Below are 56,710 nucleotides of genomic sequence, written 5' to 3'. Positions count from 1 at the left end.
CGAGACCGCGCCGTTCGAGAACTCGGCGGTGTTCCGCGGATTCGTGGCGCTCGAGCTGGCCCGCGTCGACGCCTCCGTCGGAACGTTCGTCGGCGTGCAGAACGGCCTCGCCATCGGCTCGGTCGCCACGGCGGGCTCGGACGCGCAGCGCCGCGAGTGGATCCCGCGGCTCGCGTCGGGCGAGGTCATCGGCGCGTTCGGCCTGACCGAGCCGCTGTCCGGATCCGACTCCGCGCGCGGCCTCAGGACGACGGCGCGACGCGAGGGCGACACGTGGATCCTCAACGGGCAGAAGCGGTGGATCGGCAACGCCACGTTCTCGGACGTCACGATCATCTGGGCGAAGGACGAGGCCGACGGCCAGGTCAAGGGCTTCATCGTGCCGACCTCCACGCCCGGCTACTCGGCCACGAAGATCCAGGGCAAGGTCAGCCTCCGGATGGTGCAGAACGCCGATATCACGCTGACCGACGTCGCCGTGCCCGAGGAGCTGCGACTGCAGGAGGCGCACTCGTTCCGCGCCACGTCCGCGGTGCTCCGCCAGACCCGGGCCGAGGTCGCGTGGTCGGCGGTCGGCACCGCGATCGGCGCCTACGAGGGCGCGGTTCGCTACGCCCGCGAGCGCGAGCAGTTCGGGCGGCCGATCGGGTCGCACCAGCTCATCCAGGACCTCCTCGTGCGATGCCTCGGCAACATCACGGCGTCGCTCGGCATGGTCGTCCGCGTCTCCGAGATGCTCGACCGGGGCGAGCAGCGCGACGAGCACTCGGCCCTCGCGAAGGCGTATGCCACGGCGCGCATGCGCGAGACCGTCGGCTGGGCCCGCGAGGCGTGCGGCGGCAACGGGATCGTGCTCGACTACGACGTCGCCCGGTTCTTCGCCGATGCCGAGGCCCTCTACTCGTACGAGGGCACGCGCGAGATGAACACCCTCATCGTGGGCCGCGCGATCACGGGGCACGCAGCGTTCGCCTGAACCGCCCTGCCAGCGCCGCCTACGAGCGGCCGAGGCCGCGGTAGGCGAAGCCGGCCGCGCGCCACGCGGACGGGTCGAGCACGTTCCGCGCGTCGACGATCCGCGGAACGGCCATCAGTTCGGCGACCGCCGCCGGCTCGAGGTCGCGATACTCGCGCCACTCCGTGACGAGCAGCGCCAGGTCGGCGTCGCGCAGCGCCTCCCGAGCCGAGGCGACGTAGTCGAGCTGCGGATGGCGCAGCCGCGCGTTGTCGATGCCGTACGGGTCGGTCGCGCGAACCCGGGCACCCAGCCCGTGCAGCCGGGCGGCCACGTCGAGGGCGGGCGAGTCGCGCGTGTCGTCGGAGTCGGGCTTGAACGTGAGCCCCAGCACCGCGATGCGGCGCTCGAAGACCGAGCCGCCGAGCAACTCGATCGCGACGTCGACCGCGCGCTCGCGCCGGCGGAGGTTGATCGCGTCGACCTGGCGGAGGAATGCGACCGACTCGGCCCGGCCGAGTTCCTCGGCCCGCGCGGCGAACGCGCGGATGTCCTTGGGCAGGCATCCGCCGCCGAATCCGATCCCGGCGTTGAGGAACCGCCGGCCGATGCGGGCGTCGTGGCCGATCGCATCGGCGAGCGTCGTGACATCCGCCCCCGTCGCCTCGGCGATCTCGGCCATCGCGTTGATGAAGCTGATCTTCGTCGCGAGGAACGCGTTCGCGGCCGTCTTGACGAGCTCGGCGGTCGCGAAGTCGGTCACGATGCGCGGCGTGCCGCGCTCGAGGATGTCGGCGTAGACGCGGTCGAGCAGCTCGGTCGCACGCTCGTCGTCGACGCCGTAGACGAGTCGGTCGGGGGCGAGGGTGTCGGCGACGGCGAAGCCCTCGCGCAGGAACTCGGGGTTCCACGCGAGCAGCGCGGTCGAGCCCGCCTTCCGCAGTCGTGCGACCAACTCGGCTGCCGTGCCGACCGGCACGGTGCTCTTGCCGACGAGGAGCGACCCGGGTGCGGCCACGCCCGCGAGCGCGTCGAACGCCCCGTCGACGAACCTGAGGTCGGCGCCGTCGGCCCCGGGCAGCTGCGGCGTGCCGACCGCCACGAAGTGCACCTCGGCGTCGGCCGCGTCGGCGATGTCGGTCGTAAAGCGCAGCCGGCCCGACCGCACGCCCTCGCCGAGCAACTCCTCGAGGCCGGGCTCGAAGAACGGCGCCTCGCCCGCCGTCAGCTTCGCGACCTTGTCGGCGTCGGTGTCGACGCCGACCACGTCGTGCCCGAGATCCGCCATGGCCGCGGCGTGCACCGCGCCCAGGTATCCGCATCCGATGACCGAGATCCTCATCGCACTCCCTTCGAACCGCCCAGCCCATTCTGGCCGACGGAGGGCGGGTCGCGCCGCGATAGCCTTGTGCGCATGACCACGGGACGGCGGCACGCGCTCGAGGGCGCGTTCGCGACGTTCGCGTTGTTCACCGCGTTCGCCGGGCAGTTCTGGCGCAACCTGCTCGGCTGGTGGGGCTTCGGGGCCATCGTGGTGCTGATCGTGATCGGCGCCGCCTGGCTGTGGTGGTCGGCACGACCGCGGCTCGCGTGGCGTCGGGTCCCCAAGTCGACGCTCGCCTTCGTCCTCATCGCGTCGGCGTCGATCACCTGGTCGTTCTACCCGGCCGCGACCGCGCTCGGCCTCGGCATCATGCTGGCGACCGCGTTCATCGCGCTGTCGCTCACGCTGTCGCTCGGCTGGCACGGCTTCCTGCGCGCACTCGGCGGGGCGTTGAAGTGGCTGCTCGCGCTCTCGCTGCTGTTCGAGCTCTGGGTCGCGCTGTTCGTGCGCGAGCCCCTGCTGCCGCTCGTCCCCGACTTCGACCCAAACGCGGGCAAGCTCCCGATGGCCTTCTATTGGTCCCGGGCGCTCCTGTTCGAGGGCGGCCCCATCGAGGGCATCGTGGCGAGCCGCAACCTGCTCGCCATGGCCGCCCTGCTGGCGATCATCCTGTTCGGCGCCCTGCTCGCGAGCGGCGGCATGCGACGCGCCCAGGGCATCGGATGGCTCGTCGCCGCCGGTCTCGTGTTCGTGCTGACGCGCTCGGCGACCGTGATCCTCGTCGGCGTCGTGGTCGCGGTCGCGCTCGCGTTCGCGCTGTGGGCCCGGCGCGTCGGACCGCATCGGCGACGCGGCGTGTACGCGGCCGCCGCGGCCGCGTTCGTGGCATCCGTCACCCTCCTCCTGGTTTTCTGGAATGCGCTGCTCGACGTCTTCGGGAAGGGCGAGGACCTCACCGGCCGCCTCGACATCTGGGACGCCGTCATCGGGCTGGCCACCGAGCGCCCCTGGTTCGGCTGGGGCTGGGTCGGGTACTGGAACCCGTTCGTCGAGCCCTTCGACGGCCTCGCCGTGCGGAAGGGCGTCGAGTACCTGCAGGCGCACAACGCCTGGCTCGACGTCTGGATGCAGCTCGGCCTCGTCGGGCTCATCGCCTTCGCGTCGATCGTGATCGGCGCGCTCTGGCGATCCTGGTTCCTCGCCGTCGACCCGCCGATGGACGAGCAGGGCGGCCGGCTGCCGTTCTCCGCGGCCGCGCTCATCCCGCTGCTCGCCCTCGTCGCGCTGATCGGGCAGTCCCTCGCCGAGAGCCGCATCCTGATCGAGTCGGGGTGGCTGCTGCTGCTCGCGATCGCCTGGGGCACCAAGCAACGGCAGTGGGCGCCCGAGGCCCTCCCGCCCATGCCGCCGACCCGGTGGCCCCGCCGGTTCGCGCGCCCGCAGGTGCGTCCGTGAGGTCGGCGCTGCGCGAATTCGCCGGTTCGGCGCGCTTCGCCCAGTCGCTGACCCTCATCGCGATCGGACTCGCGTTCTCGACGCATGCCATCCGGTCGATGGTCGGCTGGCCGGGGCTCCTCGCCGCGCTCGCGACGCTGATCGTGCTGTGCGGACTCTCGCTCGTCGCCCGGTGGCGCGCGGTCGAGTGGTACGGCATCCTGCCGCTCACGATCCTCGTGTTCGTCGGCTGGGCCGCCGCGTCGGTGATCTGGAGCAACGCGCCCGTCGCCACGCTGCTGCGGGTCGGCTACCTCATCGCCTTCGGCATGCTCGGGCTGTACGTGGCGCTGATGCGCGACACGATCCAGATCGTCCGGGCGTTCGGCGATGTGTTCCGGGTGCTGCTGGCGGTGTCCCTCGCGCTCGAGGTGCTCTCCGGCATCCTGCTCGACCTCCCGATCGCCTTCCTCGGCATCCAGGGCGACATCGCCTCGCTCGGCCCCATCCAGGGCATCTTCGGCTCGCGCAACCTGCTCGGCTTCGTCGCGCTCATCGCGCTGCTGACCTTCATCATCGAGTGGCGCACGCGCAGCGTGCAGCGCGGGCGTGCGATCGCCTCCATCGTGCTGGCCTCGATCGCGCTCGTGCTGGCGGGCTCGCCCGTCACGTGGATCGCGCTCGGGGCCTCGCTCGTCGCGCTCGCCGCGCTGTACGGCCTGCGCCGCGCCCCCGAGCACGACCGGTGGCGGTGGCAGCTCGCGCTGCTCGTCACGGGCGTCGTCACGCTCGTCACCGCCTGGGTCCTGCGCGTCCGCATCATCGAGCTGCTCGACGCGCGCGGCGAGTTCGCCGTGCGGCTCGACGTGTGGCGCGAGGTCTCACGGTACCTGGCCGCGAATCCGCTCCAGGGCTGGGGCTGGGTGGGCCGCTGGCCCGACGCCGCGCCCTACGTCTGGATCGAGCGTGCGATCGGCCGCGAGCTCGGCTCGGCCCTCAGCGCCTGGATCGACGCGTACTTCCAGGTCGGGGTGATCGGCATGCTGCTCTTCGCCGCGCTCGTCGGCGTCGCCCTCGTGCGCTCGTGGCTGCTCGCCTCGAACCGGCGGAGCGTCGTGTACCTGTGGCCGGCGCTGGTGCTCGTCGCGATCACCGTGACGAGCTTCGCCGAGAGCTTCGCGCTGCAGGAGGGCGGCTGGATGCTCGTCGTCGTGTGCGCGGTGAAGGCGGCGCGCGACATGAGCTGGCGCGATGCGCTGGCCGCCGCGCGCGCCGCGGAGTGACCCCCAGGGGTGAGCTCCCGCCCTGCTGACATGGGGCAGAATGAGGCGGATCAGCGCATGCCGACGGGCGCGCTGCCCGGACCCGGAGGAGGACGCATGCGCAGGGGCGTCATCGCGCGCGCACTCGGCGGATACGGCCTCTCGGTCGTGCTGAGCGGCATCGTGAGCCTGCTCGTCATCCCCGCCGTCATCATCGCGGCCGGCACCGAGTCGTGGGCGACGATCGCGGTGGCCCAGGCCGTCGCGGGGTTCGCGTTCGTGCTCGCGGTGTACGGCTGGGGCGTGGTGGGCCCGACCGAGGTCGCGTCGCGTCCGGTCGAGGAACGCGGCTCCTACTTCGCCGACTCGGTGCTCAGCCGCGTGTGGCTCAGCATTGTCGTGGTGCCCGTGGCCGTCGTGGTGGCCATCGCCATCACCCCGCAGCAGGCGCTGCTGGCCGCGCTCACGACCATCAGCGGCATCCTGGTCGCCCTCGGCGCCGGATGGTTCTACGTCGGCGAGCGCAGTCCCATCAGGTTCCTCCTGCTCGACACCGCACCGCGCCTCATCGGCACGCTGGCCGGCGCCGCGGCGGTGATCGCCACGCGCGACGCGGTGTGGTTCGCCGCCCTGCAGCTCGCGGGCGTCGCGATCTCCGCGCTCATCTGCACGGTCGACATCCTGCGCCGGTACCGCGGCTGGCACCCGACGCTCTCGCCGGTCCGCGCGGTGCGCAACCTGCGGGGGCAGGGCCACACGGTCGCGATGTCGGCGACGTCGTCGGTGTACGTCAACGTGCCGATCGTGCTGGTCGAGCTGTTCGTGCCGGCAGCGACGGCCGTGTACGCGCTGGCCGAGCGGATGGTGCGACTCGCGCTGTACGCGACCAGGCCGGTCGTCCAGGTCGCGCAGGGCTGGGTCCCCCATCCCGAGCCCGACGTCCTCGTGGCGCGTGCGCGCCGCGTGACGGCGATCGCGCTGCTCCTCGGTGCCCTCGGCGGACTCGCCTACGCCCTGCTGTCGCCGTGGGCCGGCGGCATCCTCTCGGGCGGCGAGCTGACCATCGACTGGGACCTGGCGATCCCCATGGGCGTGAACCTCGCCGCCATCCTCGCGTCGCAGCTCACCGGCTTCGCGTGCCTCACGGCGCTCGGGATGTCGCGCGTGCTGTCGACGAGCACGATCGCCGGCGCAGTGGTCGGCACCGCGCTCATGATCCCCCTGCTGCTGCTCATCGGCGCACCGGGCGTCGCGTGGGGCCTCGCGGCGGCCGAGCTCGCAGTGCTCGGCGTCCAGCTCTGGAAGCTCGTGCCCAGACTGCGTCCGGCGGTCGCGGTAGGCTCGTAGCGGCCGGCCGTCGCCGGCCCATCGACTTCCCCGGAGAGCAAACCAGTGACCTCGACCTGGACCGAACTGCAGCGCGTCGTCTTCCCGCAGGACGGCGACCCCGACGTCCTCCCGCTCTACGTCGACGCCGACGTGTGGGCCCGCTTCGGCACGCGCGAGGTGCGCGTGAGCGACCGCGCCCACATCGACGACGTCCTCGGCCGCGACCGATTCCGCGTAGCGTCCGGCGAGCGCATGTCGTTCGCCGGCTACTTCAACGCGTTCCCGGCCTCGTACTGGCAGCACTGGACCGTCGTCGATCGCGTGCGCCTGCGCGCGACGACGAGCGGCTCGGGCACGCTGCTCGTCTACCGCTCGACCGCGCAGGGCGTTCCGCAGCGGGTGGCCTCCGAGTCGTTCTCGGGCGACGCCGCGGTCACGCTCGTCGACCTGCCCGTCACCACGTTCGGCGACGGCGGATGGTACTGGTTCGACATCGTCGCGGGCCGCGGCGACGTGGTGCTCTCCGATGCCGCGTGGGAGACCGACGTGGCACCGGTCCGCGACGGCCGCGCCTCGATCGGCATCACGACCATGAACAAGCCCGACTACTGCGTGCGCACCCTCGACGCCCTCGCGACCGACGCAACGGTCGGCGACGTGCTCGACCGCGTCTACGTGGTCGACCAGGGCACGCAGCTGGTCCGCGAGCGCGAGGAGTACCCCGCGCTCGCGGAGCGGCTCGGCGAGCGGCTCGAAGTCATCGAGCAGGCGAACCTCGGCGGTTCGGGCGGCTTCGCCCGGTCGATGCTCGAGACGCTCGAGGCGGGCGCGAGCGAGTTCGTGATCCTGCTCGACGACGACGTGACCATCGAGCCCGAGAGCATCGTGCGCGCGGTGCGGTTCGCGCGCTATGCCACGCAGCCCGTGCTCGTGGGCGGCCACATGTTCGACCTGCTCGACCGTCCCGTGATGCACGCGTTCGCCGAGACCATGGACATGCACCCATTCATGTGGCACGCGCAGCCGCACGACGAGGTCCCGCACGACTTCCGCTTCTCCAACCTCCGGCAGACGCGCTGGATGCACGCCCGCATGGACGCGGACTACAACGGCTGGTGGTTCTGCCTCATCCCCGTCGCCGCACTGCGCGCGGCCGGGCTCGCGTTGCCGGCGTTCATCAAGTGGGATGACGCGGAGTACTGCCTGCGCGCCCGTGCGCACGGCTTCCCCACGGTCACCCTGCCGGGCGCCGCGCTCTGGCACGTGTCCTGGCTCGACAAGGACGACGCGATCGACTGGCAGGCGTACTTCCACGCGCGCAACCGGTTCGTCGCGGCGCTGCTGCACTCGCCGTTCGACGACGGCGGCAAGCTCGCCGAAGACAGCTGGCGGTGGGATCTCCGCCACCTGCTGTCGATGCAGTACTACCCCGTCACGCTGCGGCACCGCGCGCTGAAGGACATCCTGCGCGGTCCCGACCACATGCAGGCCGAGCTCGGCTCGATCCTCGGCGACCTCCGCGCCGAGGCGAAGCGGTACCCCGAGAAGACGGTGCTGAAGACCGACGAGGAGGTCCCGGCGACGGTCGACGGCAAGAAGGTCTTCCCGCTCGGACCCGACGGCAAGCCCGGCAAGGGACCGCGCGGCATCCCGCTGGTGCTCTTCACCGCCCGGATGACGGCGCGCCAGTGGTTCACGAAACCGAGCCAGCGGAACGTCGCCGCGCCCCAGGTCGAGCTCGCCAAGCGCGATGCGACGTGGTTCCGACTGCCCGTCTACGACAGCGCACTCGTCTCGACCGCCGACGGCACGGGCAAGGTGCGCTACACGCGCGACCCGCGCACGTTCCGCCGCCTGGTCCGGCAGAGCCGGCGCCTGCACCGCGAGCTGAAGCGTCGCTGGCCCGAACTGTCGAAGCAGTACCGCGAGGCCCTGCCCGAGATCACCTCGCCCGAGGCGTGGCGCCGCACGTTCGAGCGCTGAGCGGTACTCAGCGAGAGGCGCATCAGGCGCCGAAGCGGACCAGCGCCGACGCGATCGTGAACCGCAACGGCGCCTCGCTGCGGATCGCGTCGCGCAGCCGTCGCGGCAGCAGGGCGCCCGGGCGGGCGCGCGAGCGACGAGCCGACGCCGCATCGAGGAGCGCCCGGGTCGAGGCGCCGGGCATGCAGGCGAGTTCGATCACCTGTCGGTCGAGCCGCGACAGCAACCGCTCGGCCCTCGGCGCGGCGCGGCGGCACCGTTCGATCGCGGTGACGAGCTCCTGCCGGTCCTCGTCGCGCCACTGCGACTCGAGGGGTCGGTTCGCGACCCAGCCGAGCACGTTCACGCGGTAGAGCTTGACGACCACCGAGTCCCGTTCGCGCGGGCCCAGCGCACGGAACTGTGGCGACGTGAAGAGACTGTCGAGGATCGCGGCGTCGGTCGCGAGCGGCCGGACGGACGTGGACGCGCGGCTCGGCGCATCCGAGTGGATGAGGTAGGCCGGACCACGCCGATCGAACGCGATGCGTGCGCCGGAGTACCAGAGCGCGGTCACGTACTCGATGTCCTCACCCGCGGCGAACCCCGCGGGGAACCGCATCGCGCCGAATCGCGCCCGGGACACGAGACCGAGGGGCGCACTGCGGTAGGCGAGCCGGTCGCGCACGCCGTCGAGCCCGGTGCGCCGCAGCGGCCGCGCGGGCGGCGTCGGCACGCGGGGTCCGCCCGCGATGCGCAGGCTCGGCAGCACGAGCTCGGCTCGGCTGCGCCGGGCGAGCGCGAGCCACGAATCGATCGCGCCGGGCTCGAGCTCGTCGTCGGACCCCATGATCGAGACGAACTCGGCGGTCGCCGCCTCGAGTCCGAGGTTGAACGGGCCGGATGGACTCCGGATGCCGTCCGTGAGGTCGAGGAACCGCAGGCGCGCGTCATCCGCGAACGCCGCGAGGCGCGCCCGCACGGCCATGGCGTCGGTGTTGTGGGAGACCACCGTGACTCGGATCGGGCTGCGAGTGCCGCTCAACGCCGAGCCGACGGCTCGCTCGATCTGCCGCTTCGGATCGTGGACGGCGATCACGAGGTCGACGTCGTATTCCGGCACAGAGGCGACGCTAGCAGGATTCACGGCCAGCACCGTCTAGACTGCCCTTCCGTGGCGACCCCCGCAATCGACGAGCGCGCCGCGGTTCCCGCGGCGCGCTTCAGCGACCCCGCGGTCCGGCGGCCGCGGCTCGACTCCCTGACCGGCCTGCGCTGGTGGGCGGCGTTCGCCGTGTTCCTGCACCACATGTCCAACCTCGCGCCGCTGCCGATCGAGGGCGTGCTGCGCTACGGCGCCTACGGCGTCACGTTCTTCTTCGTGCTCTCAGGCTTCGTTCTCACGTGGTCGGCTCGTCCCGGAACGCCCGCGACCACGTTCTGGTGGCGGCGCTTCGCGCGGATCTACCCCTCGCACCTCGTGGCGCTGCTGCTCGCGATCCCCGTGTTCTACAGCTTCGCCCCGGATCCCGCCGACTGGTGGGTCAAGCCGTTCGACATCGGCATCCTGCTGCTCTCGGTCGTGCTGCTGCAGGGCTGGTCGCGCGATCCGGTCGTGCTGTTCTCGGGCAACCCGGCCGCGTGGACGCTGACGTGCGAGGCGTTCTTCTACGCTCTGCATCCGGCACTGCACCGCGCGTTCGTGTCGCTCCGCGTCCGCGGCGCGCTCATCGCGACGGTCGGCGTGTTCGCGCTGGCGCTCGCCTACCGCATCGCCGTGGTGCTCATGCCCGGATCCTGGCTCGCCGCCCTGCCGCTCCCGGTCGTGCGTCTCTCGGAGTTCGTCATCGGCATCGGCATCGCGCAGGCCATGATCGCCGGATGGGCCGTCCGCATCCCGCCCATCGCGTGCTACCTCGGCGGAGCCGGGCTGATCCTCGCCATCGTGCTCGCGCCGCGCATCGCCGAGCCGGGGAACCCCGCGGCGTGGTTCCTGGCCACGTCGAACGAGTGGATCATCATGCTCTGCGCGCTCACGATCGCCGCGGTCGCCTGGCGAGACGTCCTCGGACGGTTCTCAGTCCTGCGCTCCCGCGTGCTGGTCCGCCTCGGCGAGTGGTCCTACGCGTTCTACCTCGTGCACGCGACGGTGATCTACGCGGTGCTGGCCTTCATCGGACCGTTCGCGCCGTCGTGGGTCAACCTGGGCTGGTACGCGCTGCTGCTCGTGGGCTCCCTCGCCGCCGCGGCAGCGTTGCACCACCTCGTCGAGAAGCCGTTCGAGCGCCGCCTTCGCGCGTGGTGGGACGCCCGCGCGGCGCGCCGCGCGGAAGCGCGGACGGCGGCATCCGCTCCCGCGCTCGTCGAGAGCTGACCGCTCAGGCGTCCACGCCGAGGAACGACGCGGAGGCGCGTGCCGAGGCGCGTCCGTCGTGCACCTCGCGCGCGAACGCCGCACCGTCCGACGCGACGCCGCGGAACCGGCCCGGATCGGCGACGATCGCGCGGATGACACCGGCGACCTCGGACGCGGACGATTCGACGATGGGCAGGTCGCGTCCGTACGTCGTCCGCACGACCTCGCGGACCGACGCGTCGACATTGCCCACGACGACGCGGCCGGAGGCCATGGCCTCGCACGCGGCGACGCCGTAGTCGCCGAGGCGGAACTGGTCGAGCACGATGTCGGCGTCGCGGAAGATGCCCGGCACCTCGGCCGAGGGCACGCCCTCGACCCGGCGGTACTCGATGAGTCCCTCGTCGTGCAACTCGCGCACCGAGGGCTCGATGAGGTCGGACCCCTTGACGACCGCCTTGCTCGGCAGATGGACGACCACCGGCCGGGCGCGCTCGAGCGGCGTGGGGCCGCCCGCCCAACGCTCCACGTCCACCACCACCGGGAGCCAGACGGCCTCCGGGACGTCGGCCAACATGCCCGGCGTGGACGCGAAGATCGGGACGCGCGCCTCGTCGAGGAGCGCACGGTTCCGTTCCGCCTCGGCCTCGAGCACGGGCGAGAGCGACCACTCGCGGTAGGGCGAGTCGGGGTGCGCGGCGATGTGCCGCACGGGGCTGCGCATGTCGCTGCCGTGGGTGAGCATGGCCACTCCGACTCCCGCGGCCTGCAGGTCCCGGATCTCGTCGAGCACGCGCTCGTCGTAGGCCTGGCCGAAGAGGTGCCGGCCCGCCTCGAGGATGACGTGCGTGAATCGGGAGCTCACCGCGGCGCGATGGCGCCGCTGCCAGGATCCCGAGAGCAGGTAGACCGACGCGGGCACCTCGATGTCGATCGGGAAGCCGTAGCCGGACGTCGCCGAGTAGGCCATCGAGACCGCCGAGACGCCGGGCAGGTTGCGCTCCAGCGCCCGAGCCCACTGCCACCCCTGGCCGGCGAAGTTCACCGGTCCGACGAACACGCGGACCGGCGCATCCGTGCGCGGTTCCGGGGTCGGAACCGACCACGGGTCGAACCGCAATCGACCCGGCAATCCGACCGAGAGCAGTCGATCGGGCACGTGCCTCAGCGTGCGGATGCCGAGCGCCTGGAGCCCCGAGGGCAGCATCAGGCGAGCCCGGCGAGCGCCGCCTGGACCCGGAAGTCGGGCACGCGGTCGACGAGCTCGGCGAACGTGCCCTGCGCGACGATCCGGCCGTCGTTGAGGTAGCACAGCAGGTCGTTGTCGCGCACCGTCGAGAGGCGATGGGCCACCGACACCACGGTCACCTTGCCCTGGAGGTCGCGGATGGCCCGCGAGACATCCGCCTCGGTCTTCGTGTCGAGGGCGCTGGTCGCCTCGTCGAGCACGAGGACGAGCGGCTCGCTGTAGAGCGCGCGAGCGATGCCGAGCCGCTGGCGCTGCCCGCCCGACAGGGAGATGCCGGCGTCGCCGATGAGCGAGTCCATGCCGCCGGGCCGCGCCTCGATGGCGGGCCACAGCTGCGCCCGCTCCAGCGCGCGACGGACGCGGTCGTAGTCGATCTCGCCCTCCCAGGACAGGGCGACGTTCTGGGCGACGGAGCCGTTGAACAGTGCGACCTGCTGGGGCACGTAGCCGACCCGGTCGCGCCAGGCCGCGAGCACGCGCTCGAGCGGCATCCCGTCGACCTCGATACTGCCCTGCGACGGCGAGATGAGGCCGAGCAGGATGTCGACGATGGTGGACTTGCCCGCACCGGACGGCCCCACCAGGCCGACGGTCGAACCCATCGGGATATCGAGATCGATGCCGTCGACGGCCGGACGGTCGGACTCGGGGTAGCTGAACGACACATCGTGCAGCACGAGTCGCCGGGGCTCGCCGCGCAGCGGCTCGTGGCCGATCTCCTCGGCCCGGCGCAGGTGCTCCTGGGCGTCCTCGACGTCGCCGACGACCATCTCGACGTGCGGGGCGTTCGCCTGGGCGTTCGTGAGCAGGCCCTGGAACGAGATGATCGACGGCACGATGCGGAACCCGGCGACGCCGAACAGCGCAACCGCCGCGATCGCCTCGGGCAGGCCGCCGATGAGGTAGGCCGCCCCGCCGACGATCACGAACCCGCCGACGAGCGCGCCGTCGAGCACGAACTTCGGCACGGCGCCGAGGAAGTAGAGGTTCGCGCGGGCGCGCGTCGACGAGATCCGGTGACGGTGGACGTTCGCGGCGACCTCGGCCGCCTTGTTCCGCAGCGTGATCTCCTTCAGGGCGTTGACCATGTCGGTCATGATCGAGGCGGCGCGGATCGAGTAGTCGCGGTTGACGCGACCGGCCTGCACGGCGCGGCGCCCGACCCAGCGGTAGAGCAGCAGGGCGATCAGGCCGAGGTAGACGAGGGTGATGAACGCGGTCAGCGGCGCCGCGACCAGCACGACGACGAAGACGGCCACGAACGTCGTGAGGAGCGACGGGAGCGTGATGACCGGGAGGAGGAACCCCGTCGTGGTCGTCGCGACCCCGACGTCGACGAGGCGCACGAGCTGCGACGTGCTGCGCGTGATGCGCTCCACCCACGGTGCGCGGATGTAGGCGTCGAAGAGCCGGTCGCCCACGGTGAGCTCGTACTCGGCGAACTTGCGGGTCGCGAACCACTGCAGGAGGACGTTCAGGCCCGACTTGAGGATGATCAGCAGCGACACAACGAGGAGGACCCAGACGTAGCCGTCGGTGCCGACCTCGCCGATGATCGGGAACGGGATCGGCGCGTACTGGACCATCGACCCGAGCGCGAGCGCCAGGATGCCGAGTGCCACGATGTCGATGAGGGCGAGCGCGCTGGAGAGCACCACGAACCACCACAGGAATGCGCGTTCCTCGGGCGGCAGGATGGGCAGCAGGCGGCGCAAGGTCCGCCAGATGAGCTTCACGGAACCAGATTCTCCTCTCACGTGTCGCGGGGGTCATCCTCCCACATCGCCGATGCGAGGCGACTGAGTCCCGGCGGGCCAGTGCCGCGCTCCGGAGTCTCCCGCGACGTCACTGGTACGATCCCTTCCATGCTTCCGAGGCCTCAGGGCACGCTCATCGTGCTGCCCGCGTTCAACGAGGAGGCCTCGGTCGGACCGGTCCTGCACGAGATCCAGCTCGCGATGCCGGGGGTTCCCTGCCTGGTGGTCGACGACGGGTCGACTGATGCCACGGCCGATCGCGCGCGCGCTGCGGGCGCCACCGTGCTGCAGCTGCCGTTCAACCTGGGCGTCGGCGGGGCGATGCGGGCGGGCTTCCGGTACGCCGAGGACGAGGGCTACCGCACGGTCGTCCAGCTCGACGCCGACGGCCAGCACGATCCTGCCGAGGTTCCCGAGCTCATCGCGGCCCTCGACGAGGCCGACATCGCGATCGGCGCACGGTTCGCCGGCAAGGGCTCGTACTCGACGCGGGGGCCGCGCCGCTGGGCGATGCTCGTGCTGTCGCGCGTGATCAGCGGGATCAGCCGCACGCGACTGACCGACACCACGAGCGGCTTCAAGGCCAACGGACCGAGGGCGATCGCGCTGTTCGCCCAGCACTACCCGGCCGAGTACCTCGGCGACACGGTCGAAGCCCTGGTCATCGCCGCGAGGGCGGGCCTGCGCATTCGGCAGGTCCCCGTCGCGATGCGGCCTCGTCAGGGCGGCGAGCCCTCGCACCGGCCCGTCAAGGCCGCCGTGTACCTCGTCCGCGCGTTCGTGGCGCTCGGGTTCGCGCTGCTGCGACCGCGTGTGATCATCCCCGAGAGCGGAGGCAGCCGATGAGCACGGGCACCTACCTGCTGGGAGTGGTCGCGTCGGTCATCGCATTCGCTGCGGTGGTGGAGCTGCTGCGTCGCCGTCGTCTCCGCGAGCGGCACGCGGTCTGGTGGTTCATCGCGGCGCTCGGCGCGCTCGTCGTCGGCATCTTCCCATCGACGCTGACCTGGGCTGCCGACATGCTGAGCGTCGAGGTCCCGACCAACCTCGTCTTCTTCGTCAGCATCGTCATCCTGTTCCTCGTCAGCCTCCAGCACGCCGGTGAGCTCACCGACCTGGAGGACCGCACGAGGACCCTCGCCGAGGAGGTCGCGCTGCAACGGGTAAAGTTGGAGCGCCTCGACGGCGCGTCGCGACCCGACGACGCCGAGACGGACTCCCCCGACTGATCGCCGCCGCACGCCCCCACGCGGGCACGCGGCCGGAAAGGACACGACCGTGACAACGATCGCTGCGAGCGCCGACGTCGCCGACGACGCGACCATCGGCGAGGGAAGCAAGGTCTGGCACCTCGCCCAGGTGCGCGAAGGCGCTCGCCTCGGCGAGAACTGCATCGTCGGCCGCGGTGCCTACATCGGCAGCGGCGTCGTCATGGGCGACAACTGCAAGGTGCAGAACTACGCGCTGGTCTACGAGCCGGCCGAGCTCGGCCAGGGCGTCTTCATCGGTCCCGCGGTCGTGCTGACCAATGACACCTACCCGCGCGCGGTGGCCCCCGACGGGTCGCTGAAGAGCGCCCACGACTGGACGCCGGTCGGCGTGACCATCCGCGACGGCGCCTCGATCGGGGCTCGCGCGGTGTGCGTGGCGCCGGTCACCATCGGCCGGTGGGCGACGGTCGCCGCCGGTGCGGTGGTCACCAAGGACGTGCCCGACTTCGCGCTCGTCGCCGGCGTCCCCGCCCGGCGCGTCCGCTGGGTCGGCAAGGCCGGCGTGCCGCTCGATCAGGACGGCGACGCGTGGGTGTGCCCCGAGACGGGCGAACGGTACATCGAAGACGCAGGGATCCTGCGGGAGGAGCAGTCATGAGCGAGTTCATCCCGGCCGCCAAGCCGATCGTCGGCGAGGAGGAGCGCGCCGCGGTCGACGCGGTGCTCGCCTCGGGCATGCTGGCGCAGGGCGCCGAGGTCGCCACGTTCGAGCAGGAGTTCTCCGAGGTGCTGCTCGACGGCCGCGCCGTCGTCGCGGTGAACTCCGGCACCGCCGGCCAGCACCTCGGCCTCCTCGCGTCGGGCATCGGCCCGGGCGACGAGGTGATCGTGCCGTCGTTCACGTTCGCCGCGACCGCCAACTCGGTCGCGCTGACGGGCGCGACGCCGGTCTTCGCGGACATCGAGCCGAACCACTTCAACCTCGACCCGGCCGATGTCGCATCCCGCATCACCGGACGTACGGTCGGCATCATGCCCGTGCACCTGTACGGCCACCCGGCGAACATGACGGCGTTCGAAGAGCTCGCGGCCGAGCACGGCCTGGCCCTCTTCGAGGACGCCGCGCAGGCGCACGGCGCGAGCCTCGACGGCCGCAAGGTCGGCACCTTCGGCCGCTTCGCGATGTTCAGCCTCTACCCGACGAAGAACATGACGAGCGGTGAGGGCGGCATGGTGTCGACCGGCGAGGCCGACGTCGAGCGGATGCTGCGACTCCTGCGCAACCAGGGCATGGAGAAGCAGTACGAGAACGAGGTCGTCGGCTTCAATGCGCGCATGACGAACATCCACGCCGCCATCGGCCGCGTGCAGCTGACGAAGGTGCTCGGCTGGACCGAGACGCGCCGGCGCAATGCGGCGTTCCTCGACGCGAACCTCGAGGGCGTCGTGACGCCGCAAGTCGCCGCCGGCGCCGAGCACGTCTACCACCAGTACACGATCCGCGTTCCGGAGGACCGTGACGGCTTCGCCGTGGCGCTCCGCGAGCAGTACCAGATCGGTTCGGGCGTGTACTACCCGATCCCCAACCACCGGCTCCCCTCGTTCGGCCTCGAACTCGACCTGCCCGAGACCGAGCGCGCCGCCCGCGAGGTGCTCTCGCTGCCGGTCCACCCCTCGCTCGCCGAGGCCGACCTCGAGCGCATCGTCACGGCCGTGAACGAGCTCGCGAAGGCGGGTGCGTGATGGCGGAACTGCGGATCGGCGTCATCGGCCTGGGCATGATGGGCCGACACCACGTGCGCGTCACGCGCGAGGTCGAGGGCGTCCGCCTGGTCGCCGTGGCCGACGCGCAGGGCGACCCGCACGGCGTCGCGGGCGGGCTCCCGGTGCTCGAGTCGGTCGCCGCCCTGATCGAGCAGGGCATCGATGCCGCCGTGGTCGCGGTGCCGACCGGCTACCACGAGGCCGTCGCGCTCGAACTCGCGCAAGCCGGCGTGCACACGCTCGTCGAGAAGCCCATCGCGAGCGACAGCGCCGCGGGCGAGCGGGTCGCCTCGGCCTTCGAGAAGGCCGGCCTCGTCGGCGCCGTGGGGCACATCGAGCGCTACAACCCGGCGCTGCAGGACCTCCGTCGCCGCCTCGAGGAGGGTGAGCTCGGCGACCTCTACCAGATCGCGACGCGCCGTCAGGGTCCCTTTCCGGCTCGCATCGCCGACGTCGGGGTCGTGAAGGACCTCGGAACGCACGACATCGACCTCACGGCCTGGCTCGCGCAGTCGCGCTACACGAGCATCGCGGCACGCACGACGACCCGCAGCGGCCGTCCCCATGAGGACATGGTGTCCGCGACCGGTCAGCTCGAGAGTGGTGCGATCACGAATCACCTCGTCAACTGGCTCTCGCCCATGAAGGAGCGCATCACGGTGGTCACCGGTGAGCGCGGCGCCTTCGTCGCCGACACGGTGAGCGCCGACCTCACTTTCTTCGAGAACGGCACGCAGACCACCGAGTGGGAGTCGGTCGCGGCGTTCCGCGGCGTCTCCGAGGGTTCGATGACCCGCTATGCGCTCGCCAAGCGCGAGCCGCTGCGCTCCGAGCACGAGGCGTTCCGGGACGCGATCCTCGGGGCCTCGGCGAACACGGTCACGATGCGCGAGGGACTCGCGACGCTGCGCGTCGCCGAGGCCGTCGTCGACTCCGCCCGCACGGGCCAGTCGCAGTCGCTCACCGCGTAGCGATGGCGGGCGCCCCCCGAATCCTCATCGCCTCGCGCCTGTTCGCGCCCGAGGTGAGCGCCGGCGCGTTTCGCCTGCGCGCCCTCGCGCGGGGCTTCGTCCGCCGAGGGTGCCGTGTGCGCGTAGTGACCACGACCCCGCCGAAGACGGCACCCGCGACCGATGTCGCCGAGTCGGGCATCGAGGTGTCCCGATTCCCCGTGCTGCGGGACCGAGGCGGGAACGTGCGCGGCTACGTCCAGTACCTGAGCTTCGACATCCCGCTCGCCTTCCGCCTGCTCTTCGCCCGGTACGACCTCGCCGTCGCCGAGGCACCGCCCACGACGGGCATGGTCGTCTGGGTCGTCAGCGCGCTGCGCCGCAAGCCCTTCGCCTACTACGCGGCCGACGTGTGGACGGACGGCGTGATCTCGATGGGCGCTCCGCGTCTCGTCGTCCGCCTCATGCGCGCGATCGAGAGCGCGGTGCTCCGCCGCGCCGCGAGCGTGCTCTCGATCTCCGACGAGGTCACCGACCGGCTGGTCGAGCTCGGCGCGCGCCGCGAGCGGGTGACGACGGTCGGCAACGGCGTGGACACCGCGATGTTCGCGCCGGACGGACCCGCCAAGGACGACGGCGCACCCTACCTCGTGTACACGGGCACCATGTCGGAGTGGCAGGGCGCGGAGCTGTTCGCGAAGGCCATGCCCGCCGTGCTCGAGCGCCATCCCGACGCCCGCCTCCGGTACTTCGGACAAGGCGCGTCCGAGCCGGCCATCCGCGCCGAGGCGGCGCGCGTGGGCGACGATCGCATCGTGCTCGGCGGCGTCGTGCCGCCGGCCGAAGCGGCCGAGTGGATCCGCGGCGCGGCCGCCGCGCTCGTGAGCATCGTGCCCGGCATCGGCTACGACTTCGCGCGGCCGACGAAGACCTACGCGGCTGCGGCCTGCGGGGCCCCCGTCATCTTCGCGGGGACCGGCAGCGGCGCGGCGCTGGTCCGCGACCACGACCTCGGGGAGGCGGTGGACTTCACGACCGCCGCCGCGGCCGACGCCATGGCGCGTGCGATCGACGCGTTCCGCTCAGGCGGCACCGACGACGGTCGCGCCGCTCGCGCGGCGTGGGTCCAGGCCAACGCGTCGCTCGACGCGGTGGGCACGAGTGCAGCGGACGCCGTCCTGGCCTCGATCCGCTGACCGATGGCATCCGTCGGCGGCACTCGGCGAGTGCGGATGCGGCGTCGAGTACGCTTGAGCGTCGTCCCGAGAGGAACCCCCACCCCGTGAACACTGACCTGCTCGTCGTCGGATCCGGCTTCTTCGGCCTCACCATCGCCGACCACGCGGCCCGCGAACTCGGCCTCCGCGTCACCGTCATCGACCGGCGACCCCACATCGGCGGCAACGCCTACAGCGAGGACGAGGCGCAGACCGGCATCGAGGTGCACCGCTACGGCGCGCACCTGTTCCACACCTCGAACGAGCGCGTGTGGGAGTACGTCAACCGGTTCACCACCTTCACCGACTACGTGCACCGCGTCTATACGCAACACGGCGGTGAGGTCTTCCCGATGCCGATCAACCTCGGCACGATCAACCAGTTCTTCCGCTCGGCGCACGGGCCGGGCGCCGCACGCGAACTCGTCCGCGAGCAGGCGGGCGAGCTCGCGGGAACCGACCCGCAGAACCTGAACGACAAGGGCATCCAGCTCATCGGCCGGCCGCTCTACGAGGCGTTCATCAAGCACTACACCGCGAAGCAGTGGCAGACCGACCCGAGCGACCTGCCCGCCGAGATCATCTCGCGCCTGCCCGTCCGCTACACGTACGACAACCGCTACTTCAACGACACGTACGAGGGCCTGCCCACCGACGGCTACACCGCGTGGCTCGAGCGCATGGCCGACCACCCGAACATCGACGTGCACCTCGACACCGACTTCTTCGACGAGTCCCAGCCCTTCTCGAAGGGCAACGCCGTCGGTCGGGTGCCCGTCGTCTACACCGGTCCCGTCGACCGCTACTTCGACTACGCCGAGGGGGCGCTGCAATGGCGCACGCTCGATTTCGAGGAGGAAGTGCTCGAGGTCGGCGACTTCCAGGGCACGAGCGTCATGAACTACGCCGACGCCGAGGTCCCGTACACGCGCATCCACGAGTTCCGCCACTTCCATCCCGAGCGTGACTACCCGACCGATCGCACGGTGATCATGCGCGAGTACTCGCGCTTCGCCGAGCACGGCGACGAGCCGTACTACCCGGTCAACACGGCCGCCGACCGCGAGCGACTCCTGAAGTACCGCACGCTCGCGAAGCAGGAGCGCGACGTGCTGTTCGGCGGACGCCTCGGCACGTACAAGTACCTCGACATGCACATGGCCATCGGTTCCGCGTTGAGCATGTTCGACAACCGCCTGCGTCCGTTCCTCGAGGGGTCCGCCCCGCTCGAGTCGGGCGACGGCGAGGCGTGACCGAGGTACGCCCGCAGCGATGACCTGGTTGGAGGCCCTACCCGCGGTCGCGGTCGCGATCGCGCTCTTCATCGTCCCCGGCGCGCCGTTCTCGGTCGCGCTCGGGCTGCGGGGAATCGCCTTCCTCGGCGTCTCGATCGGGGCTTCGGTCGCCGTCGTCGCGGGCGCATCGATCCTCGCCCCCTTCGTCGGCCTCGAATGGAGCCTGCTGCCCGTCGGCGCGGCCGCCCTGCTCGCCGGGCTCGTCGGGCTCGCGCTCCGCCCCCTCGCCCGGCGACGCCAGGAGACCGGCCGCTCCGAATGGCGCACCCTCTGGCCCGCACTCGGCGGCGTCGCGTTCGCGGCCGTGCTCATCCTCGCGTTCCTGCTGCCGAGCATGGAGTCGCCGCGCAACCCGTCGCAGACGTACGACGCGCTCTACCACCTGAACGCCATCCGCTGGATCGCCGACGGCGGCGAGGCCTCGCCGTTCCGGATGACGATGACGACCCCGGGCTCGCCCTCCTTCTACCCGCTGACCTGGCACGGCATCGCCGTCCTCGTGCTGCAGGTCTCCGGTGCCGAGCCGGTCGTCGCGGCGAACGCGCTCGCCCTGGTGGTCGCCGCGTTCGCCTGGCCCGTCGCCTCGGCGTTCCTCACCAGGATGGTCTTCGGCGATCGCCCGCTCGCCGTCGCACTCGGCGGCGCGCTGAGCGCCGGCTTCGCGATGTTCCCGAGCCTGCTCGTGTGGTACGGCGTGCTCTACCCGAACGCGCTGGCCTTCGCGATCGTCCCCGTCGCGCTGGGCTCGGTGGTGGGCCTCCTGCGTGGCGGTGCCCGCGTCGTGGTCCGGCGCACGCCCGCCGGCGGCGAGCCGGATGGCGCGTCGTCCGATCCACCGCACGCCGAAGCTCCCGACCGGGCCGGCCTGTCGACCGTGGGTTGGGCCGCGGCATCCGTCGTCGCGGTCGGCGCTGCCACGATCTCTCACCCGAACGCCCTGTTCGCGCTCTTCGTGCTCACCGCCCCGCTGGTGGTCGCGGCGGCCGTGCGCGGCGTGCGCGAGCACCGACGACCGGTTCATCGCCTGCTCGTCATCGGTGGCGCGGCGGCGGTCCTGGTCGTCGAGGCGGTGTTCTGGTCGCGCTTCGGCACGGGCGACAACATCTGGCCGGCGGCGCGTCCCTTCTATGTGTCGGTGCGGGAGGCGCTGGTCAACGGCCCCCTCGCCCTCTCGGTCGGCTACGCCGCCACCGCGCTCGTGCTGCTCGGCGTCGTGGCCGCCGTCCGCCGTCGGGTGCCCGTCTGGCTCGTCGCGTCGTACCTGTTGACCGTACTGCTCTTCGCGTTCGCGAACGGCTGGCCCGAGGGGCCGCTTCGCACCGCGATCACCGGCCTCTGGTACAACGACGCCTTCCGGCTCGCGGCGCTCCTGCCGATCACCGCCGTGCCCCTGGCCGCAGCCGGACTCGTGCTGCTGCTCGAGTGGGTCGGCGCTTGGCTCGAGCGGCTCGCCGCCCGACGAGACGGGCGGCCGTCCCCGGCGGTGCGGACCGGCGTGGCGTCGGCCGTCGCGGTGCTCGCGGTGCTCGCGACCCAGTTCGGCGCGATCCAGAGCACACGTGCCGACCTCGAGGCCGCGTACCGCATCGACGAACGCAGCCCGGCGGTGAATCCCGACGAGCTCCGCCTGTTCGAGGATGTCGCGGACCTCACTCCGGAGGATGCGGTGATCGCGGGCAATCCGTGGAACGGCAGCGCGCTCGCCTACGCGTTCACGGGTCGGGAGGTCCTGTTCCCGCACGTCGGCGGACGATACACCGAGGCCCACTGGGCCGTGGCCCGCGGGCTCGCCGACGCCGATCCGGCCGCGTGCCACGCCGCGCAGGAACTCGGCGTCACCCACGTGATCGACTCGGACGGCCGCATGCTGTTCCTGGGCGATGCCCGAGCCGAGCTGTACCCCGGACTCACCGACCTGCCGCGCGACCCCGAGGGCCTGACCCTCGTGGCCGAGCGCGGCGACGCCAGACTGTACGAGGTGACGGGCTGCTGAGGCCCGCCGCCACACGAGGAAGAGAGCACACGTGAAGATCGCCGTCATCGCCCTGGGCAAGATCGGGCTGCCGCTGGCCGTGCAGTTCGCCTCGAAGGGTCACGACGTCGTGGGCGTCGACGTCAACCCGCGCACCGTGGAACTGGTCAACGCGGGCATCGAGCCGTTCCCCGGCGAGGCGCACCTCCAGGAGCAGCTGTCCGAGTTGGTCCCCGCGGGCCGCCTTCGTGCGACGACCGACTACGCCGACGCGATCCCGGGCGCCGACGCGGTGGTGCTGGTCGTGCCCCTCTTCGTCGACGCCGAGGCACGGCCCGACTTCGGGTGGATGGATGCCGCGACGCGCTCGCTCGCAGAGCACCTCTCGCCGGGAACCCTCGTCGCGTACGAGACGACGCTCCCGGTCGGCACGACGCGCGGCCGCTGGAAGCCCATGCTCGAGGAGACGTCGGGCCTCGTCGAGGGCCGCGACTTCCACCTCGTCTTCTCGCCCGAGCGCGTGCTCACGGGCCGCGTCTTCGAGGACCTCCGGAAGTACCCCAAGCTCGTCGGCGGGCTCTCCGAGGAGGGTGCGCGGCGCGCCGTCGAGTTCTACGAGGCGGTCCTCGACTTCGACGACCGCGCCGACCTGCCGCGTCCCAACGGCGTGTGGGACCTCGGCTCGGCCGAGGCGTCCGAGCTCGCGAAGCTCGCCGAGACGACCTACCGCGACGTGAACATCGGCCTGGCGAACCAGTTCGCCCGTTTCGCCCAGAAGTCGGGGATCGACGTGTACAAGGTGATCGAGGCGTCGAACTCGCAGCCGTACAGCCACATCCACCAGCCCGGGATCGCCGTCGGCGGCCACTGCATTCCGGTCTATCCGCGCCTGTATCTGTGGAACGACCCGGAGGCGACCGTCGTGCGTGCCGCACGCGAGGCGAACCTCGACATGCCGGACTATGCCGTCGGGATGCTCGAGGGCGCGTACGGCGACCTCTCGGGCGCCCGCGTCGTGGTGCTGGGCGCGGCCTACCGCGGCGGTGTGAAGGAGACGGCCTTCTCGGGCGTGTTCGACGCCGTCGCGTCGCTGCGGCGACGCGGCGCCGACGTGCTCGTGCACGATCCGCTGTACACCGACGAGGAACTCGCGGGCCTCGGCTTCACGCCGTACGACCTGGGCGACCCGGTCGACGCGGCGATCGTGCAGGCCGACCATCGCGAGTACCGCGACCTCGCCCCCGCCGACCTTCCCGGCCTGCGCGCGTTCATCGACGGACGCCGCGTGAGCTCACCCGAGGCGTGGGGCGACGGCGTGACCTACCGCGTCATCGGCCGGGCCTGACCCGGCGCACCGCCTCGCGGTAGACGGCCTCGTACGCGGCCGCACGGGCCTCGGGCCGGAAACGGTCCCGCACCGCCCCCGCGATGTCGTCGGCGCTGCGGTCCGCGGCGAGCGCGAGCGAGCGCTCGACCGCGTCGGCGTAGGCCGTGGCGGTCCGCTCCTCCACCAGGATGCCGTCGGGCTCGTCGACGAAGTCGCGCTGACCGCCCGTGGCTCCGACGATGACGGGCCGTCCGCTGAGCAGCGCCTCGGCGATCGAGACGCCGAACGTCTCGACCGAGGTCGGCATGAGGAAGAGGTCAGCGGCGGCGAGTTCGTCGCGCACGGCGTCCGGGGGACGCTCGCCGACGAAGGCCACGGCGTCCGCGACGTCCAGCCGAGCGGCGAGCGCGGCGACCTCGTCACGCATCGGACCCTCGCCGACCCAGGTGAGCCGCGTGTCGCGGCCACGTCGGCGCAGTTCGGCGACCGTCTCGACCGCGAGGTCGGGACCCTTCCTCGGGATGAGCGCACCCACGGCGACGAGACGCAGCGGCTCCTCGGCCGGCGGACGAGGGGTCGGTCGCGCCGGCGCGTCCACCATGTCGGGGATGACGTCGACCGGCCGTCCGAGACGGGACGACAACCGCTCCGCGAGCGGGCCGCTGACGGCCACCACCGCGTCCGGGCGCCGCATGAGCTGCATGGTCGCCGCGAGCCCGAGCCGCATCGCCGGACCGACGGTCGAGGTGTCGAGCAGCGCCGACCAGTGCTCGGTGTGCACCCACGGGATGCGGACGCGGACGGCGGCGAGCGGCAGCAGCGCCGATGGCGACATCGTGTGCACGAGGTCGTACCGCGGGAGTCCGGCGCGGAGCGTCCGGGCGGCGCGGAGCACCTGTCGGGGATTCGCCCTCGACATCTCCAGGCGTCGGACGCCGGCCGTGGCATCCGCCGGGCCCACCGCGCCGGGCGGATGGAGGTGGAGCACGTCCACGTCGTGCGCGCGTCGCAGCAGCTCGACATCGCGCTGGACGAACACCCCCGAGGTGGGTGCCGCCGCCGAGGGGAACCAGGTGGTGACGGCCAGGACCCTCACCCGAGTACGGTAGCACCGGGCCGGGCACGTAGAATCGAGGCCCGTGAAGGTCATCAGCGTCGTCGGTGCGCGTCCCCAGTTCGTCAAGCTCGCCCCCATCGCCCACGCGGCCGCCGCCGCGGGCGTCGAACACGAGATCGTGCACACCGGGCAGCACTACGACCCGATGCTCTCGGACGTGTTCTTCGAGGACCTCGGCATCCCCGCCCCGGGCGTCCACCTCGGGGTCGGGTCAGGGAGCCACGGCGTGCAGACCGGAGCGATCCTCGGCGCGCTCGACGCCGTGTTCGAGGAGCACGCGCCGGACTGGGTCCTCGTCTACGGCGACACCAACTCGACGCTCGCCGCGGCGCTCAGCGCCGTGAAGCTCCACCTGCCGGTCGCCCACCTCGAGGCGGGGCTGCGCTCCTTCAATCGCCGCATGCCCGAGGAGCACAACCGCGTCCTCACCGACCACGCCGCCGACCTCCTGCTCGCGCCGACCGAGGTCGCGGCGCGGCACCTGGCCGACGAAGGGCTCGCCGACCGCACCGTGGTGGTGGGCGACGTGATGACCGACGTCCTCCTCCGCGTCCGCGATGCGCGGGCGGGCGAGCCGGCCCCGCTCGTCGAGGAGCTCGGGCTGCAGCCGGGCGGCTTCTCGGTCGCGACGATCCACCGCGCCGAGAACACGGACGATCCCGAGCGGCTGCGGATGATCGTCGAGTCGCTCGCGGCGATGGACCATCCCGTGGTCCTCCTCGCACACCCTCGCGTCATCGCCCGCGCGCAGCAGCACGGCATCGACCTCGATGCGGGCTCGCTCGTCTCGCACGCGCCCCTCGCCTACCCAGACCTCATCGGCGCGGTGCTCTCCTCCCGTGGCGTCGTGACGGACTCGGGCGGGCTGCAGAAGGAAGCCTTCCTGCTCCGCGTGCCGTGCACGACCGTGCGCACCGAGACGGAGTGGGTGGAGACGGTCGAGCTGGGCTGGAACGTGCTCGCCAACAGCGCCGACGAGATCCGGTCGGCGGTCGCGCGCCCCGCGCCGGAGGCGACGGAGGCCATGCCCTACGGCGATGGCCACGCGGCCGAGCGCGTCATCGAGGAGCTCGTGCGCCGCTCACGCTGAGCCCGGCCGCGCGGCGAGCGCGTCGATCGCGCGACGCCAGACCTCGACCTGGGTCGCGCTCGAGAGCTCGCGCGCCGCGGCATCCGACGCCGCCTTCCACCGCCCCACGGCCTCCGCGTCCATGCGGTCGATCGCGCGGGCGAGGTCGGTGGTGCCGAATCCGTCGGCCACCGCGCCGAGCCCGTGGGCCTCGACGATCGCCGCCATCTCGGGCGACGGTCCGATGAGCACGCCGAGGCGCGCCTGGACGTAGTCGAACAGCTTGTTCGGCAGGGCCCAGCGATTGTTGAAGCTCGTCGGCGGAAGCGCGTGGATTCCGACGTCGTAGGCATTGAGCGTCGCCGAGAGTTCCGAGTACGGGACGGGCGCGTGCAGCGTCACTCGCTCGGACCGGCGCTCCCGCAGCTCGGCGATGAGGCTCGGATCGTTCTCGGTGAGGTACAGGTCGAGGGTGACCGGCGAGGATGCCGCCTCCACTGCCTCGACGAGGGCGAGGATGTTGCGGTCGCGAAGGCCCGCCCCGCTGTGCACGAGCCGGATCGGATCGCCGACCGGCCCAGGGGTCGCCTCGACGTACGGCGCCGCGTTGGTGACGACGTCCGCGTCGATGCCGAACACCCGCCGGTACTCGTCCGCGATGCCCTGTCCGACGGTCGTCACCGAGTCGGCCCGGGTCACGGCGCGCCGCACGAGCCACGTCATCAGCGGGCCGAGGAACAGTCGCCAGACGAGCACGTCCTCCTTCTGCCTCGGCGCGTACTCGTGGAGGTCGGCGTGGACGCCCCTGGCGGGCGCGAGGCGGAGCGCGATCGGGACGGTGTCGACGTCGTTCGCGAGCACCACGTCGAACCGGCGGCCGTCGAGCAGCGGCCATGCGGCGGCCACCGCCGGGTTGGTCCAGTAGGCGCGGCGGAAGCGGCGGAGCACGACCGACGGCTTGTCGTACCGCCACGCGGCGGCGTCGTCGGGCAGCCGGACGTGGTCGACGACGCCGTCGGGCCGATCGCCGTACCCGCAGGTGGTGACGTCGTAGTCGCGGGAGAACTCCTGCACCTGCTTCAGCACGCGGGCGTCGGACCGGATGGCGGAGAACGAGATGATGAGCAGGGACGTGCGGCTCACGCGCGAGCCTCCTCGATGATCTGGTCGACGCACTCGGCCCAGACGTGCACCTGTGCCTCGGCCGACATGGGCTCGGCAGCGGCATCCGCCGATCGCTTGAATCCCGCGACGGCGTCGCGGTCGAGCGAGTCGAGTACCCGTGTGAGGGCCTCGGCGCTGAAGTCGTCGAGGACGAGTCCGAGGTCGTGCGTTCGCACGTACTCCGCCATCTCGGCGGACGGCCCGACCACGACCCCGAGGCGCGCCTGGACGTAGTCGAACAGCTTGTTGGGCAGCGCCCACTCGTTGTTGAAGTTCACCGGCGGCAGCACGTGGATGCCGAGGTCGAACCCGTTGAGCGTGCCGATGAGCGAGTCGTAGGGCACGGGATCGTGCAGGACGACGCTCGGCACGCCGTCGGCGCCGGCGCTCTGCTCGGCGAATCGACGGAGTTCCTCGAGGTATCCGGGATCGTTGGGCGTCAGGTAGAGCTCGAGCGACACCGGGGCGGATGACGCGGCCACCCCCTCGGCCATGGCCATGATGTTGCGGTTGCGCAGGCACGCTCCGCTGTGCACGATGCGGATCCGATCACCGACCGGGCTGGGTTGCAGGTCGGCGTACGGCGCGGCGTTCGTGACGATGCGCGGCGAGAAGCCGAACTGCCGTTCGTACTCGCGCGCGAGGCCGCCGCTGACCGTGGTCCAGGATGCCGCGCGGGTCGCGTAGCGACGGGCGACCCACTCGTGGAACGGCCGGATCCGGCGGTTCCACGCCTCGTGCTCCTCGTGCAGGCGCGGCGTGTACTCGTGCAGGTCCGCGTGCACGCGCGCTCCTCCGGCGAGCCGCACGGCCACGGGAACGGCCTCCAGGTCGTTCGCGAGCACCGCATCGAATCGCCGGCCCGCGAGCGCGTCGCCGGCCCAGGCCACTGCCGGGATGGACCACAGCGCACGCCGGTACCAGTGCAGGGTGATCAGCCGGCCGTTCAAATCGTGCGCGGGGCGGTCGTCGGGGATCCGGATGTGCTCGACGACGCCCTCTGGCGCCGGACCGTATCCGCACGTCGTGACCGCGTAGCGGTCGCGGAAGAGGCGCACCTGCTTCAGCACGCGCGCGTCGCCCGCGATCGACGAGAACGACAGGATGAGCAGCTGTGGTTTCGACATCGTTCCTTCCTCGGCCGCTCGCGCGGCGGGTGTTGCGCTCAACGGGGCCATCCGACGTACCGGAGCATGCGTCGCAGGTCGCTCTCACGGGCGAGGACCGCCCACGGGGAGCGGGTCAGCAGGCGATCGGCCCGGTGCGCCGCGTCGTGGCGCCGCACCGCCTCGCCGACCGCGCCCTCGGGCGCCGCGTCGAGGACCGCGTCGAGCACCGCGCGATCGCGTCGCGACATCGGCGCGAGCGCGTCGGGGGCCAGGCGGAGCCCGGCGGTCAGGAGACCTCGGTAGGCCTCGAGGTCGCCGTCGGCGAAACCACCCGCTCGGGCGCGACGCAGGACGGCACCCATGAGGTGGATGCGGATCGTCTTCACGACGAGCGCCTCGCGACGAGCACCGGGCAGCGCCGCGACCCAGGGCTCCGCGAACAGGTCGCGGTACGGGCGGACCTCGTCCTCGACGTCCATGGGGGCGGCGGTCACGCGGTCCACCGCGTCGGCCCCGATCACGTAGCCGGGGTCGGCCGGGTGGAAGTCGATCCGCTCCGCGAGGTTCCAGAGCCGTGCCGAGAAGCCCGCATCCTCGCCGCTGCGCAGCCCGGCCGCGAACTGGAGCCCCAGCTCCCCGACGAGCGGGCGCTGGATGAGCGCGAGCGGCGCCGTCCGGTAGGCCAGGCGGTCCTTCACGGGGTCGAGGCGACGGTGACGGGCTCGCCGGCTGAGGGGGTTGGCCATCGGAGGCCCGTCCTGGTGGCGAAGCGGATAGAGCAGGACCTGCGGAGCGTCGGCGCGAAGGTGGCCCACGAGCGCGTCGATCGCGCCGGGATCGAACGAGTCGTCCGACCCCATCACGCCGACCCAAGGCGCCTCGGCGAGCGCGAGGCCGTGGTTGAACGGACCGGCGGGGCTCCGGATGCCGTCGTGGAGTTCGACCCAGCGCACGTCGGCGTCGGCGAATCGCTCGGCCGTCGCGCCGAACGCCGTCGCCGGGAGGTTGTGGCAGACGACCGTCACGCGGACGGGCGGCGCATCCGCCTGGGCACCCGGCGCGCCGACGATCGATTCGATCGCCCGGCCGACCGGTCGACGCGCATCGTGCACCGCGATCACGACCTCCGCGATGGGAGCACCGGCCCTCACCCGCCAGACCTCACGGAGCACACGCGACGATCCTAGCCGACGAGCGCGCGGCGTCACGTCGGCCCGCGCTCCGCGGATCAGCCGATGAGCTCCATCGCCTGCCATCCGGTGCCGATGTCGCGCACCGGCAGCCAGCCGCCGCGTCCATTGCCCGGGTACAGGCGCAGCACGCCGTCGGACGTGCGCGCGAGCACGTCGGACCGGAGGTCCCCGTCGAAGTCCCCGGGGCTGCCGAGCCACGTCATGGTCTGCCAGCCGTTGCCCACCAGGCGCGCCGCGTTGTAGCCGCCCGCACCGTTGCCGGGATAGAGCCGCAGGTCGCCGGTCGGGGTGACGGCGAGCAGGTCGGGTCGCGCGTCGCCGTCGAAGTCACCCGGGCTGAACACGCGACGCATGTCCTTCCAGCCCTGCCCGATCGCCGCCGGGGCACCGAATCCGCCCTTGCCGTCGCCCGGATACCGCCAGAGCACGCCGGCCGCATCGGTCGCGACGATGTCCCAGTCGCGATCGCCGTCGAGGTCGCCGGCGCCCACGATCGCGGTGAAGCCGCTCCATCCGTTGCCGGCCTTGACCCGTGCGCCGAACCCGCCGACTCCGTCGCTCGGGTAGCGCCAGAGGTCGCCCGCCGCGTCGCGCGCGAGGATGTCGCGGAGCCCGTCGCGGTTGAAGTCCCCGGCGCCCAGCACCAGGTTCAAACCCGTCCAGTCGCCCGGAGCCGTACGACGAGGCAGCCAGCCGCCCGAGCCGTTGCCGGGATAGATCCACGTGCCGACGCCGGTGTCCTGCGCGAGCAGGTCCCGCGCCCCGTCGCCCGTCAGGTCGCCCATGCCCGTCGCCAGTGCGATGGAGGCGACCGCCTCCGCGCCGGGACCGGCCATCACCTTCATGCCGCTCCAGCCGGTGCCCACGATGCGGGGGGTCTTCCATCCGCCCGAGCCGTTGCCGGGATAGAGGCGGAGCGTCCCGGCGGCGTCCCGCGCGAGCACGTCGTCCGCCCCATCCCCGTCGAAGTCGCCGGGCGTGAGGATGCGGTCGAACGCGGTCCAACCGGTGCCGATGCGCGACGCACCCGACCAGCCGGCGCGGCCGTTGCCGCCGTACAGCCACAGGCCGCCGGCGGAGTCGCGCGCGAGCACGTCGGTGCGTCCGTTGCGGTCGAAGTCGAGGCCGCCGACCAGCGCGGTGAAGGGGCCCCAGCCCACCCCGACGGTGCGCGGGGCGCCGAAGGCGCCGGCCCCGTTGTTCGCGTGCAGGCGAAGGTTCCCGCCGGCGTCCCGCGTGAAGACGTCCTGGTCGCCGTCCCGGTCGAAGTCGCCGGCGGAGAGGAGGGCGGTGATCTGGCTGTATCCGGTGCCGACGGCGATGCGCGGGACGAACCGACCGGACCCGTCCGTCGGGTAGATCCAGAGTGCACCCTCGCCGTCCACGGCGAGCACATCGCGGTGACCGTCGCCGGTCACGTCGCCGACGCCCTCGACGAAGCGCATGCCGCCCCATCCGGTGCCCGCCTTGAACCGCGGACTCCAGGCGCCGCGCCCCGTGCCCGGGTAGAGCCAGAAGGCGCCCGTGCCGTCGACCGCGTACACGAGCGGGATCTCGTCGGAGGCCACGGAGGTCGGTGCGGCCGGCGCGCTGGTCGCGCCGAACCAGTCCGTGTACATCCGCCAGAAGTTGCGGTTGCCGTAGCTCGAGCACGAGTCGCCCGTGCCGTACAGGTTCGCGAGGGCCGCCGCGTTGGGGCGGTACGGCGTGTAGATGTAGAGCCCCGCGGTCGCCTGATTCTGGATGTAGACCTGGGACGAACCGCATCCGGTGTTGGGATGCCACAGGATTGTGTTGGAGCGGCCGGCCTGGTACGCCCGGATCGAGGGGTTCGCCCGGTACTTCCTGAACTGCCACGCGGCGTTGTACACCTGGTTGAAGAAGCCGTAGTAGAGCGTGTCGCAGTCGGCCGTGTCCGGGCAGCCGTAGCCCGTCGCCGAGCGGAACTGGCGGGAGGACGGCGTGGCGTCCGAGATGAGCCCCTGCTCCTTCTCGATGAGGACGATCAGCGAGCGCGGATTGATGCCGCACGCTCGCGCGACCTTGTAGATGATGACCGCCGCCGACTCGCTGGACTGTCCGGTGTAGGCCGTGCAACCCTCGGTGCGCGCGGGTTGGCTCGTCGTCGCCTGCGCATAGTTCTTCAGGCACACATATCCGCTCGCGCACGTCGGCACGCGCGCGTCGAGGAAGGCCTGGATCTGCGCCACGGTCATCGTCGAGCTGTCGTAGAAGACCTGGTCGCTGATGATCATGCCCGGATTGAAGTCCTTCGGATCCGCCGCGAGGGCCTGCTGCGCCGGTGCCCCGACCGCGGAGACCGCACCGGCGACGAGCGCGACGACCGCCGTCGTCGTCGCCCAGAACCGACGGACTGAACGCATGACCACCCCCGCGCGCACCCCGAGCATGGCGGGACACGCGCCACATGCTACGGGCGCAGTCCCCGGGCGGATGCCCGGTGCCCCCGGCGCGTCGCGTTACCGGCGTTCACGTCGGACCGGCCCCCGACGGGCCGGATCAGGCGTGGTCGACGCTCGAGCCGCGGGCGATGAGTCGGCGGTAGGCGCGCCTGCGGATGGGCTCGGGCACGAAGCGGTACGTGCCGCGGACCGCCACGTTGCGCAGGTACTGCGTGCGCGACGTGAACCCGATGCGCCGCAGCGCGCGCTGGAGCTGCAGCTCGCTGCGCCACTGCGCGACGCCGCCCCGGCGGGCGTACGCGCCGTCGCCGACGCGGTACATGACGAGCGGCTCGGCGAGGTTGCCGACGCGCGCGCCGGCATGGATCATGCGCGCGAAGAGCCAGTAGTCCTCCATGAGGCCCAGCGGCTCGTAGCCGCCCGCGCGCTCGACCGCCGAGCGGCGGTAGACGACCGTCGGATGGCTGAACGGATCGTGGAATCGGGCGTACCGCTCGATCTCGGCCTGCTCGGTCCGCGGCACGCGCCGGCCCACGATGGAGCCGTCGTCGTCGAGGAACTCGAGCATGCCGGTTCCGACGAGGTCGAGACCGCCCTCGATCAGCGGCAGCTGCGCGGCGAACCGCTCCGGCAGCGAGATGTCGTCGGCGTCCATCCGGGCGACGATGTCGTGCTCGCTCAGGGCGAGTCCCTCGGCGAGCGCACGGGCCAGCCCCGCGTTCTGTGCGATCCGGTGGTGGCGCACCGGGACGGGCGACTTCGCGATGGCCCCCTCGATGGCGCCCTCGAGGCCCGGGGAGACCGGTCCGTCCTGGACGAGCACGACCTGCGCCGGCGGTCGGCTCTGGGCCATGACGGTCGACGAGAACGCCTTGTCGAAGTGCACCGGATGGTCGCCCTGGTAGACGGACATCAGCAGTGCGAACGGTTCGCTCACGCCGGCTCCACCGCCCTCACCGCATCGCTCGCCCGACCGAGGTCGGCCAGCGAGTCGGAGTTCGGCCGGGGCCGGAACCTCGTGCCATCGCGCCATCCGCGCCGCCAGCCGTCTGCGAGGATCGCCCGATCGCGCGAGCGGAGGATGGTGCGGAGCCACCGCAACGCGCTCGAGCCGCCGTACAGGACCTTCTCCCACCACGCGAGGCTCCGCGAGCGGCGGAACATCCACAGCTTGTTGCGGACCTCGTAGTAGAACCGCTCCCCCGGGTCGGCGTCGGTCGACCCGAGCACCCGCGTCTTGTGCACGACCACCGAGGCGGGCACGTGCAGGCCGCGTCGGCCGCGCAACGCTCGCGTGGAGTACTCGAAGTCGTCGTTCCAGATGAAGTAGTCGGCGATCGGCAGCCCGATCGCCCGAGTCACGTCGGCGCGTACGAGCATCGACACGAACGAGGTGCTCCGGATGGGCACCGCGCGTCCGGCGGCGGCCGCCCGGCGCTCGCCTGCGCCCGCGAACGGCTTCGGCCGGGGCGTGTTCATGGGGTGCTCGCTGCCGTCGAACCACTCGACCCGGGATCCGGCCACGACGACATCGCTCCCGGAGACGGCGTCGAGCAGGGCGCGCAGCGCCGACGGGGTCGGCACGGTGTCGTCGTCCATGAGCCAGATCCAGTCGGGCTCGTGGTCGGCCAGCGCCACTGCCATGCCGGCCGCGAAGCCGCCCGCGCCGCCGGTGTTCCGCGGCAGCTCGACCAGGTCGACGAGCTCGCCTGCCGCGCGCGCCACCTCGGCCGAGCCGTCGGTGGACGCGTTGTCGACGACCACGATCCGAGCGACGGGCGCGTCTTGGCGCGCGAGGGCGTCGAGCACCTCGGCGAGGAGGTCGCGTCGGTTGTACGCGACGACGACGGCGACGACACGGGCGGGAGGAGGGGTCGGACTCATCGGCTCTCGGACTCGGCGGGAACGGGACCCATCCATCTTGCCCTGTCCGGGACCACGCGGCTGTCCACAGACGCGTGCGATCGCGGGTTCCGTCCCCGGGTCGGCCGGTACAGTTGACGAGCCGCCCGAGCCCATCAGAAGGAGGGGCATGCCCACCACGCTCCGCGTGATCGTCGATCAGGTCGTCGCCCCCGTGCCCGGTCCGCTCGGGCGCTACGCGGAAGCCCTCACGCAGGCGCTCATCGCCACCGCGCCGCGCGGCTGCGTGGTCGAGGGCATCGTGTCGAGCTCGCTCCCGAGCGACTACGAGCGCATCGAGGCGACGTTCCCCGGCCTCGCCGGGCTGTACAAGTCGAGCCTCGCGCGACGCGAGCTCGCCGCCGCGTGGCAGTTCGGCCTCACGACCTCACCCGGCGGCGGCATGATCCACGCGCCGTCGCTCTTCGCACCCCTCCGCCGGCATGACCGTACGACACCCGGCGAGCAGATCGTCGTGACCATCCACGACATGCTCGCCTGGACGCACCCCGACTCGCTGACGTCGACGACCGTCGCGTGGCAGAAGGCCATGCTCAAGCGCGCCCGCCGGCATGCCGATGCGGTGGTCGTGCCGACCCACGCGCTCGCCGAACGGCTCGCCTCGATCGTCGACCTGGGCGATCGGGTGCGCGTGATCGGAACCGCGCCGCGACTGGGCCTGCAGCGCCCGGCCGAGGCGCTCGCACGCGCGACCACGATCGAGCTCGGCCTGCCCGACGACTACCTCGTCGTCGAGGGGTCGCTCGAGCCGCGCAAGGGCCTCGGCGACCTGCTCGCCGCGCTCGGCCGGCCCGGCGTGCCCGACCTGCCGCTCGTGGTGCTCGGTCCCGAGAGCTGGGGCGAACTGCACTTGGCGACGGTCGCCGAGGAAGCGGGTGTCGCGCCCGAACGCGTCCACGCATTCGAACCGCGTGATGCGATGCAGCTTGCGAGCGTGCTGTCCGGCGCCCGGATGTTCGTCGCGCCGAGCCACGACGAGGGCGACGGCACGTCGATCATCGAGGCCATGAGCCTCGGCGTCCCCGTCGTGCACTCCGACACGCCGGCGTACGTCGAGGTCGCGGCCGATGCCGGGATCTCGGTGCCGGTCGGCGTGGGTGGCGGCTACGTGGAGCGCCTCGCGGCCGCGGTCACCGCCGTCGTCGAGCAGCGCGACGTCGCCGAACGACTCGCCATCGCCGGGTCCGATCGCGCGCGCGCCTTCAGCTGGCGCGACTCCGCCGAGCGCGTCTGGCAGCTGCACGCCGACCTGTAGCACCGAGCCGGCTCCGCGGGCGCCTACCCCGCGGGTTCCTCGGTCGCCGGCGGCGCCACCGCCTGCGCGACGAGTCCGTGCACGAGGTCCCAGTCGGGGGCCATCGGATCGACGCCCACCTCGGGCACGAGCTCGACGGTGGTGATGGGCTGTTCCCGCGTCTTCATCGCGAGGTCCGCGAAGTAGCCGAGCATCGACTGCGGGACGTCGGTGCGAACCGTCTCCTCGCCCGCCCGGGCGACGTCCTGGAACTTCGTCAGCACGTTCGCGGGCGTGAATTGGCGCAGGATGGCCTCCTGCAGCACGCGCTGGCGCGCCATCCGCGCATAGTCGCCGCCTGCGACCCCGTACCGCGCCCGGCCGTACCAGAGCGCGTGGTAGCCGTCGAGCTTCTGCAGCCCGGGCTCGATCCATCCGTCGACGTTGTTGTTGTCCTCGTCGCCGCCGATCGGGATGCGGGTCTCGACGTCGATCTCGACCCCGCCGAGCGCGTTCACGAGCTGCTCGAAGCCCTGCATGTCGATGAGCACGAAGTACTGGATCTGCAGTCCGGTCACGCCCTCGGCGGCATCCATCATCGCGTCGATGCCGGGCTCGCTGCCGCGAGCGGCCGCGTCGGGGTACAGCTCGGGGCTCTTCAGCTCGACCTCGGTGTAGATCGAGTTGAGGTGGCATGTATCGACGTTGCACCCGTCGATCGACCCGTAGCCCTCGGGGTACATGGCGGCGAGCGGCGAGTGGTCGGGGAACGGCACGTCCTCGAGGTCGCGTGGCAGGCCGACCATGACGGCACTGCCCGTCTCGGCGTCGATGCTCACGACGGTCATGCTGTCGGGACGCATGCCCTCGCGGTCGGGGCCCGAGTCGCCTCCGAGCAGCAGGATGTTGTAGCGACCGTCGACGGGCGGCTCGCTGGGGCCGGCCGCGAACACCGACGAGAGGAATCCGCTGGCGGTGGTCGCGACGTAGGCGCCGTACGCCGCCGTGCCCGAGACGAGCACGAGGGCGACGGTCGTGAACGCGGCGATGCCGGCGCGGGCCGACGGCGCGGCCTTCACGAGCCGCACCAGCCGCAGCGTGTCGAGGGTCAGCACGACCCAGAGCCCCGCGTAGAACACGAGCCCGATCGCGATCACCCACAACGCGATGCTGTTCGAGGCGAGCGTGTAGATGATCGTCGGCGCGACGAACCAGGCGACCACGGCGAGCACGGCGAGCGTCCACAGCGTCAGGGTCGCGCCGAGCCCGAACCGGCCGAGCCTCCGATCGCCGGCGAGCACCTGCGCCGAACCGGGGATGACGAGGTTGAGCACGACGAGCCACCATCCGCGCCGCGACATGAGCGGGCGGGACCTGGTGTCCGGATACCGGATGGGGCTTGCGGCGAGGGTCATCGGGTGGACTTCAGTCGCTCGTTCTTCTCCTCGACGAGCGCCGCGAGCGAGGCGGCGTAGTCGGCCAGCGCATCGCGGAGCGAGTCGTCGGAGGTCGCCAGGATCTTCACCGCGATCAGGCCGGCGTTCTTGGCCCCGCCGATCGAGACCGTCGCCACGGGCACGCCGGCCGGCATCTGGACGATCGAGAGCAGCGAGTCGAGTCCGTCGAGGCGCGAGAGCGGCACGGGCACGCCGACGACCGGCAGGGTGGTGACCGAGGCGAGCATGCCCGGCAGGTGGGCGGCGCCGCCGGCACCGGCGATGATGACCCGGATGCCACGGCCCGCGGCCTCCTTGCCGTAGGCGATCATCTTCTCGGGCGTGCGGTGCGCCGACACCACCTCGACCTCGTGCGCCACGCCGAACTCGTCGAGGAGCTCGGATGCGTCGCGCATCACGTTCCAGTCGGAGTCGGAGCCCATGACGACGCCGACGAGCGGGGTGGGGTTGCCTGCGATCACCCGATAGATACTAGGGCTGGCGACTGGAAGAAGCCGGAGGGCGCTCCGTCAGTCCTGGAGGGCCGCGGCGGCGGCGCGGGCCTCGTACACGGCCTCGTCGAGGTCGGGACCGACCGCGGTGACGTGGCCGACCTTCCGGCCGGGACGCGGCGTCTTTCCGTAGTTGTGGATCTTCACGGTCGGGTGGCCGGCGAGCGCGTCCGCGTAGCGATCGGTGAGGGTGCCCTCGGCGGGCCCGCCGAGCAGGTTCACCATCACGGACCAGTCGTCGTGGCATCCGGTGCCGCCGAGCGGCAGGTCGAGCACCGCGCGGAGGTGCTGCTCGAACTGGCCGGTGGTGCAGCCGTCCATGGTCCAGTGCCCGGAGTTGTGCGGACGCATCGCGAGCTCGTTGACGAGCACGCGATCGTCGCTCGTCTCGAACAGCTCGACCGCGAGCACGCCGGTCACGCCGAGGCCCTCGGCGACCGCGATCGCGACGTCGGAGGCGACATCGGCCAGCCGGCCCGCGGAACTCGGCGCGGGCGCGATGACCTCGCTGCACACGCCGCCGACCTGCACGGTCTCGACGAGCGGCCACGCGGCCACCTCGCCCGAGGGGCGGCGCGCGACGAGCTGGGCGAGCTCGCGCCGGAAGTCGACGAGCTCCTCGACGAGCAGCGCGCCGTCGCGGCCGTCCTCGCCGGCGGCGGCGAACCACTCCCCGACCTCGGCGGCGGTGCGCACCACGCGGACGCCCTTGCCGTCGTACCCGCCGCGCGGGGTCTTCACGACCGCGGCGCCCGCGTGGTCGGCGATGAAGGCGTCGAGCTCGTCGGGCGTGGTCACGCGCGCCCAGTCGGGAACGGGCTGGCCGAGCTCGGAGAGTCGCGCGCGCATGAGCAGCTTGTCCTGCGCGTAACGCAGGGCATCGGGTCCGGGATGCACCGGGATGCCGGCGTCGACGAGCGTGCGGAGCACGTCCTGCGGGACGTGCTCGTGATCGAATGTCACGACGTCGACCTCGCGCGCGAACGCGAGCACGGTCCCGGCATCGGTGTAGTCGCCGACCCGGTCGGCGGCGAGGGACGCGGCCATGCCGTCGCCCTCTGCGAGCACCCGGAGCTCGACGCCGAGCTCGATCGCCGCTGGGATCATCATCCGCGCCAGCTGCCCTGCGCCGACCACTCCGACTCGCACCGGTCCGAACCGTCCGTTCCCGCGACGCCCGGTGCGCCGCGACACCCCAGTCTACGGCGGGGGCGCCGCTAGGATCGGGGGATGCCCGGCACGCTGCGCTCGCTCGCGACCCGCGCGTGGCACGGGTTCCTGGCGTACCTCGTCAAGTTCGGCGTGGTCGGTCTCATCGGCTTCGTGATCGACATCGCGCTGTTCAACGCGCTGCGCGTCGGCGTGTTCGGCGAGGGGACGTGGGCCCAGTCCGCGATCGGAGCGAAGACGATCTCGACGACCGTCGCGATCGTCTTCAACTGGCTCGGCAACCGCTACTGGACGTTCCGGCGGCACCGGCGACGGCACGCGCTCCGCGAGTTCGCCGAGTACGCGATCGTGTCGGTCGGCGGCATGGCGATCGCGCTGCTGTGCCTGTGGATCAGCCATCACGTGCTCGGCTTCACGAGCCTGCTGGCCGACAACATCTCGACCAATGTCGTGGGGCTCGCACTGGGCACGGCGTTCCGCTTCGTCCTCTACCGGTACTGGGTGTTCGGCCACCACCGCAGCGACGGGCTGTCGAACCGCGCCCGCGTCGAGGAGGCCCAGCGCGCCCTGTTCGAGGAGCCGCCGCTCGAGCCGGCGCCGCTCGAGGGCTCCGCGCCCTCCGGCGAGGCGCCGGGCGCGAGCACGGGGTCGGCCGAGGCGCGCGATCCGGACTACTCGCCGCCGCCGAGGAACCAGGGCGGGTAGACCGCCACGCGCACCTTCGCGCCGACCGCCTGCAACGCGGCACGGACGCGGTCGCGCACCCGGTCGTTCGCGACCGCGATGAGCGCGATGCGCTCGAGCGGCACGCTGCCGTGCACGAGGACCTCCGCAGCTCGCAGCCCGGCGCCCTCGTCGGCGAGCGTGACGCGCGCGATGGCCCGTTCGGCGGCGGGCCACGTGGCCGCGATGGCGGCTCCGCCGAGCGCGGCATCCGTCTCGCTGACGGCGACCTCGCCCGGGGTCTGCAGCCGGGCGCCAGCCGCGGCCGCGACCGACGTCACGAGGAGCACGTGGTCGGCCGCCGGCCGGCGCACCGCCTCGGCGGTCAGGCGCGGGTCGGGCGTCCCGGTGCGGATCGCGTCCCACACGTGCGCGTCGGTCGAGAGCAGGAACGGCACGTAGTCGGCCACGTGCGCCCCGGTGTCGCCGACGCTCGCGGAGCGACGGTACGCGCGGGCGGCGGGGTCCGCGACATCCACGACCGGCGACGCCGGCGGGTCGCCCGCATCGGCGAGCAGCGCGCCGGCCCCGAGGATGCGAGCGAGGTTCTCGATGTGCGTGAGGTGGTAGAGCCGCGCCTTCCCGGCGTCGAGCGGCGGTGCCGAGACTCCGGCGACGCGGGGCGACCGAGCGGATGCTGCGGGGCGCGATGCACGCGTCGAGGTGCCGCCGCGCGACGCGGTCGCTCCGGTCGAGGCCGTACGCGTTGCACGCGTGCGGGCCGTCCGGGCCGGCGCCTCGGGCTCAGGCGGAGGGGAGCAGATCGCGCAGAGACCCTCGTCGAACCCGTGGATGCATTCCTCGCCCAAAGTGGTGGTGCCTTTCTCGCCCGGCCCGCGGGGAGCGCGCGCCGCCCGACTACAGTACGCGCTCCAGCTGGCCGCCTGGCACGAACGGGTGTGCGGACGGCTCAGCGGCCGCCCCAGGCGAAGGTGCCGCCCTCCCACGACGCCGGCGGGCCGAGCGCGGACGGGCCGACCGCGGGTCCTCCGAGCGCATGCGACTCGGCCATGAGCTCGTGCAGCGCCGCCTGGACGGCGAGGGGTCCGGGGAGGTCCTTCATCACGATGGGCACCTCGTGCCCGGTCTCCAGTCGCACGTCGCCCGAGCCGATGAGGCGCTGCAGCCACGACCGGCTGATCTGCACGTCGTACCCGCGTCGGTGCCAGAGCTCGCGGCGCACCCGGACGAACACTCCACGGCGCACGATGATGCGCCGCGTCGTGATCGTGGCGCGCGAGGCGAGCCACGCCAGGTACGGCAGCGCGCAGCCGATCACGGCGATGAGCGCGGCGCCGATCAGGACCGCCAGCTGCGGCCACCCCTCGAGTGCGGGCACGAGGTACGCCGTCGCGCCGGCGGTCGCGATGAGCAGGAGGGCCGGCACGGCGAGCACGCGCCCGTGGCGCCGCAGCCTCGCCACGACCCGTTCGTCCGCCCCTGTCGCGGGTCCGGTGCCTGCGTCCGCCATACGGCCCATTAATACCGCAGGTGCGTGACGTCTCCGGCGGCGACAGCCTGCGGCTCGCCGTTCTCACGGTCCCGCACGACGAGGCGGCCGTCGTCGTCGAGGCGTTCGGCGACGCCGATCAGCTCGCCGCCGCCGGGCAGCTCGACGCGCACCTCCTGCCCGAGCGTGCCGCACGCGGCGATGACGCGGTCGGCCACGCCGCTCGCCGCCGGATCGCCGCCCGACGCGATGAAGCGGCCCACCAGGTCGAGCAGGCGCGCGAGGTATCCGCTCAGCACGGCGTCCGCGTCGGGCTGTCGTCCGGTCGCGAGCAGCAGCGACGTCGAGGTGAGCGTGGGCAGGTCGTGCTCGTCGAGCGTCAGGTTGAGTCCGGCGCCGATGACGACGGTGTCCTCGGCGACGAGCTCGGAGAGGATGCCGCACGCCTTGTACCCGGAGACGAGCACGTCGTTGGGCCATTTCAGCTCGACGTCGACGCCGCCGGTGCCGTCATCCTCGCCGCCGCGGTCGGCGGATGCCGCGACGACCGCATCCCGGACCGCCTCGGTCATGGCGACGCCGGCGATCAGGGGCAGCCAGCCGTACGCGTCGGCGGGCAGCGCACGGCCCTCGCCGCCAGGACCGGCGGCGGGCCGGAGCAGGACCGAGATGGCGAGCGTCTTGCCGGTGGGCGCGAGCCAGGTGCGGCCGAGCCGTCCGCGACCGTGGGTCTGGTCGTCGGTCACGACGACCGCGCCGTGCGGCCATCCCGCGGCATCCGGCCCCGTCGCCGCCTCGCGCAGCACGTCATTGGTGGACCCCGCGGTGTCGAGCCACTCGAACCTCGGCACGACCGCGCGCGACCGCTCCCATTCCATGCCCGACCTCCCTCGTCGGGTTCAGGCTAGTGTCCGAGCGGCCGGTCGGCGTGGCGATCACCACCACCCGACCGGGCCTTTTTGTGGGAATCCGTCAACGAACCGGCTCGTATGGGCGCCGGTAGAGTGAACCGCGTGACCGAATCGACGACCGACGGCCCCGACCTCTCCACCACTGCGGGCAAGCTCGCCGACCTCAAGCAGCGCTATCACGAGGCCGTGACCGCCTCGGGCGAGGCGGCCATCGAGAAGCAGCACGCCAAGGGCAAGATGACGGCGCGCGAGCGCATCGCAGAGCTGCTCGACCCCGGCTCCTTCGTCGAACTCGACGAGTTCGTGCGGCATCGCACCCACGCGTTCGGCATGGACACGAAGCGCCCCTACGGCGACGCCGTCGTCACCGGCACGGGAACCATCCACGGCCGCCAGGTGGCGGTCTACTCGCAGGACTTCACGATCTTCGGCGGTTCGCTCGGCGAGGTCGCCGGCGAGAAGATCATCAAGGTCATGGAGCTCGCCCTCAAGACGGGCGTGCCCATCATCGGCATCCTCGACTCGGGCGGCGCGCGCATCCAGGAGGGCGTGGTCGCACTCGGGAAGTACGGCGAGATCTTCCGCCGCAACACGGCGGCCTCGGGCGTCATCCCGCAGATCTCGATCGTCTGCGGCCCGGCCGCGGGCGGCGCCGTCTACTCCCCCGCGCTCACCGACTTCGTGATCATGGTCGACAAGACGAGCCAGATGTTCGTCACCGGCCCCGACGTCATCAAGACCGTGACCGGCGAGGACGTCGGCATGGAGGAGCTCGGCGGCGCGCTCACGCACAACACGGTGTCGGGCGTCGCGCACTACCTCGCGAGCGACGAGTCCGACGCGCTCGACTACGCCCGGACGCTCGTGTCGTTCCTGCCCGACAACAACATGTCGGAGGCGCCCGTCTACGACGCCGACGTCGAGCTCGAGGTCACCGACGACGACCGTCGCCTGAACACGATCATCCCCGACTCGCCGAACCAGCCGTACGACATGCACTCGATCATCGAGGGCATCGTCGACCACGGCGACTTCCTCGAGGTGCAGCCGCTGTTCGCGCCGAACATCGTGGTCGGCTTCGCGCGCGTCGAGGGCCGATCGGTCGGCATCATCGCCAACCAGCCCAGCCAGATGGCGGGCACGCTGAACATCGCGGCGGGCGAGAAGGCGTCCCGCTTCGTGCGGTTCTGCGACGCGTTCTCGATCCCGATCCTCACCCTCGTCGACGTGCCCGGTTACCTGCCCGGCACCGACCAGGAGTGGACCGGCGTGATCCGGCGCGGCGCGAAGCTGCTCTACGCCTACGCCGAGGCCACGGTGCCGCTCGTGACGGTCATCACCCGCAAGGCCTACGGCGGCGCGTACATCGTCATGGGCTCCAAGCAGCTCGGCGCCGACATCAACCTCGCCTGGCCGACCGCCGAGATCGCGGTCATGGGCGGGCAGGGCGCCGTGAACATCCTGTACCGCGGCGAGATCAGGCGCGCTGAAGAGGCCGGCGAGGATGTCGCGGCGGTCCGCACGCGGCTCGCCAACGAGTACACCTACAACGTCGCGTCGCCGTTCCTCGCCGCCGAGCGCGGCGAACTCGACGGCGTCATCGAGCCCGCGGCGACGCGCGTGTCGGTGACCAAGGCGCTCCGGGCGCTGCGCACCAAGCGTGCGAGCCTGCCGCCGAAGAAGCACGGCAACATCCCGCTCTAGGAGGCCCGCCATGACCACCGCATCGGGTGACGCGAACGACGCCGCGTCGATCGACCTGAAGTTCCGCACGCGCGACGTGACGGCCGAGGAGGCCGCGGCCGTGACCGCGGTCATCGTCGCGGCCGTCGGCGAGGAGCAGGTCGCGCCCCCGCCTCCCGCCCGGAGCGAGTGGGCTCACCCGCGCGGCGCGGCGCGACCGCCGGTCGAGGTCGGTCCACGACGCTGGGCGATGTTCGGCCGCTGACCGACGCGCGTGTCCCCCATGCGGGGCGCGCCGTGCGGCCGTGTCCGCATGATGTCCCCCTCGTTGTCCCCCGAAATGCTGACTTCGCAGACGGCCCCCGATCCGTACCATGGACGTACGGGCTCCTCAGGAGGCCGTCTCGTCACCGGCTGGGTAACCGGTGGCGCTCTGGGGGCGAGTCAGGGCGATATTCGGGTTGTCGCCGTGACTCGGGCTTGCTGGGGGGTCGGTAGGGGCCGACCCCCCGCTTCCATCTCCGGCGCGGTTCCACGCGACGCGTGAGCGCCGCGCAGATGCGCGCTCCTCATCCGGCCCGCGGGATCTCCATCCAGAGATCGACCTCGGCGTCCTCCGATTGCGCCACCTCGTCGTCGCCGCCGCCGCGGAGTCCCACGACGGTGACCGCCACGGGAGAGCCCTCGGCCGCGGTCCGCGCGATGAGGCGATCGGCCCGGGTTGCGTCCAGCGCGTCGGCGAGCTGCGAGAGCACGCGATCCCGCGAGGCCTCGTCGAGGTCGTCGATGCCGCCCTCGTCGAGCAGGGTGACCGTCGCACCGCGGTCCCGGGCACGCTTGACCGCCTGTCGCACGGCGTCGGTCAGCAGCATCCGCCCTCGGATCTCGTCGCGGATCGCCGCCTCGAGCGTGCGGCACTCACGGCGCTCGGCATCGGTGAGCGAGTGGTCGCCGTCGGCGATCCGGCGGAGCATCGGCGCGGCGAGCCGCTTGGTGTGGGCGAGGCGCATCCGGCCCTCGAAGAGGTGGGCGTCCTGGGCGGCCTGCCAGGCGGCCGCCTCGCGCTCGGCCTGCGCGTAGCGCCGCGTCGCCCGCGCCGCGCCGGCGAGCGCCGCCGAGAGCATGTGCGCGATCGCGACCCAGACGATGCTGCCGATGACGCCGAGGGTCCCGAGCGCCAGCGGCCCGGCCCAGACGATGGTCTGCACGGCGAGCGCGATCACGCCGAGCCAGGCGGCCACGAGCTGGCGCCGCGCCGCGGTGATGGTCATGAGCGTGCCGACCGCAGCCACGTACCAGGTGGCGTAGCCGTTCTCGGCGGCGGGATCGAGCTGGCTCGTGACCAGCAGGGGCAGCACGATGCTGACGGCGAGGTTGAGCGCCGCGAGCCAGTCGGGCATGCGCGCGCGGCGGACCGGCCACAGGCTGAGCGCGGTGGCGACCGCGTAGAGCGCGAGTGCGACGAGGGCGGGCCACGGCGAGTCGGGCAGCGAGATGATCCCGAGGAACACGTGGTAGGCCGAGAACAGCGCGGCGAGCACGAGGAGCAGCCACCGGGGAACCGTGATCACGGCCGACCCCCGTCCAGTCCGGCCGGCCAGGCGAGCGTCACCCGGGTGCCGCGGCCGGGTGCGGAGTCGATCCGCGCCGAGCCGCCCGCGTTCGCCATCCGCTCCTCGATGGAGACGCGTAGGCCCAGTCGGCTGAGCGGCACCTGGGCCGGGTCGAAGCCCGAGCCGTTGTCGACGACCTCGATCACGCAGCCGCCGGCGCCGACGCCGCGTATCTCGAGCTCGCGCCGTACCCGCCCGATCGGGCCGTCGGCGTGCTGGACGCTGTTGACCATCGCCTGCACCGCCGCGGACGAGAGCGCGTCGACCGCCTCCACGGGCAGCTCGACCCCGCTCGTGTCGGTCACGAACACGATGAACGGGGCGGAGAAGCCGGTCACCGCACCGCGCAGGCGACGCGCGAGCACCGAGAGGTCGGCGCGGTCGGCGACCCCGGGCACCTCGACCGCGGCCTCGTCGAGCCGGCGCACCGCGTCCGCAGCCATGCGCGACGCGAGCTGCCGCTCCGCGGGCGTGTTCGCCGCCGCCGCGGACAGCAGGGTCGTCAGCACGCTGTCGTGCACGAGCGCGTCGACCTTCACGCGCTCCATCTCGTTCGCGTGCTGCCGCGCGGCCATGTCGTAGCGCTGGAGCGCACCCTCCTGCGCGGCGTCGACCGCCTCGGCGGCCTGGCGCAGCATCGTGATGATGACCAGCACCACGACGCCGAGGATCACCGCGTACAGCGTGTCGAGCACCGCGAGCAACGCTCCGGCGTCACCGCCCGACGGGCTCAGCCGGACGATGCCGTACACGGCGGGCACGGCGATGGTGTACGCCGCCGCGGGCGCCACGGGCACCGCGATCACCGACGCGGTGGTGGCCACCGTGCACAGGTAGTACAGCCACGGCGTCTCGCCCTCCATCGCCGCGGTGTCCACGACGAGCAGCGGCCAGGCGAGCAGGCACAGCACGTAGAGGCTCGCGAACGCCAGCGCGGCACCGCGCACAGCCAGGCGCGTGAACGTGGCCGCTGCGAGTGCCGCGATCGACCCGTAGAGCAGCGCCATCATCGCCGCGCCCGCCCCGTCGACGAGGAAGGCCGCCTGGTCGATCGCGGTGGGGACGGTCTGGGCCCCGAAGACGACGCCGAACGCGCCGAGCGCCCGCCCGGAGACGATCTCGACCTGCGCGCGGCTCACCGCTCCTCGGCGAGACGCGAGCCGGCTCGCGCGCCAGTCAGCCCCGGCCATCACCGGCCTCGGCATCGAGCCCAGGCAGGATGCCGTCCTCCACCGCCCGTCGCAGCAGGTCGACCTTCGTCGGCGCGGGCCGTCCGACCTCGACGTACTTGGCGCGGATGCGGTCCAGGTACTCCCGCGCGGTGGAGTGGGCGATCCCGAGCTGCTGGGCGACGAGCTTCAGCGGCAGCCCCGAGGCGTACAGGTGCAGCACGTCGCGTTCGCGACGTCCGAGTTGGGCCTTCGCGAAGTCGCGGTCGGCTTCGATCGCGCTCGCCCACTCGACGTTGTTGAGCGCCTCCCCGCGGGCCACGGTCGCGATGGCCGCGATGACGGCCGAGGTCGGCGAGGACTTCGGGATCACCCCGGCCGCGCCGGCGGCGAGAGCCTCCCGCACCGCGGCGACGCGATCGGCGATGCTGTGCACGAGCACGAGGCTGCCCGACGCGAGGACGCTGTGCACGTTGTCGGTCACGCTCGACCCGTCGCCCAGCGAGAGGTCGAGCAGCACCACGCGCGGCGGCTCGCTGCCGGGATCGTCGAACACCGCGAGCAGGGTCGGCACGTCGGCCGTGTCGGCGACGACGTCATAGCCGGCGTCGCGGCACGCGGCGCGCAGGCCGAGTCGCACGGCCTCGTGGTCGTCGACGATGGCGACGGTCGTCACGCCACGGCCTCCATCGGACTGCTCGGTCACTCGGCCACCCCCGTCATCCGGCTTCCGTCGTCGGTTCCGTGCTGGTCCTCACACGATAGCGGCCAGTCGAGCGACCGCCTCGACGTGGTGCGTGTCGGGGAAGAGATCGAAGGCGCGCAGCGCCTCGAGCTCGTATCCGTGGGCGCGGAACAGCCCGACGTCCCGTGCGAGCGCGACGGGGTCGCACGCGACGTAGACGACCTGCGCGGGCCGCAGCGCGGCGATCCGGTCGACGACGGCCCGACCCGCACCGGACCGCGGCGGGTCGAGCACGACCGTCGCTCCGGTCAGGCCGCGCGTCGCGGCATCCGGCGCCGCTACCAGCTCGTCGAGGTACCGGTCGACGCGCGCGGTCACGGCGCGGGCACCCACCCAGTCGGCGAGGTTGGCGCCGGCGTGCTCGGTCGCCCTCGCGTCCGCCTCGACGGTGGTGATCCGCACGTTCGCGCCGAATCGATCTCCGACGGCCGCCGCGAGCAGGCCGACCCCGCCGTAGAGGTCCTGGTTGTCGGCGGCGGGATCGAAGCGATCGGGGTCGACGAGGTCCTGCACGGCGGAGGTCAGGGTCGCGGCCGCGCCGACGTGCACCTGCCAGAAGCCGTCGCGGTCGACCGTGAAGCGCCGTACGCCGACGCGCTCGATGATCGTGGGCGGCTCGCCGCGGCTGCTGCGGCGGTCGCCTGCCGAACGGACGATCAGCTGCGCCGCTCCCTCGGCGGGGGCGACCAGGTCGACCGCGGCGGCACCCTCGAGCTTCCGTGTGAGCGGGGCGACCGCCTGGATGCCCGCGACCGCGAGCGGCAGCGAGGCGACGGGCACCACGGTATGGCTGCGCGCCGCGTAGGGCCCGACGGTGCCGTCGGGCGCGACGTGGAGGCGCACGCGCGTGCGCCATCCGGTGCCGGCCTCGGGATCGACGCCCGGTGCGAGGGAGGGATCGACGGGTTCGACCGCGGCTCCGGTCTCGACGCCGCCCATGCGGTGGAGGGCATCGCGGAGCACCTCGGCCTTGAGCTCGCGCTGCCGCGTCATCGCGATGTGGCCGAACTCAGCACCGCCGGCGCGCTGCTCGGGGGCGCGGTCGACGGATGCCTCGGGCCACGCGTGCTCACGGCGGTCGGGCGAGGCACGCAGCACCGAGACCGTCTCGGCACGCCAGAATCGCTCGCGTCCCGCATCCACGACCTGCGCGGCGACCCGCTCGCCCGGGATCGCGTCGGCGACGAAGACGACCCGGCCCTCGTGACGCGCGACTGCGACGCCGCCGTGGGCGATGCGCTCGACCTCGAGCTCGAGCACGGGCCCCGGCTCGGGGGGCCGGGGCGCGGCGGCGCGGCGGTGACCGCGAGCGGGGCGGCGACGACGTTCCTGTGCCATCACCCGAGCATCGCACACGGCGCGACCGGCAGGATGGGGGCATGCGCCTCTACCTCGCCTCGACCTCCCCCGCACGTCGTCAGCTCCTGCGGCAGGCTGGCGTCGAGCCGCTGCTCGTCGCTCCCGGGGTCGACGAGGAGGCCGCGGTGGCCGCGCACGAGGCCGGGCACGGCCCGCTCGCGCCGGCCGAGCTCGTGCAGCTGCTCGCGCGGCGCAAGGCCGAGGCGATCGTGGGCCGCGAGGTGGACGGACGACCGATCGACGGGCTCGTGCTCGGCGGCGACTCGGCCTTCCTGGTCGAGGGCGAGCTGCACGGCAAGCCGCACCACCCCGAGGTCGCGCGGGCGCGGTGGGCCGGGCAGAACGGACGGTCGGGCGTGCTGTGGTCGGGCCACTGGCTCATCGACCACCGCGACGGGGCGCCGAAGGGCGCGGTGGGCCGCCCCGCGTCGGCGGTCGTGGAGTTCGCGCGGCTCGACGACGCCGAGATCGACGCGTACGTCGCCACGGGCGAGCCGCTCGCCGTCGCGGGCGCGTTCACGGTCGACAGCCTCGGCGGTCCGTTCATCCGATCCGTGACCGGCGATCCCTCGACGGTCGTCGGGCTCTCGCTGTCGACGCTCCGCGAGCTCGTGCACGAGCTCGGCGTCCGGTGGACGGACCTCTGGGACCTGCGCTGAACCGCTGAAACGGCGCGCGACCAGTGGGAACACGCACCGCAGCCGCCGATCATTGTCGGCGAACGACACGCTCCGGTTGCTTTTTTGTGGACCGCGCCCAAAGGCGGCTCGGAATCCGCCAATAGGCTTGGGGATCATGCGTCGCATCACGAAGGTCCTCATCGCCAACCGTGGCGAGATCGCCGTCCGCGTCATCCGCGCGGCTCGCGACGCGGGCATCGCTTCGGTCGCGGTCTACGCCGACCAGGACCGCGATGCCCGCCACGTCAAGCTCGCCGATGAGGCGTACGCGCTCGACGGCACCACGAGTGCCGAGACGTACCTCGTCATCGACAAGCTGCTCTCCGTCGCCCGCCGCTCGGGTGCCGACGCCGTGCACCCCGGGTACGGCTTCCTCGCCGAGAACCCCGACTTCGCCCGTGCCGTCATCGCCGCCGGCCTCGTGTGGATCGGACCGTCGCCCGAGGCCATCGAGCGCCTGGGCGACAAGGTCTCCGCGCGACACGTCGCCGAGAAGGTCGGCGCCCCGCTCGCGCCGGGCACGCTCAACCCCGTGGCGGATGCCGCGGAGGTCCTCCAGTTCGTCGACGAGCACGGCCTGCCCGTGGCCATCAAGGCCGCGTTCGGCGGCGGCGGTCGCGGACTCAAGGTGGCTCGCACGCGCGACGAGGTGCCCGAGCTGTTCGAGTCGGCCACGCGCGAGGCCGTCGCGGCGTTCGGCCGCGGCGAGTGCTTCGTCGAGAAGTACCTCGACAAGCCCCGCCACGTCGAGACCCAGTGCCTCGCCGACGAGCACGGCAACGTCGTCGTCGTCTCGACGCGCGACTGCTCGCTCCAGCGCCGGCACCAGAAGCTCGTCGAGGAGGCACCGGCGCCGTTCCTCACCGAGGAGCAGAACCGGCTGCTGTACGACGCGTCGAAGGCCATCCTGAAGGAGGTCGGCTACGTCGGCGCAGGCACGTGCGAGTTCCTGATCGGCCAGGACGGCACGGTCTCGTTCCTCGAGGTGAACACGCGCCTCCAGGTCGAGCACCCCGTCTCCGAAGAGGTCACCGGGCTCGACCTCGTACGCGAGCAGTTCCGCCTCGCAGAGGGTGGCGTCCTCGACTACCCCGACCCCGAGACCACGGGCCACTCGATCGAGTTCCGCATCAACGGCGAGGACCCGGGTCGCAACTTCCTCCCCGCGCCCGGACCGATCCACCAGCTGCGCTTCCCCGGCGGCCCCGGCGTGCGCGTCGACTCGGGCGTCACGAGCGGCGACGAGATCTCGGGCGCGTTCGACTCGCTCCTCGCCAAGCTCATCGTCACGGGCGCCACGCGCAAGGATGCGCTCGAGCGCGCGCGCCGCGCACTCGACGAGTTCGAGGTCGCCGGCCTGCCGACCGTGCTGCCGTTCCACCGCGACATCGTGGCCCACCCCGCCTTCGCTCCTCTGAACGGCGAGCCCTTCTCGGTCTACACGCGCTGGATCGAGACCGAGTACGACAACACCCTCGAGCCCTGGACGGGTGAGCTCGAGGAGTCCAAGGGCCCGGCCGCTCGCACGAGCGTCGTCGTCGAGGTCGACGGCCGCCGCGTCGAGGTCTCGCTGCCGAAGCGCCTCGCGGGCGCCACGTCGGGAGCCGCCACGGCCGGACCGGCGCCGCGCCGTCGCGCGGTGCACCACTCGGTCGACACCGCCACGGGCGATGCGGTCACCGCGCCCATGCAGGCGACAGTGGTCAAGGTCGCCGTCGCCGAGGGCGACAAGGTCGTCAAGGGCGACCTCGTGCTCGTGCTCGAGGCCATGAAGATGGAGCAGCCGATCGTCGCCCACAAGGACGGCGTGGTCGGGCTGGTCAACGCCGAGCCCGGCGCGACCGTGTCCAGCGGCCACCTGCTCCTGTCGATCGCCGACGCACCCGCCGCCTGACGGGCGGAGCGGCGGCGCGCCGACGGCGTCGGCGCGCGCGGCTCAACCGAACGGCGGGGCGCCCTGCGGCGTGGGGAGCTCGACCTCGCTGACCTCCTCGCCCAGGCGCGAGCGCCGGCGGCCGTAGAGCAGGTAGATCACGACGCCGATGGCGAGCCACACGAGGAACCGCACCCAGGTGAGCGTCGTGAGGTTGAGCATCAGCCAGAAGCACAGGACCGCCGACAGGATGGGCAGGACCGGCGACCACGGCACCCGGAACCCGCGCGGCAGGTCTGGCCGCGTCCGGCGGAGCACCACGATGCCGAGGCTCACGAGCACGAAGGCCGAGAGCGTGCCGATGTTGATCATCTCCTCGAGCAGCCCGACGTCGGTGAACGCGGCGACGAGTGCCACGATGGTGCCGCCGATGATCTGGATGCGCGCCGGCGTCTTGGTGTGGTGCGTCGTCACCGACAGCCACCGCGGGAGCAGGCCGTCACGGCTCAGGGCGAACACGATGCGCGAGAGTCCCAGCAGGAGCACCATGATGACGGTCGTGAGTCCGGCAAGCGCGCCGACCGAGATGACCGCCGACGCCCACTCCTGCCCAACGAGCCGGAACGCCGTGGCCAGCGAGGGCGCCTCCTCCTGCGCGAGCTCCTGGTACGACACCATCCCGGTCATCACGATCGAGACGAGCACGTAGAGCGCCGTCACGATGCCGAGGCCCAGGAAGATGCCGCGGGGCAGGCGCTTCTGCGGTTCCCGGACCTCCTCGGCGCTCGTCGCGACGACATCGAAGCCGATGAACGCGAAGAAGACGAGCGACGCGGCGGAGAGCATGCCGAACACGCCGTACTGCGCGGGCGCCGCGCCCGTCGCCCACGAGAACAGGGACTGCGTCCACACGTCGGCCGAACCGCCCTCGCTCGGGACTGGTGCAGGGATGAACGGCGTGAAGTTCGCCGCGTTGAGGAAGAAGAACCCGACCACGATCACGAACAGCACGATCGCGACCTTGATGAGCGTGAACACCCAGCCCACGCGCGAGGTGAGCTTCGTTCCGGCCACGAGCAGCGCGGTGAACACCGCGACGACGAGGAACGCCGGCCAGCTGACCTCGATCCCGCCGATGTCGATCGTCGCGGGGAACGGGAGCCCGAACGCGAGCAGCGCCTCGCCGAGGTACACGCCCCAGTACTTCGCGATCACGGCCGCGCCCGTGAACATCTCGAGGATGAGGTCCCAGCCGATGATCCACGCGAGCAGCTCGCCCATCGTTGCGTACGTGAAGGTGTACGCGCTGCCGGCGACCGGCACGGTCGAGGCGAACTCGGCGTAGCACATGATCGCGAGCCCGCACGTGATCGCGGCGAGGATGAACGAGACGATCACGCTCGGCCCGGCGAAGTTCGCCGCCGCCTGCGCGCCCACCGAGAAGATGCCCGCGCCGACCGCGACCGCGATCCCCATGAGCGCCAGGTCCCACGTGCCGAGCGACCGCTTGAGGCTGCGCTCCTCGTCACCCGAATCGGCGATCGTCGCCTCGACGGACTTCACGCGCCAGTCCATGAGCCTCCCCCTCTCACGCGCCGTCGGCGTCGAGGGCGCACAAGGGTCAGCGTACGACGTGCATGGCCCTCGCGGCATCCGTCAGCGAGCCCGTCAGCGACGGATAGACCGGGAACGCCTCGGCGAACTGGTCGACCGTGAGGCGGTGCTCGACGGCGAGCGCGAGCGGGAAGATCAACTCGGAGGCCTTCGGCGCGACGATCACGCCGCCGATGATGGCGCCCGAACCGGCCGAGGCGAACAGCTTCACGAAGCCGTCGCGGATGCCCATCATCTTCGCGCGCGGGTTCGACGAGAGCGGCAGCTTGTACACCGCGCCGGGCACGACGCCCTCGTCGATCTCCTTCTCGGTCCAGCCGACCGTCGCGATCTCGGGCTGCGTGAAGATGTTCGAGGTGATGTTGCGGTTCTCGGGCGGGTTGACGATGTCGCCCATGGCGTGGAAGACCGCAGTGCGGCCCTGCATCGAGGCCACCGACGCGAGCGGCAGGAACGTGGTGCAGTCGCCCGCCGCGTAGATGTTGGGCATCGAGGTGCGCGCGACGCGGTTGACGCGGATGTGCCCCGACTCGGCGAGCTGCACGCCCGCCTCCTCGAGACCGAGGTCGTGGGTGTTCGGCACCGACCCGACCGCCATGAGGCAGTGGGAGCCGCGCACCTCGCGCCCGTCGGTCAGTGTCGCCACGACCCCCTCGGCGTCGGCCACGACGGACTCGGCGCGGGACTTGTTCATGACCTTCATGCCGTTGCGCTTGAAGACCTTCTCGATGACGGATGCCGCGTCGGCATCTTCGCCCGGGAGCACTTGGTCGCGGCTCGAGATGAGCGTGACCTTCGCGCCGAGCGCGCGGTACGCGGACGCGAACTCGGCCCCGGTGACGCCGGAGCCGACGACGATGAGGTGCTCGGGCACCTGCTTGAGGTGGTAGAGCTGCGTCCACGTGAGGATGCGCTCGCCGTCGGGCACCGCGGTCGGCAGCACGCGCGGTGTCGCCCCGGTCGAGATCACGAGCGTGTCGGCCTCGATGCGGTCGAAGTCGGTGCCGCCCTTCGCGGTCGAGACGATGATCGCGTTCGGGCCGTCGAGCCGGCCCTCGCCCTGCACGAGGTGCACGCCCGCCTCGATGAGGTTCGAGCGCATGTCCTCGGACTGCTGGGCCGCCAGCCCGAGCAGCCGCTTGTTCACGGCCTGCAGGTTGATCGCCACCTGCGGCTTGACGGCCTTCTCCTGGTCGCCCTTCGCGTAGAACTGCACGCCGAGGTCGGCGGCCTCCTTGACCGCGTTCGATGCCTCGGCGGTCGCGATGAGCGACTTCGACGGCACCACGTCGGTGAGCACCGCCGAGCCGCCGACGCCCGCCCGTTCGACGAGCGTGACCTCGGCGCCGAGCTGCGCCGCGGCGAGCGCGGCCTCGTATCCTCCCGGTCCACCTCCGAGTACGGCGATCCGCTGCGTGCGCTCGAACTCGGTATGCGACATGCGGACCATTCTTCCCCACGGGCGACCGGCCGCGCGAACGCGGGCGGGCGAGCGGATGGCGCGCGCAGGCGAGCGCGCGGGCGCGCACGCCGTGCCGCGGCATCCGGGCCTTGCGTACCATGAGGGGATGCAGCAGCAGAACCCGCTCGACGACCCCGCCGCCGACCCGTTCGCCATCGCCCGCGACGCCGCCGCCCGCATCGCGGAGCTCACCGGCGTCGAGCGGCACGACCTGGCCCTCACCCTCGGCTCGGGCTGGGGCGCCGCGGCCGAGCTCATCGGCGAGACCACGCACACCATCCCGGCCGACCAGGTGCCCGGCTTCTCGAAGCCGGCCGTCGAGGGACACGTCGGCACGCTGCGATCGGTCGCGCTGCCGAACGGCCGGCGCGCGCTCGTGATCGGCGCCCGCACGCACTACTACGAGGGCCACGGCGTGCGCCGGGTCGTGCATTCGGTCCGCACCGCCGCCGCCACAGGGGCGACGACGATGATCCTCACGAACGGCGCGGGCGGCATCAAGGAGCACTGGGCCGGCACCCCGGTGCTCATCAGCGACCACATCAACCTCACGGGCGACTCGCCGCTCGAGGGCGCCACGTTCATCGACCTCACCGACCTGTACTCGTCGCGCCTGCGCGACCTCGCCCGCAGGATCGACCCGTCGCTCGACGAGGGCGTGTACGTGCAGTTCCGCGGCCCGCACTACGAGACGCCGGCCGAGGTGCAGATGGCCAAGACCATCGGGGGCCACATCGTCGGCATGTCGACGGCGCTCGAGGCGATCGCCGCCCGCCAGGCCGGCATGGAGGTGCTCGGGATGTCGCTCATCACGAACCTCGCGGCGGGCATCCAGACCACGCCGCTCAGCCACGAGGAGGTCATGGAGGCCGGCCGCAACGCCGAGGCGACGATCTCCGACCTGCTCGCGAAGGTCGTCGCGGCCATCTAGCCGCCGACCGCACCCGGCCCTCGCGGCGCGACGACGCGCCCCGCATCGACAGAGAGAAGGCAACGGATGCCGCAGTCCACCGACGCCGACCGCATGGCCCTCGCCGAGGCCTGGATCGCCCAGGATCCCGACCCCGAGACCCGGGACGAGCTCACCGCCCTCGTCGAGGGCGCGCGGTCGGGCGACGCCGCCGCGGTCTCCGACCTGGCCGATCGCTTCGACGGCCGGCTCGAGTTCGGCACCGCCGGGCTGCGCGGCGAGATCGCCGCCGGTCCCAACCGGATGAACCGCGTGCTGGTCTCCCAGGGCGCGGCGGGCCTCGCGGCCTACGTGCTCGAGCGGGCGACGGATGGCACGGCACCGTCGGTGGTCGTCGGCTACGACGGTCGCCGGAACTCCCAGGCCTTCGCCCACGACGTCGCCGAGGTCATGGCCGGCGCCGGCGTCCGCGCCATCCTGCTGCCGCGCCTGCTGCCCACCCCGGTGCTCGCCTTCGCCGTCCGGCACCTCGACACGAGCGCCGGGGTCATGATCACGGCGTCGCACAACCCGCCCGACGACAACGGCATGAAGGTCTACCTCGGCGGCGACGACGCCGGCTCGCAGATCGTCGCTCCGGCCGACGCCGAGATCGCCGCGCACATCTCGCGGGTCGCCGAGGGCACGACCGTGCCCGAACTGCCGCGCGGTTCCTTCGAGACGGCACCCGAGTCGGTCGTCGACGCGTACGTGGCCGAGACGGCGGCCATCGTCGGCCCACCGCCGGCGCAGCCGCGCGTCGTGTACACGGCGATGCACGGGGTGGGCTGGGAGACGATGCGACGAGTGCTCGAGACCGCGGGCTTCGACGCGCCCGCGCTCGTCTCGGCGCAGATCGAGCCCGACGGGCGGTTCCCGACCGTGGCGTTCCCGAACCCCGAGGAGCCGGGCGCCATGGACCTCTCCTTCGAGGCGGCCCGCGCGGCCGGGGCCGACCTCGTCATCGCGAACGATCCCGACGCCGACCGGCTTGCGATCGCGATCCCCGACGCCTCCGCCGACGCGGGCTACCGCCGGCTGACGGGCAACGAGGTCGGGCTGTTGCTCGGCTGGCTGGTCGCAGAGCGGGTGGCCGGTCCGGATGCCGCGGCCACGGCGGGGGCCGACGGTGCCGCCCGTGGCACGCTCGCGTGCTCGATCGTCTCCTCCCCCGGCCTCGGGGCCGTGGCGCGTGCCTACGGGCTCGACTTCGCCTCGACGCTCACCGGCTTCAAGTGGATCTCGCGGGCGCCCGGCCTGGTGTTCGGCTTCGAGGAGGCGCTCGGCTACCTCGTCAATCCCGCGACCCTGCGCGACAAGGACGGCATCTCCGCGGGCGTGGCGTTCCTGTCGCTCGCGGCCGGTGCCGCAGCGGACGGTCGCACCGTCGCCGACTTGCTCGACGAATTCGTCGAGCGGTTCGGCTCGTTCGCGTCATCGCAGGTGTCGATCCGCGTCACCGATCTCTCGCGCATCGCCGACGTCATGGCGCGCCTGCGCGCCCAGCCCCCGACCGAGGTGGGCGGGGTCGGCGTGGAGCGCATCGACGACCTGGCGCGCGGCGTCGACGGGCTCCCGCCCTCCGACGTGCTGCGCATCCTGCTCGACGGCGGCGCCCGGGTCATGGTGCGCCCGAGCGGGACGGAGCCGAAGCTCAAGGTCTACATCGATGCCGCCGCGACGGAGGGCACGGTCGCCGAGCGGCGCGCCGCCGCCTCCGACATGGTCGCGCGGCTCGAGGCGGGCATGCGCGAACTCGTCGCCTGAGCCTTCCTCGGCCTCAGCCGATCGACGCCTCGAGCTTGCGGCCGATCTCCTCGACGTCGAAGTAGTTCTCGACCTCGACGATCTCGGACCAGGTCCGGCCGAGCGCGGCGCGCACCCGCTCGGCGAGCTCGGTCGAGGTGAGGACGACCTGCGCGTCGGCCGCGGCGTCCGCGACGCCCGCGAGGTCGCTCGCCGTCACGTCGGCGGAGAGCCCGAGCCGGTCGAGCGCGCGTTCGGCGTTCGCCTTCAGGATGGCCGACGTCCCGACGCCGAGCCCGCACACCGCGACGATCCTCATGCGGCCGGCCCCGCGCCATCCGTCGCCTCGCGGGACGGCTCGCCGCCCTCGTCGAACACCGCGACCACGTCGGCCACCGAGCGCGCGTCGGCGAGCCGGTCGATCGCCGACCGATCGTTGAAGACGTTCGCGAGGCCCGCCACGCTCGCCACGTGCTCCTCGGCGTTCGAGACCGCGAGCCCGACGACCACGCGCACCGGGTCGTTGTGGGGATGGCCGAAGGCCACCGGCTCGGCGAGCGTGACGACCGCCAGCCCGCTGCGGACCACGTCGGGCCCGGGCCGCGCATGCGCAAGCGCCAGGCCCGGCGCGATGACGATGTACGCGCCGAACTCCTCGAGCACCGCGATCATGCGGTCGGCGTAGCCCTCGCGCGTCGCGCCGGAGCGGGTCAGCGCCCGCCCGGCTTCGCGCACGGCGGCACGCCAGTCGTCGGCGCGAGCGGCGAGGATCACGGCATCGTCGGGGAGCGGGGGAAGGGTCATCGTGATCGGAAAGGGTCAGGCCTCGTCGAAGCCGTCCTGGATCTGCTCGAGCAGGTCTTCGCGATCGTCGAGCGGCAGGAACGCCGCGGCGGCGGCGTTCAGCTGGAACGTCTCGAGGTCGTCGAGGTCGTAGCCGAACGCGTCGACGAGCAGCGCGAGCTCGCGCGTCAGGCTCGTGCCCGACTGCAGCCGGTTGTCGGTGTTGACGGTGACGC

At 72.3% G+C, this 56,710-nt stretch carries 50 protein-coding genes (2 of these 50 running past the window's edge); 24 read left to right on the top strand and 26 right to left on the bottom strand.

The features are described 5' to 3' along the window. A protein-coding gene (locus ACFQ58_RS12700) for an acyl-CoA dehydrogenase family protein (RefSeq protein ID WP_376951484.1) crosses the window boundary here: on the top strand, positions 1-976 show its 3' portion. Its footprint begins 203 nt before the window's first position; only the last 976 of its 1,179 coding nucleotides appear in the window; the start codon falls outside the window, past its left edge; its stop codon occupies positions 974-976. Positions 977-995: 19 nt separating this feature from the next. Here the strand turns inward: ACFQ58_RS12700 and ACFQ58_RS12695 are convergent, their stop codons facing one another. Beyond that, on the bottom strand, positions 996-2,297 hold the full coding sequence (locus tag ACFQ58_RS12695; RefSeq protein WP_376951483.1) for a UDP-glucose dehydrogenase family protein: 1,302 nt from the start codon (positions 2,295-2,297) through the stop codon (positions 996-998). Between the two features lie 72 nt (positions 2,298-2,369). Between ACFQ58_RS12695 and ACFQ58_RS12690 the strand changes: the two genes are divergently transcribed. From ACFQ58_RS12690 to ACFQ58_RS12675, 4 genes are all read left to right on the top strand, one after another. Further along, positions 2,370-3,734, top strand: coding sequence for an O-antigen ligase family protein (locus tag ACFQ58_RS12690; RefSeq protein ID WP_376951482.1), 1,365 nt, complete (start codon positions 2,370-2,372; stop codon positions 3,732-3,734). Beyond that, entirely contained in the window at positions 3,731-4,996 is a 1,266-nt protein-coding gene (locus tag ACFQ58_RS12685) for an O-antigen ligase family protein (protein ID WP_376951481.1), read from the top strand. Before ACFQ58_RS12690 ends, ACFQ58_RS12685 begins: the two co-directional genes overlap by 4 nt. A 96-nt stretch (positions 4,997-5,092) precedes the next feature. Continuing rightward, positions 5,093-6,322 (top strand): lipopolysaccharide biosynthesis protein, encoded by a 1,230-nt coding sequence (locus ACFQ58_RS12680; RefSeq protein ID WP_376951480.1) that lies wholly within the window; start codon positions 5,093-5,095, stop codon positions 6,320-6,322. Positions 6,323-6,367: 45 nt separating this feature from the next. After that, positions 6,368-8,287, top strand: coding sequence for a glycosyltransferase (locus ACFQ58_RS12675; RefSeq protein WP_376951479.1), 1,920 nt, complete (start codon positions 6,368-6,370; stop codon positions 8,285-8,287). A 22-nt stretch (positions 8,288-8,309) separates the two neighbouring features. On the opposite strand, the gene ACFQ58_RS12670 is transcribed toward ACFQ58_RS12675, so the two are convergent. Continuing rightward, positions 8,310-9,389 carry a glycosyltransferase family 2 protein gene (locus ACFQ58_RS12670; protein WP_376951478.1) on the bottom strand — a complete coding sequence of 360 codons (1,080 nt, stop codon included), beginning with the start codon at positions 9,387-9,389 and terminating at the stop codon, positions 8,310-8,312. Between the two features lie 51 nt (positions 9,390-9,440). Here ACFQ58_RS12670 and ACFQ58_RS12665 point away from each other — a divergent pair, with 51 nt between their 5' ends. After that, the gene (locus ACFQ58_RS12665) at positions 9,441-10,640 is read left to right on the top strand and encodes an acyltransferase family protein (protein WP_376951477.1); all 1,200 of its coding nucleotides are present in this window, start codon (positions 9,441-9,443) and stop codon (positions 10,638-10,640) included. A 4-nt stretch (positions 10,641-10,644) separates the two neighbouring features. Here ACFQ58_RS12665 and ACFQ58_RS12660 read toward each other — a convergent pair whose 3' ends face one another. Next, on the bottom strand, positions 10,645-11,829 hold the full coding sequence (locus ACFQ58_RS12660) for a hypothetical protein (RefSeq protein WP_376951476.1): 1,185 nt from the start codon (positions 11,827-11,829) through the stop codon (positions 10,645-10,647). Then, positions 11,829-13,607 (bottom strand): ABC transporter ATP-binding protein, encoded by a 1,779-nt coding sequence (locus ACFQ58_RS12655; RefSeq protein WP_376951475.1) that lies wholly within the window; start codon positions 13,605-13,607, stop codon positions 11,829-11,831. Before ACFQ58_RS12655 ends, ACFQ58_RS12660 begins: the two co-directional genes overlap by 1 nt. A gap of 129 nt (positions 13,608-13,736) precedes the next feature. Here ACFQ58_RS12655 and ACFQ58_RS12650 point away from each other — a divergent pair, with 129 nt between their 5' ends. The 9 genes from ACFQ58_RS12650 to ACFQ58_RS12610 all read left to right on the top strand — a co-directional run bounded on the left by ACFQ58_RS12650 (position 13,737) and on the right by ACFQ58_RS12610 (position 23,382). Further along, on the top strand, positions 13,737-14,474 hold the full coding sequence (locus ACFQ58_RS12650) for a glycosyltransferase family 2 protein (protein ID WP_376951474.1): 738 nt from the start codon (positions 13,737-13,739) through the stop codon (positions 14,472-14,474). Then, a complete protein-coding gene (locus ACFQ58_RS12645) occupies positions 14,471-14,857 on the top strand; it encodes a DUF2304 domain-containing protein (RefSeq protein ID WP_376951473.1) in 387 nt (128 codons plus the stop codon). The genes ACFQ58_RS12650 and ACFQ58_RS12645 overlap by 4 nt, the downstream gene beginning before the upstream one ends. A 49-nt stretch (positions 14,858-14,906) precedes the next feature. Continuing rightward, positions 14,907-15,497 carry an acyltransferase gene (locus tag ACFQ58_RS12640; protein WP_376951472.1) on the top strand — a complete coding sequence of 197 codons (591 nt, stop codon included), beginning with the start codon at positions 14,907-14,909 and terminating at the stop codon, positions 15,495-15,497. After that, on the top strand, positions 15,494-16,582 hold the full coding sequence (locus ACFQ58_RS12635) for a DegT/DnrJ/EryC1/StrS family aminotransferase (protein WP_376951471.1): 1,089 nt from the start codon (positions 15,494-15,496) through the stop codon (positions 16,580-16,582). Before ACFQ58_RS12640 ends, ACFQ58_RS12635 begins: the two co-directional genes overlap by 4 nt. After that, positions 16,582-17,574: a Gfo/Idh/MocA family protein gene (locus ACFQ58_RS12630; RefSeq protein ID WP_376951470.1), complete on the top strand. Its 993-nt coding sequence runs from the start codon at positions 16,582-16,584 to the stop codon at positions 17,572-17,574. Before ACFQ58_RS12635 ends, ACFQ58_RS12630 begins: the two co-directional genes overlap by 1 nt. Positions 17,575-17,699: 125 nt before the next feature. Beyond that, a complete protein-coding gene (locus ACFQ58_RS12625; protein WP_376951469.1) occupies positions 17,700-18,749 on the top strand; it encodes a glycosyltransferase in 1,050 nt (349 codons plus the stop codon). A gap of 86 nt (positions 18,750-18,835) precedes the next feature. Further along, positions 18,836-20,023 (top strand): UDP-galactopyranose mutase, encoded by a 1,188-nt coding sequence (gene glf, locus ACFQ58_RS12620; RefSeq protein ID WP_376951468.1) that lies wholly within the window; start codon positions 18,836-18,838, stop codon positions 20,021-20,023. A gap of 19 nt (positions 20,024-20,042) precedes the next feature. Continuing rightward, on the top strand, positions 20,043-22,058 hold the full coding sequence (locus tag ACFQ58_RS12615) for a DUF6541 family protein (RefSeq protein ID WP_376951467.1): 2,016 nt from the start codon (positions 20,043-20,045) through the stop codon (positions 22,056-22,058). A gap of 31 nt (positions 22,059-22,089) precedes the next feature. Further along, complete coding sequence (locus ACFQ58_RS12610; protein ID WP_376951466.1) at positions 22,090-23,382, top strand: nucleotide sugar dehydrogenase; 1,293 nt, start codon at positions 22,090-22,092, stop codon at positions 23,380-23,382. On the opposite strand, the gene ACFQ58_RS12605 is transcribed toward ACFQ58_RS12610, so the two are convergent. Next, the gene (locus ACFQ58_RS12605) at positions 23,366-24,460 is read right to left on the bottom strand and encodes a glycosyltransferase family 4 protein (protein ID WP_376951465.1); all 1,095 of its coding nucleotides are present in this window, start codon (positions 24,458-24,460) and stop codon (positions 23,366-23,368) included. The genes ACFQ58_RS12610 and ACFQ58_RS12605 overlap by 17 nt on opposite strands. A 43-nt stretch (positions 24,461-24,503) precedes the next feature. On the opposite strand from ACFQ58_RS12605, the gene wecB reads away from it, so the two are divergent. After that, positions 24,504-25,571 carry a non-hydrolyzing UDP-N-acetylglucosamine 2-epimerase gene (gene wecB, locus ACFQ58_RS12600; protein ID WP_376951464.1) on the top strand — a complete coding sequence of 356 codons (1,068 nt, stop codon included), beginning with the start codon at positions 24,504-24,506 and terminating at the stop codon, positions 25,569-25,571. On the opposite strand, the gene ACFQ58_RS12595 is transcribed toward wecB, so the two are convergent. The 6 genes from ACFQ58_RS12595 to ACFQ58_RS12570 form a co-directional block, all read right to left on the bottom strand. Continuing rightward, entirely contained in the window at positions 25,563-26,693 is a 1,131-nt protein-coding gene (locus ACFQ58_RS12595) for a glycosyltransferase (RefSeq protein ID WP_376951463.1), read from the bottom strand. The genes wecB and ACFQ58_RS12595 overlap by 9 nt on opposite strands. Then, positions 26,690-27,841, bottom strand: a complete 1,152-nt coding sequence (locus ACFQ58_RS12590) for a glycosyltransferase family 1 protein (RefSeq protein WP_376951462.1) — start codon at positions 27,839-27,841, stop codon at positions 26,690-26,692. Before ACFQ58_RS12590 ends, ACFQ58_RS12595 begins: the two co-directional genes overlap by 4 nt. Before the next feature lie 38 nt (positions 27,842-27,879). Next, entirely contained in the window at positions 27,880-28,995 is a 1,116-nt protein-coding gene (locus ACFQ58_RS12585; RefSeq protein WP_376951461.1) for a glycosyltransferase, read from the bottom strand. A gap of 56 nt (positions 28,996-29,051) precedes the next feature. Then, positions 29,052-31,400 carry an FG-GAP repeat domain-containing protein gene (locus tag ACFQ58_RS12580; protein WP_376951460.1) on the bottom strand — a complete coding sequence of 783 codons (2,349 nt, stop codon included), beginning with the start codon at positions 31,398-31,400 and terminating at the stop codon, positions 29,052-29,054. Positions 31,401-31,536: 136 nt separating this feature from the next. Next, positions 31,537-32,376, bottom strand: coding sequence for a glycosyltransferase (locus ACFQ58_RS12575; protein WP_376951459.1), 840 nt, complete (start codon positions 32,374-32,376; stop codon positions 31,537-31,539). Further along, positions 32,373-33,323 (bottom strand): glycosyltransferase, encoded by a 951-nt coding sequence (locus ACFQ58_RS12570; RefSeq protein ID WP_376951458.1) that lies wholly within the window; start codon positions 33,321-33,323, stop codon positions 32,373-32,375. The genes ACFQ58_RS12575 and ACFQ58_RS12570 overlap by 4 nt, the downstream gene beginning before the upstream one ends. Positions 33,324-33,471: 148 nt before the next feature. Here ACFQ58_RS12570 and ACFQ58_RS12565 point away from each other — a divergent pair, with 148 nt between their 5' ends. Beyond that, a complete protein-coding gene (locus ACFQ58_RS12565; protein ID WP_376951457.1) occupies positions 33,472-34,617 on the top strand; it encodes a glycosyltransferase in 1,146 nt (381 codons plus the stop codon). 23 nt (positions 34,618-34,640) lie between these two features. Here the strand turns inward: ACFQ58_RS12565 and ACFQ58_RS12560 are convergent, their stop codons facing one another. The 3 genes from ACFQ58_RS12560 to ACFQ58_RS12550 form a co-directional block, all read right to left on the bottom strand. Beyond that, entirely contained in the window at positions 34,641-36,011 is a 1,371-nt protein-coding gene (locus ACFQ58_RS12560) for an LCP family protein (RefSeq protein WP_376951456.1), read from the bottom strand. Then, the gene (purE, locus tag ACFQ58_RS12555) at positions 36,008-36,475 is read right to left on the bottom strand and encodes a 5-(carboxyamino)imidazole ribonucleotide mutase (RefSeq protein ID WP_376951622.1); all 468 of its coding nucleotides are present in this window, start codon (positions 36,473-36,475) and stop codon (positions 36,008-36,010) included. Before purE ends, ACFQ58_RS12560 begins: the two co-directional genes overlap by 4 nt. Before the next feature lie 87 nt (positions 36,476-36,562). Further along, positions 36,563-37,681, bottom strand: coding sequence for a 5-(carboxyamino)imidazole ribonucleotide synthase (locus ACFQ58_RS12550; protein ID WP_376951621.1), 1,119 nt, complete (start codon positions 37,679-37,681; stop codon positions 36,563-36,565). Positions 37,682-37,774: 93 nt separating this feature from the next. Between ACFQ58_RS12550 and ACFQ58_RS12545 the strand changes: the two genes are divergently transcribed. After that, complete coding sequence (locus ACFQ58_RS12545; protein ID WP_376951455.1) at positions 37,775-38,419, top strand: GtrA family protein; 645 nt, start codon at positions 37,775-37,777, stop codon at positions 38,417-38,419. On the opposite strand, the gene ACFQ58_RS12540 is transcribed toward ACFQ58_RS12545, so the two are convergent. The 3 genes from ACFQ58_RS12540 to ACFQ58_RS12530 form a co-directional block, all read right to left on the bottom strand. Next, the gene (locus ACFQ58_RS12540; RefSeq protein WP_376951454.1) at positions 38,386-39,246 is read right to left on the bottom strand and encodes a DarT ssDNA thymidine ADP-ribosyltransferase family protein; all 861 of its coding nucleotides are present in this window, start codon (positions 39,244-39,246) and stop codon (positions 38,386-38,388) included. The genes ACFQ58_RS12545 and ACFQ58_RS12540 overlap by 34 nt on opposite strands. A 101-nt stretch (positions 39,247-39,347) precedes the next feature. Further along, positions 39,348-39,860: a PH domain-containing protein gene (locus ACFQ58_RS12535; protein WP_376951453.1), complete on the bottom strand. Its 513-nt coding sequence runs from the start codon at positions 39,858-39,860 to the stop codon at positions 39,348-39,350. A gap of 56 nt (positions 39,861-39,916) precedes the next feature. Then, positions 39,917-40,765, bottom strand: a complete 849-nt coding sequence (locus ACFQ58_RS12530; RefSeq protein WP_376951452.1) for a biotin--[acetyl-CoA-carboxylase] ligase — start codon at positions 40,763-40,765, stop codon at positions 39,917-39,919. 111 nt (positions 40,766-40,876) lie between these two features. Here ACFQ58_RS12530 and ACFQ58_RS12525 point away from each other — a divergent pair, with 111 nt between their 5' ends. Both ACFQ58_RS12525 and ACFQ58_RS12520 read left to right on the top strand, forming a co-directional pair. Beyond that, complete coding sequence (locus ACFQ58_RS12525; RefSeq protein ID WP_376951451.1) at positions 40,877-42,502, top strand: acyl-CoA carboxylase subunit beta; 1,626 nt, start codon at positions 40,877-40,879, stop codon at positions 42,500-42,502. Between the two features lie 10 nt (positions 42,503-42,512). Further along, positions 42,513-42,746: an acyl-CoA carboxylase epsilon subunit gene (locus ACFQ58_RS12520; protein ID WP_376951450.1), complete on the top strand. Its 234-nt coding sequence runs from the start codon at positions 42,513-42,515 to the stop codon at positions 42,744-42,746. Between the two features lie 304 nt (positions 42,747-43,050). Here ACFQ58_RS12520 and ACFQ58_RS12515 read toward each other — a convergent pair whose 3' ends face one another. From ACFQ58_RS12515 to ACFQ58_RS12500, 4 genes are all read right to left on the bottom strand, one after another. After that, positions 43,051-44,052: a hypothetical protein gene (locus tag ACFQ58_RS12515; RefSeq protein ID WP_376951449.1), complete on the bottom strand. Its 1,002-nt coding sequence runs from the start codon at positions 44,050-44,052 to the stop codon at positions 43,051-43,053. Continuing rightward, positions 44,049-45,233, bottom strand: a complete 1,185-nt coding sequence (locus ACFQ58_RS12510) for a sensor histidine kinase (RefSeq protein WP_376951448.1) — start codon at positions 45,231-45,233, stop codon at positions 44,049-44,051. Before ACFQ58_RS12510 ends, ACFQ58_RS12515 begins: the two co-directional genes overlap by 4 nt. 37 nt (positions 45,234-45,270) lie before the next feature. After that, positions 45,271-45,939 carry a response regulator transcription factor gene (locus tag ACFQ58_RS12505; protein WP_376951447.1) on the bottom strand — a complete coding sequence of 223 codons (669 nt, stop codon included), beginning with the start codon at positions 45,937-45,939 and terminating at the stop codon, positions 45,271-45,273. A gap of 78 nt (positions 45,940-46,017) precedes the next feature. Continuing rightward, positions 46,018-47,346 carry a class I SAM-dependent RNA methyltransferase gene (locus ACFQ58_RS12500; protein WP_376951446.1) on the bottom strand — a complete coding sequence of 443 codons (1,329 nt, stop codon included), beginning with the start codon at positions 47,344-47,346 and terminating at the stop codon, positions 46,018-46,020. Positions 47,347-47,387: 41 nt separating this feature from the next. Here ACFQ58_RS12500 and ACFQ58_RS12495 point away from each other — a divergent pair, with 41 nt between their 5' ends. Next, complete coding sequence (locus tag ACFQ58_RS12495; RefSeq protein WP_376951445.1) at positions 47,388-48,026, top strand: Maf family protein; 639 nt, start codon at positions 47,388-47,390, stop codon at positions 48,024-48,026. Between the two features lie 136 nt (positions 48,027-48,162). Continuing rightward, positions 48,163-49,941, top strand: a complete 1,779-nt coding sequence (locus ACFQ58_RS12490; RefSeq protein ID WP_376951444.1) for an acetyl/propionyl/methylcrotonyl-CoA carboxylase subunit alpha — start codon at positions 48,163-48,165, stop codon at positions 49,939-49,941. A 42-nt stretch (positions 49,942-49,983) separates the two neighbouring features. Here the strand turns inward: ACFQ58_RS12490 and ACFQ58_RS12485 are convergent, their stop codons facing one another. Together ACFQ58_RS12485 and ACFQ58_RS12480 are read right to left on the bottom strand one after the other, a co-directional pair. Further along, positions 49,984-51,495, bottom strand: coding sequence for an APC family permease (locus tag ACFQ58_RS12485; protein WP_376951443.1), 1,512 nt, complete (start codon positions 51,493-51,495; stop codon positions 49,984-49,986). Between the two features lie 46 nt (positions 51,496-51,541). Continuing rightward, positions 51,542-52,984: an NAD(P)H-quinone dehydrogenase gene (locus ACFQ58_RS12480; protein WP_376951442.1), complete on the bottom strand. Its 1,443-nt coding sequence runs from the start codon at positions 52,982-52,984 to the stop codon at positions 51,542-51,544. A 118-nt stretch (positions 52,985-53,102) separates the two neighbouring features. Here ACFQ58_RS12480 and ACFQ58_RS12475 point away from each other — a divergent pair, with 118 nt between their 5' ends. Together ACFQ58_RS12475 and ACFQ58_RS12470 are read left to right on the top strand one after the other, a co-directional pair. Next, positions 53,103-53,927: a purine-nucleoside phosphorylase gene (locus ACFQ58_RS12475; RefSeq protein WP_376951441.1), complete on the top strand. Its 825-nt coding sequence runs from the start codon at positions 53,103-53,105 to the stop codon at positions 53,925-53,927. A 66-nt stretch (positions 53,928-53,993) separates the two neighbouring features. Next, positions 53,994-55,712 (top strand): phospho-sugar mutase, encoded by a 1,719-nt coding sequence (locus tag ACFQ58_RS12470; protein ID WP_376951440.1) that lies wholly within the window; start codon positions 53,994-53,996, stop codon positions 55,710-55,712. Between the two features lie 13 nt (positions 55,713-55,725). Here the strand turns inward: ACFQ58_RS12470 and ACFQ58_RS12465 are convergent, their stop codons facing one another. The 3 genes in view from ACFQ58_RS12465 to ACFQ58_RS12455 are tightly spaced (at most 15 nt apart) and all read right to left on the bottom strand, a layout consistent with a single transcriptional unit that may run on beyond the window. Beyond that, entirely contained in the window at positions 55,726-56,010 is a 285-nt protein-coding gene (locus ACFQ58_RS12465; RefSeq protein WP_376951439.1) for a PTS sugar transporter subunit IIB, read from the bottom strand. After that, positions 56,007-56,495, bottom strand: a complete 489-nt coding sequence (locus ACFQ58_RS12460; RefSeq protein ID WP_376951437.1) for a PTS sugar transporter subunit IIA — start codon at positions 56,493-56,495, stop codon at positions 56,007-56,009. The genes ACFQ58_RS12465 and ACFQ58_RS12460 overlap by 4 nt, the downstream gene beginning before the upstream one ends. A 15-nt stretch (positions 56,496-56,510) precedes the next feature. Further along, a protein-coding gene (locus ACFQ58_RS12455) for an adenosine deaminase (RefSeq protein WP_376951436.1) crosses the window boundary here: on the bottom strand, positions 56,511-56,710 show its 3' end. 922 nt of this gene lie beyond the right edge of the window; 200 of the gene's 1,122 nt are visible here — the last part of the coding sequence; its start codon lies beyond the right edge, outside the window; it ends in the stop codon at positions 56,511-56,513.

Origin of the sequence: Agromyces sp. NPDC056523 (assembly GCF_042794545.1) — a bacterium.
Classification (GTDB): Bacteria; Actinomycetota; Actinomycetes; order Actinomycetales; family Microbacteriaceae; genus Agromyces.
The sequence above is the reverse complement of the archived record's forward strand: the minus strand, read 5'-3'. Positions and strand labels throughout refer to the sequence as shown.

Bases quoted from the DNA above. Each gene is read 5' to 3' on its own strand.
- ACFQ58_RS12695 (WP_376951483.1), bottom strand. From the start codon at position 2,297: ATGAGGATCTCGGTCATCGGATGCGGATACCTGGGCGCGGTGCACGCC.
- ACFQ58_RS12690 (WP_376951482.1), top strand. From the start codon at position 2,370: ATGACCACGGGACGGCGGCACGCGCTCGAGGGCGCGTTCGCGACGTTC.
- ACFQ58_RS12680 (WP_376951480.1), top strand. From the start codon at position 5,093: ATGCGCAGGGGCGTCATCGCGCGCGCACTCGGCGGATACGGCCTCTCG.
- ACFQ58_RS12660 (WP_376951476.1), bottom strand. From the start codon at position 11,829: ATGCTGCCCTCGGGGCTCCAGGCGCTCGGCATCCGCACGCTGAGGCAC.
- ACFQ58_RS12650 (WP_376951474.1), top strand. From the start codon at position 13,737: ATGCTTCCGAGGCCTCAGGGCACGCTCATCGTGCTGCCCGCGTTCAAC.
- ACFQ58_RS12645 (WP_376951473.1), top strand. From the start codon at position 14,471: ATGAGCACGGGCACCTACCTGCTGGGAGTGGTCGCGTCGGTCATCGCA.
- ACFQ58_RS12635 (WP_376951471.1), top strand. From the start codon at position 15,494: ATGAGCGAGTTCATCCCGGCCGCCAAGCCGATCGTCGGCGAGGAGGAG.
- ACFQ58_RS12630 (WP_376951470.1), top strand. From the start codon at position 16,582: ATGGCGGAACTGCGGATCGGCGTCATCGGCCTGGGCATGATGGGCCGA.
- ACFQ58_RS12615 (WP_376951467.1), top strand. From the start codon at position 20,043: ATGACCTGGTTGGAGGCCCTACCCGCGGTCGCGGTCGCGATCGCGCTC.
- ACFQ58_RS12590 (WP_376951462.1), bottom strand. From the start codon at position 27,841: ATGTCGAAACCACAGCTGCTCATCCTGTCGTTCTCGTCGATCGCGGGC.
- ACFQ58_RS12580 (WP_376951460.1), bottom strand. From the start codon at position 31,400: ATGCGTTCAGTCCGTCGGTTCTGGGCGACGACGACGGCGGTCGTCGCG.
- ACFQ58_RS12570 (WP_376951458.1), bottom strand. From the start codon at position 33,323: ATGAGTCCGACCCCTCCTCCCGCCCGTGTCGTCGCCGTCGTCGTCGCG.
- ACFQ58_RS12565 (WP_376951457.1), top strand. From the start codon at position 33,472: ATGCCCACCACGCTCCGCGTGATCGTCGATCAGGTCGTCGCCCCCGTG.
- ACFQ58_RS12560 (WP_376951456.1), bottom strand. From the start codon at position 36,011: ATGACCCTCGCCGCAAGCCCCATCCGGTATCCGGACACCAGGTCCCGC.
- purE (WP_376951622.1), bottom strand. From the start codon at position 36,475: ATGGGCTCCGACTCCGACTGGAACGTGATGCGCGACGCATCCGAGCTC.
- ACFQ58_RS12545 (WP_376951455.1), top strand. From the start codon at position 37,775: ATGCCCGGCACGCTGCGCTCGCTCGCGACCCGCGCGTGGCACGGGTTC.
- ACFQ58_RS12530 (WP_376951452.1), bottom strand. From the start codon at position 40,765: ATGGAATGGGAGCGGTCGCGCGCGGTCGTGCCGAGGTTCGAGTGGCTC.
- ACFQ58_RS12525 (WP_376951451.1), top strand. From the start codon at position 40,877: ATGGGCGCCGGTAGAGTGAACCGCGTGACCGAATCGACGACCGACGGC.
- ACFQ58_RS12520 (WP_376951450.1), top strand. From the start codon at position 42,513: ATGACCACCGCATCGGGTGACGCGAACGACGCCGCGTCGATCGACCTG.
- ACFQ58_RS12500 (WP_376951446.1), bottom strand. From the start codon at position 47,346: ATGGCACAGGAACGTCGTCGCCGCCCCGCTCGCGGTCACCGCCGCGCC.
- ACFQ58_RS12495 (WP_376951445.1), top strand. From the start codon at position 47,388: ATGCGCCTCTACCTCGCCTCGACCTCCCCCGCACGTCGTCAGCTCCTG.
- ACFQ58_RS12490 (WP_376951444.1), top strand. From the start codon at position 48,163: ATGCGTCGCATCACGAAGGTCCTCATCGCCAACCGTGGCGAGATCGCC.
- ACFQ58_RS12485 (WP_376951443.1), bottom strand. From the start codon at position 51,495: ATGGACTGGCGCGTGAAGTCCGTCGAGGCGACGATCGCCGATTCGGGT.
- ACFQ58_RS12480 (WP_376951442.1), bottom strand. From the start codon at position 52,984: ATGGTCCGCATGTCGCATACCGAGTTCGAGCGCACGCAGCGGATCGCC.
- ACFQ58_RS12475 (WP_376951441.1), top strand. From the start codon at position 53,103: ATGCAGCAGCAGAACCCGCTCGACGACCCCGCCGCCGACCCGTTCGCC.
- ACFQ58_RS12470 (WP_376951440.1), top strand. From the start codon at position 53,994: ATGCCGCAGTCCACCGACGCCGACCGCATGGCCCTCGCCGAGGCCTGG.
- ACFQ58_RS12465 (WP_376951439.1), bottom strand. From the start codon at position 56,010: ATGAGGATCGTCGCGGTGTGCGGGCTCGGCGTCGGGACGTCGGCCATC.
- ACFQ58_RS12460 (WP_376951437.1), bottom strand. From the start codon at position 56,495: ATGACCCTTCCCCCGCTCCCCGACGATGCCGTGATCCTCGCCGCTCGC.